Annotated in this window: 51 protein-coding genes and 1 tRNA gene (1 of these 52 cut by a window edge); 23 read left to right on the forward strand and 29 right to left on the reverse strand. The window is 65.4% G+C overall.

Going from position 1 to position 55,832, the window contains the following annotated elements; all coding sequences use genetic code 11:
- Nucleotides 1-84: 84 nt before the first annotated feature.
- Nucleotides 85-1,041, reverse strand: coding sequence for a ring-cleaving dioxygenase (locus tag DRF71_RS01095; RefSeq protein ID WP_112308795.1), 957 nt, complete (start codon nt 1,039-1,041; stop codon nt 85-87).
- 119 nt (nt 1,042-1,160) lie between these two features.
- Here DRF71_RS01095 and DRF71_RS01100 point away from each other — a divergent pair, with 119 nt between their 5' ends.
- Nucleotides 1,161-2,096: a LysR family transcriptional regulator gene (locus tag DRF71_RS01100; RefSeq protein WP_112308796.1), complete on the forward strand. Its 936-nt coding sequence runs from the start codon at nt 1,161-1,163 to the stop codon at nt 2,094-2,096.
- Between the two features lie 42 nt (nt 2,097-2,138).
- Here the strand turns inward: DRF71_RS01100 and DRF71_RS01105 are convergent, their stop codons facing one another.
- From DRF71_RS01105 to DRF71_RS01120, 4 genes are all read right to left on the reverse strand, one after another.
- Complete coding sequence (locus DRF71_RS01105) at nt 2,139-3,635, reverse strand: VOC family protein (RefSeq protein ID WP_112308797.1); 1,497 nt, start codon at nt 3,633-3,635, stop codon at nt 2,139-2,141.
- A gap of 21 nt (nt 3,636-3,656) precedes the next feature.
- Nucleotides 3,657-4,277, reverse strand: coding sequence for a glutathione S-transferase family protein (locus DRF71_RS01110; RefSeq protein WP_112309897.1), 621 nt, complete (start codon nt 4,275-4,277; stop codon nt 3,657-3,659).
- 114 nt (nt 4,278-4,391) lie between these two features.
- Nucleotides 4,392-5,102, reverse strand: coding sequence for a DNA alkylation repair protein (locus DRF71_RS01115; RefSeq protein WP_232831238.1), 711 nt, complete (start codon nt 5,100-5,102; stop codon nt 4,392-4,394).
- A 657-nt stretch (nt 5,103-5,759) separates the two neighbouring features.
- Entirely contained in the window at nt 5,760-6,863 is a 1,104-nt protein-coding gene (locus DRF71_RS01120; protein WP_112308798.1) for a class II histone deacetylase, read from the reverse strand.
- Nucleotides 6,864-6,932: 69 nt separating this feature from the next.
- Between DRF71_RS01120 and DRF71_RS01125 the strand changes: the two genes are divergently transcribed.
- A complete protein-coding gene (locus DRF71_RS01125; RefSeq protein ID WP_112308799.1) occupies nt 6,933-7,190 on the forward strand; it encodes a DUF167 domain-containing protein in 258 nt (85 codons plus the stop codon).
- Nucleotides 7,191-7,401: 211 nt separating this feature from the next.
- On the opposite strand, the gene DRF71_RS01130 is transcribed toward DRF71_RS01125, so the two are convergent.
- A complete protein-coding gene (locus DRF71_RS01130) occupies nt 7,402-7,647 on the reverse strand; it encodes a hypothetical protein (protein ID WP_112308800.1) in 246 nt (81 codons plus the stop codon).
- A 204-nt stretch (nt 7,648-7,851) separates the two neighbouring features.
- Here DRF71_RS01130 and DRF71_RS01135 point away from each other — a divergent pair, with 204 nt between their 5' ends.
- Both DRF71_RS01135 and DRF71_RS01150 read left to right on the forward strand, forming a co-directional pair.
- The gene (locus DRF71_RS01135) at nt 7,852-8,667 is read left to right on the forward strand and encodes a M48 family metalloprotease (protein WP_112308801.1); all 816 of its coding nucleotides are present in this window, start codon (nt 7,852-7,854) and stop codon (nt 8,665-8,667) included.
- Between the two features lie 2,157 nt (nt 8,668-10,824).
- Nucleotides 10,825-11,028 carry a hypothetical protein gene (locus DRF71_RS01150; RefSeq protein ID WP_157970860.1) on the forward strand — a complete coding sequence of 68 codons (204 nt, stop codon included), beginning with the start codon at nt 10,825-10,827 and terminating at the stop codon, nt 11,026-11,028.
- A gap of 190 nt (nt 11,029-11,218) precedes the next feature.
- Here DRF71_RS01150 and DRF71_RS01155 read toward each other — a convergent pair.
- From DRF71_RS01155 to hisA, 4 genes are all read right to left on the reverse strand, one after another.
- Nucleotides 11,219-11,294: transfer RNA gene (locus DRF71_RS01155), tRNA-Ala, on the reverse strand.
- A 122-nt stretch (nt 11,295-11,416) separates the two neighbouring features.
- A complete protein-coding gene (locus DRF71_RS01160) occupies nt 11,417-11,743 on the reverse strand; it encodes a phosphoribosyl-ATP diphosphatase (protein WP_112308805.1) in 327 nt (108 codons plus the stop codon).
- Nucleotides 11,744-11,769: 26 nt separating this feature from the next.
- Nucleotides 11,770-12,531 carry an imidazole glycerol phosphate synthase subunit HisF gene (gene hisF, locus DRF71_RS01165; RefSeq protein WP_112308806.1) on the reverse strand — a complete coding sequence of 254 codons (762 nt, stop codon included), beginning with the start codon at nt 12,529-12,531 and terminating at the stop codon, nt 11,770-11,772.
- Nucleotides 12,532-12,624: 93 nt separating this feature from the next.
- Complete coding sequence (gene hisA / locus DRF71_RS01170; protein WP_112309899.1) at nt 12,625-13,344, reverse strand: 1-(5-phosphoribosyl)-5-[(5-phosphoribosylamino)methylideneamino]imidazole-4-carboxamide isomerase; 720 nt, start codon at nt 13,342-13,344, stop codon at nt 12,625-12,627.
- Nucleotides 13,345-13,529: 185 nt separating this feature from the next.
- On the opposite strand from hisA, the gene DRF71_RS01175 reads away from it, so the two are divergent.
- From DRF71_RS01175 to fabF, 3 genes are all read left to right on the forward strand, one after another.
- On the forward strand, nt 13,530-13,922 hold the full coding sequence (locus tag DRF71_RS01175; RefSeq protein WP_112308807.1) for a DUF2147 domain-containing protein: 393 nt from the start codon (nt 13,530-13,532) through the stop codon (nt 13,920-13,922).
- A 154-nt stretch (nt 13,923-14,076) separates the two neighbouring features.
- Nucleotides 14,077-14,496 carry a MarR family winged helix-turn-helix transcriptional regulator gene (locus tag DRF71_RS01180; protein WP_112308808.1) on the forward strand — a complete coding sequence of 140 codons (420 nt, stop codon included), beginning with the start codon at nt 14,077-14,079 and terminating at the stop codon, nt 14,494-14,496.
- 88 nt (nt 14,497-14,584) lie between these two features.
- The gene (fabF, locus tag DRF71_RS01185) at nt 14,585-15,871 is read left to right on the forward strand and encodes a beta-ketoacyl-ACP synthase II (RefSeq protein WP_112308809.1); all 1,287 of its coding nucleotides are present in this window, start codon (nt 14,585-14,587) and stop codon (nt 15,869-15,871) included.
- A 148-nt stretch (nt 15,872-16,019) separates the two neighbouring features.
- On the opposite strand, the gene DRF71_RS01190 is transcribed toward fabF, so the two are convergent.
- On the reverse strand, nt 16,020-16,463 hold the full coding sequence (locus DRF71_RS01190) for a MarR family winged helix-turn-helix transcriptional regulator (protein ID WP_112308810.1): 444 nt from the start codon (nt 16,461-16,463) through the stop codon (nt 16,020-16,022).
- A 117-nt stretch (nt 16,464-16,580) separates the two neighbouring features.
- Here DRF71_RS01190 and DRF71_RS01195 point away from each other — a divergent pair, with 117 nt between their 5' ends.
- Both DRF71_RS01195 and DRF71_RS01200 read left to right on the forward strand, forming a co-directional pair.
- Entirely contained in the window at nt 16,581-17,006 is a 426-nt protein-coding gene (locus tag DRF71_RS01195; protein WP_112308811.1) for an organic hydroperoxide resistance protein, read from the forward strand.
- 99 nt (nt 17,007-17,105) lie between these two features.
- Nucleotides 17,106-17,603 carry a hypothetical protein gene (locus DRF71_RS01200; RefSeq protein WP_112308812.1) on the forward strand — a complete coding sequence of 166 codons (498 nt, stop codon included), beginning with the start codon at nt 17,106-17,108 and terminating at the stop codon, nt 17,601-17,603.
- 39 nt (nt 17,604-17,642) lie between these two features.
- Here DRF71_RS01200 and DRF71_RS01205 read toward each other — a convergent pair whose 3' ends face one another.
- A complete protein-coding gene (locus DRF71_RS01205) occupies nt 17,643-18,398 on the reverse strand; it encodes an SDR family NAD(P)-dependent oxidoreductase (protein ID WP_112308813.1) in 756 nt (251 codons plus the stop codon).
- 171 nt (nt 18,399-18,569) lie between these two features.
- Between DRF71_RS01205 and DRF71_RS01210 the strand changes: the two genes are divergently transcribed.
- Nucleotides 18,570-19,445: an AraC family transcriptional regulator gene (locus DRF71_RS01210; RefSeq protein ID WP_112308814.1), complete on the forward strand. Its 876-nt coding sequence runs from the start codon at nt 18,570-18,572 to the stop codon at nt 19,443-19,445.
- A 1,917-nt stretch (nt 19,446-21,362) separates the two neighbouring features.
- Here DRF71_RS01210 and DRF71_RS01220 read toward each other — a convergent pair.
- The 13 genes from DRF71_RS01220 to DRF71_RS01280 all read right to left on the reverse strand — a co-directional run bounded on the left by DRF71_RS01220 (nt 21,363) and on the right by DRF71_RS01280 (nt 38,146).
- Nucleotides 21,363-21,863, reverse strand: a complete 501-nt coding sequence (locus DRF71_RS01220; protein WP_112308816.1) for an RNA pyrophosphohydrolase — start codon at nt 21,861-21,863, stop codon at nt 21,363-21,365.
- 5 nt (nt 21,864-21,868) lie between these two features.
- Nucleotides 21,869-23,209 carry a S41 family peptidase gene (locus tag DRF71_RS01225; protein ID WP_112308817.1) on the reverse strand — a complete coding sequence of 447 codons (1,341 nt, stop codon included), beginning with the start codon at nt 23,207-23,209 and terminating at the stop codon, nt 21,869-21,871.
- Between the two features lie 7 nt (nt 23,210-23,216).
- Nucleotides 23,217-24,359: a murein hydrolase activator EnvC family protein gene (locus DRF71_RS01230; protein ID WP_408634522.1), complete on the reverse strand. Its 1,143-nt coding sequence runs from the start codon at nt 24,357-24,359 to the stop codon at nt 23,217-23,219.
- Between the two features lie 110 nt (nt 24,360-24,469).
- Nucleotides 24,470-25,993, reverse strand: a complete 1,524-nt coding sequence (gene gpmI, locus DRF71_RS01235; RefSeq protein ID WP_112308818.1) for a 2,3-bisphosphoglycerate-independent phosphoglycerate mutase — start codon at nt 25,991-25,993, stop codon at nt 24,470-24,472.
- Between the two features lie 96 nt (nt 25,994-26,089).
- A complete protein-coding gene (locus DRF71_RS01240) occupies nt 26,090-26,977 on the reverse strand; it encodes a DMT family transporter (RefSeq protein ID WP_112308819.1) in 888 nt (295 codons plus the stop codon).
- 236 nt (nt 26,978-27,213) lie between these two features.
- The gene (locus tag DRF71_RS01245; RefSeq protein WP_112308820.1) at nt 27,214-28,431 is read right to left on the reverse strand and encodes a DNA recombination protein RmuC; all 1,218 of its coding nucleotides are present in this window, start codon (nt 28,429-28,431) and stop codon (nt 27,214-27,216) included.
- 10 nt (nt 28,432-28,441) lie between these two features.
- Nucleotides 28,442-30,367: a DNA mismatch repair endonuclease MutL gene (gene mutL / locus DRF71_RS01250; protein WP_112308821.1), complete on the reverse strand. Its 1,926-nt coding sequence runs from the start codon at nt 30,365-30,367 to the stop codon at nt 28,442-28,444.
- Nucleotides 30,368-30,509: 142 nt separating this feature from the next.
- Entirely contained in the window at nt 30,510-31,823 is a 1,314-nt protein-coding gene (locus DRF71_RS01255; RefSeq protein ID WP_112308822.1) for a M16 family metallopeptidase, read from the reverse strand.
- Nucleotides 31,820-33,301 (reverse strand): M16 family metallopeptidase, encoded by a 1,482-nt coding sequence (locus DRF71_RS01260; RefSeq protein ID WP_112308823.1) that lies wholly within the window; start codon nt 33,299-33,301, stop codon nt 31,820-31,822. Before DRF71_RS01260 ends, DRF71_RS01255 begins: the two co-directional genes overlap by 4 nt.
- A 228-nt stretch (nt 33,302-33,529) precedes the next feature.
- Nucleotides 33,530-34,117: a DUF3035 domain-containing protein gene (locus tag DRF71_RS01265; protein ID WP_112308824.1), complete on the reverse strand. Its 588-nt coding sequence runs from the start codon at nt 34,115-34,117 to the stop codon at nt 33,530-33,532.
- Between the two features lie 130 nt (nt 34,118-34,247).
- Complete coding sequence (lspA, locus tag DRF71_RS01270) at nt 34,248-34,742, reverse strand: signal peptidase II (protein ID WP_112308825.1); 495 nt, start codon at nt 34,740-34,742, stop codon at nt 34,248-34,250.
- Between the two features lies 1 nt (nt 34,743).
- Nucleotides 34,744-36,357: a bifunctional phosphoribosylaminoimidazolecarboxamide formyltransferase/IMP cyclohydrolase gene (purH, locus tag DRF71_RS01275; RefSeq protein ID WP_112308826.1), complete on the reverse strand. Its 1,614-nt coding sequence runs from the start codon at nt 36,355-36,357 to the stop codon at nt 34,744-34,746.
- Nucleotides 36,358-36,379: 22 nt separating this feature from the next.
- Nucleotides 36,380-38,146, reverse strand: a complete 1,767-nt coding sequence (locus DRF71_RS01280; protein ID WP_112308827.1) for a heparinase II/III family protein — start codon at nt 38,144-38,146, stop codon at nt 36,380-36,382.
- 320 nt (nt 38,147-38,466) lie between these two features.
- Between DRF71_RS01280 and DRF71_RS01285 the strand changes: the two genes are divergently transcribed.
- Genes DRF71_RS01285 through DRF71_RS01295 form a run of 3 tightly spaced genes read left to right on the forward strand, consistent with a single transcriptional unit; the run spans nt 38,467 to nt 41,992 of the window.
- Nucleotides 38,467-39,426: a hypothetical protein gene (locus tag DRF71_RS01285; protein ID WP_232831240.1), complete on the forward strand. Its 960-nt coding sequence runs from the start codon at nt 38,467-38,469 to the stop codon at nt 39,424-39,426.
- Between the two features lie 2 nt (nt 39,427-39,428).
- A complete protein-coding gene (locus DRF71_RS01290; RefSeq protein ID WP_157970861.1) occupies nt 39,429-41,165 on the forward strand; it encodes a hypothetical protein in 1,737 nt (578 codons plus the stop codon).
- The gene (locus DRF71_RS01295) at nt 41,159-41,992 is read left to right on the forward strand and encodes a glycosyltransferase (protein ID WP_112308829.1); all 834 of its coding nucleotides are present in this window, start codon (nt 41,159-41,161) and stop codon (nt 41,990-41,992) included. Before DRF71_RS01290 ends, DRF71_RS01295 begins: the two co-directional genes overlap by 7 nt.
- Here the strand turns inward: DRF71_RS01295 and DRF71_RS01300 are convergent.
- On the reverse strand, nt 41,976-43,238 hold the full coding sequence (locus tag DRF71_RS01300; RefSeq protein WP_112309902.1) for a glycosyltransferase family 4 protein: 1,263 nt from the start codon (nt 43,236-43,238) through the stop codon (nt 41,976-41,978). The genes DRF71_RS01295 and DRF71_RS01300 overlap by 17 nt on opposite strands.
- A gap of 161 nt (nt 43,239-43,399) precedes the next feature.
- Between DRF71_RS01300 and DRF71_RS01305 the strand changes: the two genes are divergently transcribed.
- The 8 genes from DRF71_RS01305 to DRF71_RS27825 all read left to right on the forward strand — a co-directional run bounded on the left by DRF71_RS01305 (nt 43,400) and on the right by DRF71_RS27825 (nt 50,060).
- Nucleotides 43,400-44,743, forward strand: a complete 1,344-nt coding sequence (locus DRF71_RS01305; protein ID WP_232831241.1) for an oligosaccharide flippase family protein — start codon at nt 43,400-43,402, stop codon at nt 44,741-44,743.
- Between the two features lie 135 nt (nt 44,744-44,878).
- Nucleotides 44,879-45,448 carry a dTDP-4-dehydrorhamnose 3,5-epimerase gene (rfbC, locus tag DRF71_RS01310; RefSeq protein ID WP_112308830.1) on the forward strand — a complete coding sequence of 190 codons (570 nt, stop codon included), beginning with the start codon at nt 44,879-44,881 and terminating at the stop codon, nt 45,446-45,448.
- Nucleotides 45,445-46,494, forward strand: a complete 1,050-nt coding sequence (gene rfbB, locus DRF71_RS01315) for a dTDP-glucose 4,6-dehydratase (protein WP_112308831.1) — start codon at nt 45,445-45,447, stop codon at nt 46,492-46,494. Before rfbC ends, rfbB begins: the two co-directional genes overlap by 4 nt.
- On the forward strand, nt 46,491-47,345 hold the full coding sequence (gene rfbD / locus DRF71_RS01320; RefSeq protein ID WP_112308832.1) for a dTDP-4-dehydrorhamnose reductase: 855 nt from the start codon (nt 46,491-46,493) through the stop codon (nt 47,343-47,345). The genes rfbB and rfbD overlap by 4 nt, the downstream gene beginning before the upstream one ends.
- Nucleotides 47,342-48,214, forward strand: a complete 873-nt coding sequence (rfbA, locus tag DRF71_RS01325) for a glucose-1-phosphate thymidylyltransferase RfbA (protein WP_112308833.1) — start codon at nt 47,342-47,344, stop codon at nt 48,212-48,214. The genes rfbD and rfbA overlap by 4 nt, the downstream gene beginning before the upstream one ends.
- A 204-nt stretch (nt 48,215-48,418) precedes the next feature.
- On the forward strand, nt 48,419-48,625 hold the full coding sequence (locus DRF71_RS01330) for a hypothetical protein (RefSeq protein WP_157970862.1): 207 nt from the start codon (nt 48,419-48,421) through the stop codon (nt 48,623-48,625).
- A gap of 447 nt (nt 48,626-49,072) precedes the next feature.
- A complete protein-coding gene (locus DRF71_RS01335) occupies nt 49,073-49,783 on the forward strand; it encodes a sugar transferase (protein WP_112308835.1) in 711 nt (236 codons plus the stop codon).
- A gap of 103 nt (nt 49,784-49,886) precedes the next feature.
- Entirely contained in the window at nt 49,887-50,060 is a 174-nt protein-coding gene (locus DRF71_RS27825) for a VOC family protein (RefSeq protein WP_198672035.1), read from the forward strand.
- A 120-nt stretch (nt 50,061-50,180) separates the two neighbouring features.
- On the opposite strand, the gene DRF71_RS01345 is transcribed toward DRF71_RS27825, so the two are convergent.
- Nucleotides 50,181-51,434, reverse strand: a complete 1,254-nt coding sequence (locus DRF71_RS01345) for a Wzz/FepE/Etk N-terminal domain-containing protein (protein WP_112308836.1) — start codon at nt 51,432-51,434, stop codon at nt 50,181-50,183.
- 9 nt (nt 51,435-51,443) lie between these two features.
- Nucleotides 51,444-52,358 carry a CpsD/CapB family tyrosine-protein kinase gene (locus tag DRF71_RS01350; RefSeq protein WP_157970863.1) on the reverse strand — a complete coding sequence of 305 codons (915 nt, stop codon included), beginning with the start codon at nt 52,356-52,358 and terminating at the stop codon, nt 51,444-51,446.
- A 466-nt stretch (nt 52,359-52,824) separates the two neighbouring features.
- Here DRF71_RS01350 and DRF71_RS01355 point away from each other — a divergent pair, with 466 nt between their 5' ends.
- The gene (locus DRF71_RS01355; protein WP_198672097.1) at nt 52,825-53,808 is read left to right on the forward strand and encodes a glycosyltransferase family 2 protein; all 984 of its coding nucleotides are present in this window, start codon (nt 52,825-52,827) and stop codon (nt 53,806-53,808) included.
- A 13-nt stretch (nt 53,809-53,821) separates the two neighbouring features.
- Here the strand turns inward: DRF71_RS01355 and DRF71_RS01360 are convergent, their stop codons facing one another.
- Nucleotides 53,822-54,574, reverse strand: coding sequence for a WecB/TagA/CpsF family glycosyltransferase (locus DRF71_RS01360; RefSeq protein ID WP_232831242.1), 753 nt, complete (start codon nt 54,572-54,574; stop codon nt 53,822-53,824).
- Between the two features lie 238 nt (nt 54,575-54,812).
- On the opposite strand from DRF71_RS01360, the gene DRF71_RS01365 reads away from it, so the two are divergent.
- A protein-coding gene (locus DRF71_RS01365; RefSeq protein ID WP_112308839.1) for a hypothetical protein crosses the window boundary here: on the forward strand, nt 54,813-55,832 show its 5' portion. It continues 378 nt past the right edge of the window; only the first 1,020 of its 1,398 coding nucleotides appear in the window; it begins with the start codon at nt 54,813-54,815; the stop codon falls past the right edge of the window.

The raw sequence follows: 55,832 nt of genomic DNA on the forward strand, positions 1-55,832 counted from the left end.
GGAGGGGGAACCCCTCCCCTGCCCCCTCCCCGCCGCCCGCCGTGAGGCGGGCGGCCAGCGCCCTTGTCTGGTGGAGCACCAGGATCAGAGCGGTTTCAGCCCCGCCTCGATCCGCGCGCGTTTTGCCTCCAGGAAGGGCGGCAGGGACAGGCGTTCTCCGAGGGTCTCAAGCGGCTCATCGACAGTGAAACCGGGGGTGTCCGAGGCGATCTCGAACAGGTTCCCGCCGGGTTCGCGGAAATAGAGGCTGCGGAAATAATAGCGCTCCACCTCGCCCGAAGAGGGAATGCGGAACTCCCTCAGCCGCGCCGCCCAGTCCTCTATGCCCTGGGCATCCGGGGTGCGGAAGGCGACGTGATGCACTGCACCCGCGCCCTGGCGTGCCACCGGCAGCCCGGGCTGCACTGCGACATGCAGTTCTGCCGCCGGGCCACCCGCGCCCATCGAGAACACATGAACCGACCCCTCGCCATCCGGACTGGCATAGTCGCCGGTCTCGCGCATATTCATCACCCGCTCCAACACCGCTTTGGTGGGCGCAAGATCGGCGACCGAGATGGTGATCGGCCCAAGACCCCGGATCTGATGCGCCGTCCCGACGGGGCTGCGCTCCCAGGGGTTGGCCGGGCCGGGCTGGTCAGCCGTCAGCCGGAACCTCTGACCCTCCGGATCCTCGAAATCGAGGCTCACCCGCCCATCCGTCGCGGCGATCCCGCCGGAGGCAAGCCCGGCATCGCGCAGCCGCCCGGCCCAGAAATCGAAACTGTCAGCCGCGATCCTGAGCCCGGTACGGCTGATCGAATGGGTGCCCCGGCGCTCGCGCCCCACGGGCCAGTCGAAAAAGGTCAGGTCGGTGCCGGGGCTGGCCAGACCGTCAGCATAGAACAGGTGATAAGCCGATGTATCATCCTGGTTCACGGTTTTCTTGACCAGCCTCAGCCCCAGGGTCTCGGTATAGAACCGTTTGTTTTCAGGGGCATTGGCGGTGATTGCGGTCAGGTGGTGGATGCCACCCAGGGTAAGATCAGAAGAGTTTGCCATGATCGGCCTCCTTTCGCTCTCGCTGAATATGCGCCGCCCCCCTGTTTCCTTCCAGCGTGGCATTGCCGGAACCTGCGTTCGCTCTTTACGAACGCCGCAGCAGGAGCCACACTCACCGCATGCGCTATACGCTTGATGAGATCGACACGTTTCTGACCGTGATGGAGCTGGGCACCGTCACCGCCGCCGCCGCGCGGCTGAACCTGTCGAAATCGGTGATCTCGAAGCGGCTGAATGACCTGGAAACCGGGCTTGGCGCGGCGCTTTTTCGCAGGAATGCCGGCCGCATCACCGCAACCGAGGCCGCGCATCGCCTGGCCGCCCGCTTTCGCCCGGCGCTGACCGATCTGCGCGCGGCGGCGGAATCGGCGGCCTGGGGCGGCGCGGGCGACGGGGAAGGGCTGCGCGGCAGCCTCTCGCTGGCCGCGCCGATGACCTTTGGCACCCTGCATCTGACCGGGATCATCGCGGATTTCGCCAGGGCGCATCCGGGGCTGGAGATCCGGGTCGATTATGACGACCGCGCCCGTGATCTGGCGCGCGAAGGCTTTGACCTTGCGATCCGGGTCGGCCAGTCGCCGGGCGGCGCGCTGATGTCGCGGAAACTCTGCGAGGATCGCTCGCTGGTCTGTGCCAGCCCCGATTTCCTGGCCCGCCATGGCCATCCCCGCACCCTGCAGGATCTGACGGGCCAGCCGGTGATCGGCTACAGCCATATCTCCAACGCCGATCTGTGGCAGCTGAGCGAGGGGGGCCGCATGGTCTCGCCCGCTGTGACCGAGCGGATCAGCGTCAATAATGGCGAGGCGATGCGCGATCTGGCGGTGGCAGGGCTGGGGCTGGCGATGCTGCCGGGCTTCATCGCGGCGCCGGCACTGCAAACGGGGGCGCTGGTGACGGTACTCGGGCAATGCGGCACGCGCTCGCTGCCGGTAACGGCGCTCTGGCCGCCGGTTCAGCCGATGCCGTTGAAACTCAGGCGGTTCATCGACCATCTGCTGGGGCATTTCAACGGCGAGGCCCCCTGGCTCAGGGTGATCCAGGGGGCCTTATAGGGTCTGGCGCGGGATTCTCGCGCGGGGGGGAGGCAGCAGGGGTCAGGCGCGCGCTTTGAGCCAGGCGCTTGCGCGGATCAGGTCTTCATTGGCCAGCTCATGCCCGGCAGAAAGCGTCCCGGCGGTCAGATCGGCGCCGCCCTGGCGCAGCGCGCTTTCCAGCGCCGGGGCCATGCGGGCGAAAGGATCGCGGGCGCCGTTCAGCATCAGAACCTCCGATCCGGCCATCGCGGCTTCGGATGGGGTCTCCAGCGCCTGCACGGCCCGGAGCAGCATCGCGCGTTTCACCACGCCCGGATGCAGCTGCAGGATCGCGCCGAGCAGGTTCGCACCATTGGAATAGCCAAGGAAGGACAGCGTCCCCTCGTCGATCCCATAGCCGCGGATCGCGCCTTCGGTGAAGCCGGCGAAAGCCTCGGCCTCGGCCCGGATATCGGCCTGATCATAGGTCACGGCATCAAACCGGCGGAACCAGCGGTTGATGCCTTCCTCGGTCGAGCGTCCCCGCACGCCCAGAAGTGTCGCGCGCGGATTGATCTTATGTGCCAGTGGCATCAGGTCGGTCTCATTGCCGCCGGTGCCATGCAGCAGCATGATGGTCGAGCCATCGGGGTCTTCGGGCCGGTGAAAGCGGTGGATGAAGGGGAGATCACGCATCGGAAACCTTTCCTCGCCCGGGCGGGCGAATTGCGGCAGCATGACCCGAAGGTCATCGGCGCGGGCCGTGTCAGAAGGCGGCACCATCAGGGTGCGGCCCAGTTGATCGGGTGCCTCGTCAACGCTCATCCCCGGACCGTCGGTGGCATATTCGATCAGGGCGCCAGCCGGTTCGCGGACATAGAGCGACAGGAAATATTTGCGGTCATGGACATGGGTGGGGCCATGGTCTTTCAGCGAGATCCGCATGGCCTGAACCGCTGCCACATCTGCCGCACGGAACGCCACATGATCGGCCACACCTGCGCCCTGGATCGAAGGGACGAAACCGGAAACCTCTCGGATATCAACCACATCCGTGTCGGAGTTAAGGCGGCGGTTCGCACCGTCGCGGGCGGTTTCCCGATAGCCGAAGCGGGTGATGAACTCTGCTGTCTCATTGCCTTTGTCGGTCAGGAGCGTAACACCGCGCACCCGCATCGCAGCCATGGCTCCGGTGCCGGTCAGCTTGACCACCATCCCGTCCGGGTCTTTCAGCCGCAGGACCGGCTCGCCGAATTCGCGGCTAGGGCCTTCGACCGGGATCCGGGCCGAGAGCGCCTTTGTCAGCCAGTCGCCGATCGTCTCGGGGGCCACGGCCAGCGCGAGTTCCGACACCTGGCCAAGCCCGGTGCGCCCCCTTCCCGCAGCCTCCCAGACCAGGAAGGTCAAAAGCGAGCCGGGGCTGCCGGTCTGATCGCCATAGATCAGGTGGAGCTGCTCGGCATCCTCAAATCCGCCGGTCTGTTTGACCAGATTCAGGCCCAGAAAGCCCATGTAGAAATCGACATTGGCCTGAACATTGGCCGTGATTCCAGTGATATGATGGATGCCGGTTGTCATTTCGTAGCTCCTTTCGCGGGGTTATTTCCCCGCTTCTCGCGCGAGGATCTTCTGCACCTGTTCGTCAGCCGCCAGCCGGTCATGCAGCGCCTGGATATTCGGATAATCCTTCAGCCCGCCCGGAATTTTCGCCCGACCCCAGCGGATCATCGGGAAGGCATAGGCGTCGATCACCGAGCGCCCGCCATCGAGGAACCAGTCGCGCCCGGCCAGATGGTCATTCAGGAGGGCGAATTTCTTCTTCACCATCTCAATTCCGGCGGCCTGCACCTTTGCCTTCGCCTCGTCCGACGGGTCGGTCGTATAGCGGTCGGGCATGAAGACCGGCCAGAAGGCGGCATGCACATCCGAGGTCAGGAAGGCGGACCATTTATGCGCCTCGGCCTTCGCGCGCAGGCTGTCGCCGCCGGAAAGCCCGGCTTCGGGATGCTTTTGCGCCAGATAGTCGAGGATCGCGCCCGCCTGTGTCAGCAGCCAGCCATCGTCTTCGCGCAAAACCGGCACCGCGCCCGTGGGGTTCACCGCCAGGATTTCGGGCGAGCCTGCGGACACCGGCACCGCCTTGTAAGGCGCGCCGATCCATTCCAGCACGATATGCGGCGCCAGCGAACAGGCGCCCTGTTTGTAAAAGAGTGTGGTCATCCTTGCCTCCTGTCGGATCATCCTGCCCGACCATATGGCAATTTGCCGGGCGAGGGGCAGCCCCCGCAGCCGGAATGCTGCGTTCTCGATTGGCGAACGGCGAAAGCCTGCGCGTCAGCTCCGGGGCGGCGAGGTGGGGGGCAGCCAGGTGCGGGCGACCTTCTTCGCGAAACTCTTCAGCCCCTGGCCCGGGCCTTCCAGAAAGGCCTCTGCCCGCGCCGCGTCATGTTTCGACAGATCCCGCACCCACCAGCCCACCGCCTTTTGCATGAACCAGTCGCTTTCGGTGACGTAGCCCGTCGCCCAGCCGAGCACCCGCTCGCGGATCTCAAGGTCTTCGGGTTTCGGATTGTTCATCCGCGTCCAGGGGAGCGTGAAGGTCAGCGCCGCACGTCGCGCCCACATATGGGGCGATTTCGTCCAGGTCTCTACCTCGTCCAGCCTTGAGGGATCGGCGATCAGGCGGCGCCCGCCGGCATCTGCGACCTGATCGGCAATCGCCCAGCCGTCGAACTGCGGCACCCAGGCTGCGATCAGCGCCCAGACCCCGTCATCGGGGCGGATACGGGCCTGGACCAGCAGCTTTGCCGCCGCCACCCGCGCCTCGTGGATATTGCTGTCCCAAAGGCCCGAAGCCAGCGCGATCCGCTGGTCGATGGTGATCTCCTCGCGCCAGGTCTTTGCCAGATCGGTCAGGCGCGGCACCGGAATGCCAAGGGAATCCCGCGCGGTCTTGTGACAGGCAGCAGCCTCGGTTGCGCGGGCGGGATCGGCCTCGGCCCTCAGCTGTGCCAGCGCGGTATCAAGGGGGATCGGGTCTGACATTTGCGGCTCCGGCCTTTGGGGCTGTGCGGGGTTGCTTTTTCTATAGCCTCCCGCCCGTGCGGGGGCCAGCCCGGGAACCGGCGCGTTGCTTTGCTGTAGCGCCTGCGGCAGTCTGGCGGAGAGGGCGGAGCCGGGTGCCAGAAATGGAAACCAGAATGACCGGCGAGGGCGGGATGTTTTCGCCGCTGGTGGCCGGATGCCTTGCAGACAGACTGCTTGCGGTCAGCCTGCCTGGAAGATGTGTCGCGGGGCAGGCGGGCCGCCGCCAGATCCCGCGCCCGATGTGATCGCATGGAACAGCGACGGCACGTTCAGCGGCAGCCGGGGCGGCCGGCTCTATGCCGATGACTGCTATATCACCATCACCCGCCCTTCGGCGAATTCTCGGAAAAGCGCCGCCAGCTGACGCCCGGCAGCGATCACCGGGCGCTGGCCTGGCTGCGCGCCAATCCGCTGCCGCGCGGCGCCATTCCGAAAGCGCTGCCCTGTCCTTACTACGGGACGGACCGGGTCAGCCGGAGCGGGCCGGCCTCGGCCGGAAAGCCGATCTCCTGGTCCGCCTCCTGCCCGAATGAGCCGCTGGCGGCGCTGCGCCAGGGGCTGCTGGACGAGATGACCCGGGCGGCGCCGCAGGTGAAAAAGGTGGAAATGGATCGCTCAGACCGCATGCAGATCCGCAAGGCGGCTGATCCAGGCCGCGTGGAACTCATCCGCCCGCGCGGTCGGCTGACGTTCTGACAGGGTTCTGGCCAGCGGGTCGGGCGCATGGATCCGGCTGCCTGACAGCTCTTCGATCACCGCATGGCCGCAAAACGGCACATGGACCTCGGAATAGCCGCCCTCATGGCTGAGGACGAGCCGCCCGCTGCACAGATCGCGCGCGGCCTTCATCACGCGGCGCGTCATCAGGCGGAAGGTCTCGGCCGTGGCCAGCATCCGCCCCAGCGGATCGACGCCCGAGGCATCGAAGCCGCAGGCCACAAGGATCACATCGGGGCGAAAACGGGTCAGCGCCGGGATCACCACCGTTTCGAACAGTGTCAGATAGGCAAGATGCCCGGCGCCGGGAGGCAGCGGCAGGTTGATATTGGCGCCAAACCCCGCACCTTCGCCCCGGTCTTCGGCATCGCCGGTATTCAGCGGGTAATTCCGCTCCTGATGCAGGGAAATCGTCAGCACATCGGGGTCGTTATAGAAAATCGCCTCGGTGCCATTGCCGTGATGGACATCCCAGTCCACCACCGCGAAGCGCGTGGCACGACCCTCGGCGCGGGCGGCCGCGATCGCCACCGCGATATTGTTGATCAGGCAAAAGCCGTTCGGCCAGTCGGGCAAAGCATGGTGCCCCGGCGGGCGCGAGAGCGCATAGGCATTCTGCATCTCACCTTTCAGAACAGTGCGGAGCGCTTCGGTGGTCAGACCGGCGGAAAGCGCTGCAATCTCATAGCCCCCGGGCCCGAAAGGGGTGCGCAAACCCAGCTCGCCGCCGCCCGCATCCGAGGCCGCGCGAAAGGCATCCAGATAGCTTTGCGGATGGATGCGCGCCAGGTCCGCATCCGTCGCCGGCGCCGCAGAACGGTGGTCGAGATCGCGGATCAGCCCGGTCACCTCCATCAGGTTCTTCAGCCGTCGCTTGGTTTCCGGATTCTCGGGCAGGCCGCCCATGGTCGGCTGTACCAGCCCGCCGACCGGCAAAGTCAGGGCATAATTGCCGCCGCCATGCCAGAAACAGCGCTCATCCGTGAAAAAACCGGTGGTCATGCGGGTCTCCCTGTCTTGTGGCCAGGATTGCTTCGCGGGAAGCTGACCGCAAGGGGAAAGGGAGGAAAGATGGCCTTGCCGGATCTGAGCGCATGGGCGGTGCCGGGGGCGGAGATCCCCGTGCGGGTCACCCCCAATGCAAGGCGCGAGGCGCTGGAGGCGGAGACAGGCAGCCCGGTCAGGATCAGCGTGACCGTTGTGCCGGAGGACGGCAAGGCGACCCTCGCCGCGCGCGATCTGCTGGCAAAGGCGATGGGCATAGCCAAATCGCGGCTGACCCTGGTGCGCGGCGCCAAATCGCGCGACAAGCTGTTCCGGCTGGACTGATCCCGGCGCCCGGGCCTGAGAGCCGGTCTTTGCAGCGGATGCGACCGACTCTCGCCCCGTCGCCTCTGGCCGATGATGGACGCTCCGCGGGGAGTATTTAAGTCAAGAGGAAAGGCATTTCCCCTGACAGAAATACTCCCGCCGGAGGCATCTGCAGTCAGTCCGGGCACGGAACCATGCGGATTATACGCCAGCTCACGGTATTCGGGGGTCAGCCCTTGCGGCGTTCGATCCGGTAACTGCCCTCGGGCAGATCCAGCGCGGCGGCCAGATCGGCGATCTGCGCCATCGAGAGGGTGATGCGGAAGGTCTCATCCGTCTCGGGATCGGTCTGTTCTACCGTCACACATTCATCAAAAGCGGTGATGATGACATCGCCGGTCAGCGGCATACCATCGCCGCCCTCGTCGATCAGGGTGACAACGGTGGCATCATAATCGTGCTCGATGGTGAACATGGGGTCAGCATGGCCTGGTTGCAGCCCATGTGCAATGGGCGCCGGGCGCGGGCGGCGATTGCCCGGGACGGCGGCCCAGCGGTAAAATCATGGTGTGCCGGGGACCTTCGGGCCGCCGCGGCCCGGATCCACGGCATTGCGCCCTTTCCGCCGGTCATCCTAAGCTGCTAATGCTGTGGAAATCCTTTCTGATTGTCCGGCGCCATGGTTTCCGATTCCCTGCTTTGCTCTTCCGATCTCCTCGCGCGCGGGGCAGCCCGGCCTGCCTTGCCGCTGCTTGCCGCTGTTCGGTTGGCGGGGCGGGCGGCGGTGCTGTCGGCTGCCCTTGCCCTCTCGGGCTGTGTGGTTCCGGCGGCCTATCCGACCGATACCGGTGCCAGCGGAGCGATGCGCCAGGAGGTGCTGACCTCGAACGGGAAGCCCCTCGCGCCGAATGACCCGATCCTCGGCGCCGCGGCCCGGATGACTCCGGTTGTCAGCCGCTTCTGTCGTGAACGGCTGCGCAAGGGGAATTGCAATTTCCTGGTCGCGGTGGATGAGGACCGGTCGCAGCCCGCCAATGCCTTCCAGACCGTCGATGATCGCGGTCGCCCGGTGATCGTTTTCACCCGCAGCCTGCTGAATATGGCGAAAAACCCGGATGAGCTGGCCTTCGTGCTTGGCCATGAGGCGGCGCATCACATCGCCGGCCATATTCCGCGCCGCCAGGATCAGGCGATGACCGGGGCAATTCTGGTGGGGATCCTGGGCCAGTCCGCCGGGCTGACCGGCGAGGAGCTGAAACGCGCGCAGGAGATCGGCGCGGGCCTCGCCGCCCAGCATTATTCCAAGGAATTCGAGCTGGAGGCCGATGCGTTTGGTGCCGAGATCGCGCTGGCGGCGGGCTATGATCCGATCCGGGGCGCCAATTTCTTCACCCGCCTGCCGGATCCGGGAAACCGCGTCATGGGCTCGCATCCCGCCAATGCCGAACGCCTCGCAGTGGTGCGGGCAACCGTGAAACGGCTCGGGGGCGGCTGAAAACTGGCGCAATCGCCGGGGGACGGAGACAGGCCTGATGCGGTGGAAGCGCGCCGCATCGTGAGGCCGATCAGCAAGCCTTCTTCCTGCAAAAGCTCCGGCCCGCCGGCTTTCCGCCTTTCCCAGGGACCGATGCCCGCAGGGCCCCGGTAAGAGTTTTGGGCAGACAGCGGAAAGGTCGCAGACAGCGGAAAGGTTCCGGCATTGCGCTGCGGCGCAGAGCGAGAGCAGCTATCTGTCGATATGGCGTTTGGCAGGTCAATGCCGTAGTCACCCGGTCGCTGCCACCGCTTCCCGGCGCTTGCCGCTTACCCTGAACCGGGCGGCGGGCAGGCGTCTCCCCAGGCGCTGAGGAGGCTGCGTCACTTTTCCCAAAGCTGCCGCATGCAGAGCTGGCCACAGGATCTGCCCGGTGATAATGCGGTACACCCACCGGGAAAAAGGTCCTGCGGGGTCGCGTTCCGACCTCTCTCATGGTTCGATCAGCTGGGATATGCTGGTCCGCGATGTCGAAGCCCGGTGCATGGGTCTGGTTGATCCAAAGCAGGATGACGCCCCGGTGGAACCGTAGGGCTTTCGTTCGACGCGGGAAAACCGGACCGCAGATTATGCAATGGCTGGCGCCGACGTTGCGGAGCGCAGCCCTGGCCAGATAATTGGAACCGATGCTTCCCGTCGTCAGAAGAGAACCGAAATATCGGATCTGCGGGGGGTAAGACCGTTTCGCTGTGCGGCACTGGCATGTTCAGAGTGATCCGCGCAGCTTGGGCAAAAGATCGGTCGTGCTCGCCCCGACTGTAATGCCAGTCCGGACGTCAGGATCGGACCGCGTTGGGAGCATTTTCGTTGTTCCGGACAGTCGGCAGGCCGGAAATCCCCTGGCGGAATGCCCTTTGATGACTGCGAAACCTGGGCTAAAACATGGGGCAGGCCAGAAATATTTGATGTGGTGTTATATTATTGATTTATAATGATATTTATTTGTAAGACAGGCAAGGCGATGCAATTTCACGATCCGCGAAGATCAACTCATCCTTAGGGGAGTTGCCGCAGTGATGTTGAAAAAGCCGCCCTCGCATCGCCCCGGCCATGGCTGCCCGATCTGGGGTCTGCCGTATACCGCGAAGGTGTTGGGAGTGTCAGGGGCCACCGCCCGGCAACTGCCCGGCGATGGGCTGAACGACCGGGCGTTCCGCTCTGTCAACCTGTCTGGCAAGCGCTTTCGCGAGAGAGTTGAAGACCTGGCTAAGGGGGGGACTGAGACGGGTGCCCCGGCTGAGAGGATATGCTGGCAGGTTTATACGCCCTGTAAGCCTCATGGAGTCCCCGCAAAGCACGGCGAGTGGCAACCTGGCCGGGTCAGGTAAGGGTTCATGGCCTTCCATGTGCTCCCTCAGCTTTGGCGGAGGTAATATCCCTTGAACAGCGCCGCGTTTCTCGGACACTTCGCGTCGCATCCTCTGCTGCCGTTCGTACCCGATGGGCGACAGCATCCCGTTCCTCGCATGTTTGGCCTGGGGTTTCAGAACATCTCGATGTCTTGCCTTTTCTTCTTCGAGGATACGGCAGGTTTGCCTGACCAGTCGGTCGGCAGGGCGCGGTGCAGATCGAGGCCCGCCCGCGCGAGGATCTGGATTTGACGGTATCAGGGCAGATGATCCGCATATCTGGCTCGCCAGAACATGGGCGAGTATGGCCCCGGGTCGGCAGGCCGCCTGTGATCAGATGCGATTGTGCCGGGCCTGCGTTCCCCCATCGCCGGAGGTGCGGCAGGCCGTTCGGGCATTCCTTCGGAGCAATGGGCGTCATGCGCTCCATTCCTGTGCTGGGCGACGATGATACGCGCCGGCGCCGGCACGGTGTCCCGCCGCTCCGGGCGGTCTTGTGCAGGATGCCGCAGCTGCAGGGGCAGATCAGGCTGGAGGGTTTGATGACCTCTTCGATACGCGGCAGCGCTGCAGGCAGGTTGCCTTATGATCTGTGCGAATAGCCTGCCTGTCGGTCCAGACGCAGCTTTGAGCATGTGCAAAGACTGAAGGCGGGGCAGAAGAAATCCTGCGCGCAACCAGACCAACGCAGCCGTTGATAGCTGTTGCCAGGAGGATGTTTGTCGATCTCTGGAACATGCGGCAGAACCAGGGGCATGATGCCAGGGCCATGATCGCGGCACCGGTGAATGACATGGGCAGCCAGATCCATGCCTGGCCGGATAAAATCATCAGCGCCATAAGGCCGTCCGTTATCTCGGCCTGTGAAGCACGGCGCGAAGCTCTGGGGCGTCAGAGCTGCGTGCTGATCGGCCAGGCCAGGAAAGTGGTGCCGGTGCAAGGCGGGATGGGGCGTTTAACGAACATGCCATGACGGTCATGGAAGAGCCCTGGAAAGCCTGTGAAAAAGGAGCTCCGCCTTAAGCGTGCGGTGTTGAAGCCAGTGTTTCCGGTGCCTTCGAGTTTCCGGCGCCTCTGGCCTGCAGCTCCGAAAAGGCTGTCTGCCCAGGAAATTTCGTTTCCGTTCATGGGCTTAGTAGATATTTTCGGTCACAGGAAGTGTCTGGTGGAGCAGAGGGGGATCGAACCCCTGACCTCGTCATTGCGAACGACGCGCTCTCCCAACTGAGCTACTGCCCCACGGCTGTCCGGGTTCTGGACCCTGGCGCGAGGCCTGTCAAGATCCGGTGCATTATGGCGGCTTTGGGGCGGGAGGATCGCGAGGGCAGGGCGGACTGCCCTTCGCCGCAGGGCGCGGTGCCTCAGCGGCGGGCGTTTTTTTCGGCGATGCCGGAAAGGCCTTCGCGGCGGGCGAGTTCTGCAAGCACTTCGGCCAGTTCCACATCACGGGCGGTGAGCATCACGAGGAAATGGTAAAGCACATCCGCGCCTTCGGAGATCAGCCGGTCGCGGTCGCCCTTTGCGGCCTCGATGATCGCCTCGACCGCTTCCTCGCCGAATTTTGCGGCGCATTTCTCCGGACCCTTTGACAGCAGTTTCGCGGTCCAGGAGGTCTCGGGATCGGCGGCTTTACGACCGGCGATGGTCTCCGCGAGACGGGCGAGGATATCCTGATCCGGATCGGCCATGAGGGTTCCTTTCGCAGGCTCTGGCGTCATTCCAGCCGCATCGGGATGCCGGCTGCCGCCATATAGGCCTTGGCCTCGCCGATTGTCCAGGTGCCGAAATGGAAGATCGACGCGGCCAGCACCGCCGAGGCGCCGCCTTCGCGGATGCCGGCGACGAGATGGTCAAGCGTGCCCGCGCCGCCCGAAGCGATGACCGGGATCTTCACCGCGTCGGAAATCGCGCGGGTCAGCGGCAGGTTATAGCCGTCTTTGGTGCCGTCACGATCCATCGAGGTCAGCAGGATCTCGCCCGCGCCCTTCGCCTCGACGAGGCGGGCGAAGTCGACGGCGTCGATGCCGGTCGGTTTGCGGCCGCCATGGGTGAAGATTTCCCATTTGCCGGGGCTGACGGTTTTGGCGTCGATGGCGACGACGATGCACTGGCTGCCGAAACGGTCGGCGGCCTCGGCCACCACATCCGGGTTTGCGACGGCAGCGGAATTGAAGCTGACCTTGTCGGCGCCGGCGAGCAGCAGCGCGCGGACGTCTTCTTGGCTGCGGACCCCGCCGCCCACGGTGAGGGGGACATAGATCTGCTCAGCGGTACGGGTGACGAGGTCGAACATCGTGCCGCGGTTTTCATGCGTTGCATGGATGTCGAGGAAGGTGATCTCATCGGCGCCGGCGCGGTCATAGGCGGCAGCCACGGCGACCGGATCGCCGGCATCGACCAGATTGACGAAGTTCACGCCCTTGACCACGCGGCCATCGGCGACGTCGAGGCAGGGGATCAGACGGGTCTTCAGCATCGGGGCGGGCTTCCTTTGGCTGAGGGCGGAGGGGGCGCTGCCCCCGTCCCCTGTCGGGGACTCCCCCGGGATATTTATGGACAGATGAAAGGGTCAGGCTTTCAGTGTTTTCAGAGCCTCGGCGAGGTCGATGGCGCCATCATAGAGGGCGCGGCCGGAAATGGCGCCGGCGATCACGCCGGTATCTCGCAGCTGGATCAGGTCTTCCATGCGGGAGACTCCACCCGAGGCGATCACCGGGATCGAGACGGCGCGGGCGAGGGCCTCGGTCGCTTCGATATTCGGGCCCTGCATGGCGCCGTCGCGGTCGATATCGGTATAGATGATGGCGGCAACGCCGGCATCCTCGAAGCTTTTCGCGAGGTCGGTGACCCGGATGGTGGTTTCCTCGGCCCAGCCTTTGGTGGCGACGAAACCCTTGCGGGCGTCGATCCCGACGGCGACCCGGCCCGGGAAGCTGCGGGCGGCCTCGCGCACGAGATCGGGGTTTTCCACCGCGACAGTACCGAGGATCACCCGGGCAAGCCCCTTTTCCAGCCAGAGCGCGATGGTCGCCATATCGCGGATACCGCCGCCAAGCTGGGCAGGCACTTTGATCCGCGCGAGGATCGCCTCAACCGCCGCAGCATTCACCGGCTGGCCGGCGAAAGCGCCGTTCAGATCGACGAGATGCAGCCATTCGCAGCCTGCGGCCTCGAATTTGGCAGCCTGGGCGGCGGGGTCATCGCCGAAGACGGTGGCTGCGGACATCTCACCACGCAGGAGCCGCACGCATTGGCCGTCCTTGAGGTCGATGGCGGGGTAGAGGATCATGGGCCCGGGCTCCGTCACTTCTGTCTGCTGCGGACCTTTCGCATGGGTGGGGCCGGAAGGGAAGGCCCGGGGCCGCGACCCGACGTCATCGGCAGCCGGACCCCACGTCACGCTTGATCGGTATGGTGCCGCGCCAGAGGCTGAGGGGGTTTTCAGGGAAGGAGGAGCCCGCAATGAGACCCGCAATGAGAACTGTAGCTTTGGCCATGGTGCTGTCCATGTGCGCCGGTGCCGCGATGGCGGCGGATCCGGTTTTGGGGGTCTGGAAGACGAAGCCGGATGATAACGGCAATTTCGGCCATGTCAGGGTAGAGACCTGCGCTGCGCTGATCTGCGGCACGCTGGTCAAGGCGTTCGACGGGGCGGGGAAGGAAATCGACTCGGACAATGTCGGAAAGCGCATCATCTGGGATATGCAGCCCTATGGCGATGGCTTTTACGATGACGGCAAGGTCTGGTCGCCGGATCGGAACAAGACCTATAATTCAGAAATGCAGCTGAGCGGTAACAGCCTGGCGGTCAAGGGCTGCGTGCTGGGGATCTGCCGCGATGGCGGGACCTGGACGCGGGTGAAGTGATCTGTCCTGGCGGGGCCGGCGGTCGTCGCGCCGCTGACCCCGCCCGGGCAGGCCGGCATCCGTTCCGGGGTGCCCGGGGGGCAGAGCAGGGGTTTTATGGCGCTGCCCGCTCCGTCCTTGACGGGAAAGCCGCTGATCCCCATGGTCCGGCGCTATGAACAGTGCCGAACAGCTTTCGCAATGCCTTGTGCTGAACACGGTTTCGGCCGCCCGCATCCTTTTGCGGCGCTATGATCAGCGGCTGAAGGCGCATGGGGTGACGGTGCAGCAATTCGCCCTGCTCTCGGCGATCCGCTTTCACCCCTCAGAGCCGGTGGCGGCGTTTGCGCAAAAGGTTGCGCTGGACCGCACAAGCCTGACGCGCAGCCTTGATCTGCTTGAGAAAAAGGGCCTCGTGCGCCGCGTGGCGGGCAGCGGCAATGCCCGGCTTTGCGCCCTGACCGAGGCCGGAGACCAGTTGCTGGACAGGCTGCATGGCGAATGGCTGGCGGCGCAGAACGAGCTGATCTCGCGGGTGACTGCGGCCGAGGCGGATACCTATCTCAAGGTTGCCCGGGCGCTTTCGGAGGAGTGACACCGGAACAGACGTCGGAACAGGAGGGTTGAGTTTGATTGCCAATGTGTATATGCACAGTGCAAATACACATAAAAGGGCGCCCGCCATGCAGGATCCGATTGTCGTCACCGGCCTTGGGGCTGTCACGCCGCTTGCTTCCGGCGTTCAGGCCAACTGGCGCCGCCTTATGGCCGGCGAAAGCGGGATCAGGCGGAATGACCGCTTTGACACCCTGGGCTGGAAATGCCGCATCGCAGGGCTGGTTCCGCCGGCGGGCGAGACTGCGGATGGTTTCGACCCCGAGACGGCCATGTCGCCGCAGGAGCTGCGCAAGACCGATCTCTTCATCCATTACGCCATGGCCGCCGCAGATGAGGCGCTGCGCCAGGCGGGGTGGCAGCCGCAGGATCCGGGGGGCAGATCCCGCACCGCGACGCTGATCGGCACCGGGGTCGGCGGTGTGCCCGCCATCACCGGCGCGACCGAGACGATCCGCACCGCAGGCGTGCGCCGGCTGTCGCCCTTTGTGGTGCCGTCTTTCCTGCCCAATCTCGCGGCCGGTCAGGTCTCGATCCGTTACGGTTTTCACGGACCCTCGGGCGCGCCGGTGACGGCCTGCGCGGCTTCGGCCCAGGCGATCGGCGATGCGATGCGGCTGATCCGCAGCGGCGAGGCCGATATCGCGCTGTGCGGCGGGGCGGAGGCCTGTGTCGATCCGGTCGCGATTGGCGGCTTCACGGCGGCGCGGGCGCTGTCTTTCGGGTTCAATGAGGATCCGGCCGGCGCCTCGCGCCCGTTTGATGCCGCGCATGACGGGTTCGTTTTGTCCGAAGGGGCGGCGATGCTGGTGATCGAGCGGCTCAGCCATGCCCAGGTGCGTGGCGCGACGCCGCTGGCCGTGGTCTCGGGCTATGGCACCACCACCGACGCGCATCATGTCACTGCCGGCTGGGAGGATGGCCGCGAGGCCGCGCGCGCGATGGAAATGGCACTGGCCATGGCGGGGCTGGCGCCGGGCGAGATCGGCTATGTCAATGCTCATGCCACCTCCACCCCGGTGGGGGATGCGGCCGAGCTTCAGGCGCTGACCAGGGTGTTCGGGGCGGATGGTGGCGGGGTTCCGGTCAGTTCCACGAAATCGGCCACCGGCCATATGCTGGGGGCGGCGGGCGCCATCGAGGCGGTGTTCTCGGTGCTGGCCTTGCGCGATCAGCGGCTGCCGGCGGGGCTGAATATCGACACACCGATGGAGGCGGCGGCGGGGTTCGACCTCGTGCGCGGCCAGGCGCGCGCGGCAGAGGTGAACCATGTCCTGTCGAATGCTTTCGGCTTTGGCGGGGTGAATGCGGCGCTGATCTTCAGCCGGCCCGCATCGCTGAGCCCGCATCGCTGAGCGCTGGTCGCTGTGCAGTGCCCCGGCGGCAACGGCGCGGGCGGTCTGGGCCAAGGATCAGAGTGGTTTCACTGTGTTGACGCTATGCCGGCGCCGCATTGTGGCCGCCCGCGCCCGGGGCGGGCGTTGGCCAGATTGCCCCACCGTTTCAGGGTGCCTCACCCGGGCGGGTCAGAGCGTCGTGCAGCTCCCGGATCTTGCGGTTCAGGGCGATCATCTCCGCCGGTTCCATCCCCGCTTTGGTGAAAAGCGCCTCACCAAGGCAGCGGCTTTCCGATTTCAGCGCCACCCCGCGCGGGGTCAGCGCGACCGCCACGCCGCGCTCATCCTCGGGGCGGCGGGTGCGGGTGACCAGCCCGGCGGCCTCCAGCCGCTTGACGAGCGGGGTGATCGTGCTTGGCTCCAGGTCCAGCCGGGCGGCGATGGCGCCGATGCCGCGACCGTCTTCCTCCCATAAAGCGCTCAGCACCAGGTATTGCGGATAGGTGATCCCCAGCTGATCCAGCAGCGGTTTATAGAGGCGGTTGATCGCCATGGAGGTCGCATAAAGCGAGAAGCACAGCTGATCTTCGAGGGTGAGGTCATAGGCCATAATGCCGCTTATCACGAAATTAGTTATCGCGCCAATAAAAAGCTGGACAGGGTTCGTCGGGCGGCGTAAAGAAAATTATCGCAATAATTATTATCGGAAAAATAAAGGAATCGCCCTATGTCAGTCCAGGTTCTCTACCGTACAAGGGCCACCGCAACCGGCGGCCGTGAGGGCGAAGCCCGCAGCGAAGACGGCCACCTTACAGCCGCGCTTTCGACGCCGAAAGAACTTGGGGGTGCCGGAGGGCCTGGCACCAATCCCGAGCAGCTTTTCGCTGCCGGCTATGCCGCCTGTTTCCTCGGCGCGCTGAAACTGGTGGCCGGGCAGCAGAAGGTGAAGCTCCCGGCCGGGGCCGCGATCACCGCGAGCGTGGGCATCGGGCCGCGCAGCGAGGGCGGTTTTGGCATTACGGCGGATCTTGAGATCAGCCTGCCCGGCATCCCCCGTGAGGACGCGCAGCGCCTGATCGAGGCCGCGCATCAGACCTGCCCCTATTCCAACGCCACCCGCAACAATGTCGATGTCGGTCTGAGCCTCGTCTGACCTCCCAAAATCGGCTGCCAGAACCGGGGCGGCCTTCAGCCCTCCGGATCTGCGCGCCAGCAATGGCGCCGATCACCCACATCATCACAGGAAACCACCATGTTCGGGATCTCGCCTCCCGGCTGGCTGCATACGCTTGGCAGTCTGCCCGCCATTCCCCTTGCGCTCTGGATGCTGGCCCGCCACGGTCGGATCGTGCCACGCTCCGGCGCCGGGCTCGCCTGGTTCATCTTCATGCTGATCGGCGGGCTGACGGTATTTCCCATTGCGAAACTGCCGGTCAGCAATGTGGTCGCAGTGGTGACACTGACGCTCCTGCTGGCGGGCTACTCGGTCGGGCGTATCCCTGGCCTGGGCCGCGCTGGCCCCTATCTGGAGACCATCCTCCTCAGCCTGACGGTGTTCCTGCTGATGGTGCCCACCGTCAACGAGATTCTGACCCGGGTGCCCGACGGCAATCCGATTGCAAAGGGATCGGATTCGCCGGTCCTGCTGGGCGCTCTGGTTGCGCTGGTCGTGATGCTGATCCTCGGGCTGACGGCGCAGATCCTGCATCTGCGCCGCCGGGGGAGGGAGGCCAGCGCCCCGACGCGCTGACCCCGGTGCGCTGACCCCGATGCGCTGAGCTTTACGCGGTCAGATCGCCTGGCCGCCCGAAACCTCGATCCGCTGGCCGGTGACCCAGCGGTTGTCGTCGGAGAGCAGGCTTGCCACCATCGGGCCGATATCGTCAGGCAGACCGACACGGCCAAGCGCGGTCAGCCCGGCATATTTCGCGTTCAGATCCTTGTTGTCCCGCACCAGGCCGCCGCCGAAATCGGTCTCGATGGCCCCTGGCGCCACCGCATTCACCGTGATCCCGCGCGCCCCCAGCTCCTGCGCCATGTAGCGCGTCAGCACCTCGACCGCGCCCTTGGCGGCCGCATAGGCCGAGAAACCCGCCGCCGAGAAGCGCGTCAGCCCGGTCGAGAAATTCACGATCCGCCCGCCATCGGCGATCAAAGGCAAAAGCGTCTGGGTCAGAAAATAGACGCCTTTCACATGGACGTCGAAAATGCCGTCGAACTGTGCCTCGGAGGTCTGGGCAAAGGGGGTGAACTCGCCATGGCCGGCATTGTTCACCAGATGGTCGAAGCTCTCGCGCCCCCAGGTTTCTTGCAGGCCGGCGCGCAGCCGGGCGGCGAAATCCGGGAAAGCTGCCAGATTCGAGACGTCGAGTTGCAGTGCCAGGGCCTTGCGCCCAAGGGCCTGGATTTCCTGAACGACCCCGGCGGCCTGGCCGGCATTGCCGCGATAGGCCACCACCACATCGCCGCCATGGCGGGCGATGGAAAGGGCGGTGTTGCGGCCAAGGCCGCGATTGGCACCGGTGATCAAAGCGATCTTGCTCATGCTCTGTTCCTTCTTCTGAGCGGATGGGTGAAATATGGGGCAGGGTGGGCCGGTCATGTTGCCTGTTCCTCGCCCGCTCTTGCCTGTTTCCGCGAAAGGCGCATGAAATCCTTGCACCGGGGCGGGTATTCTTGCCTGATGCTGTGACGCCTGCTTGCAAGGACGCCGCCGATGCCCAGCCTTTCTGACCTTGTCCGCCGCCATGCCGATGCCCATGCCGACCGCTTTGGCTATGCCGCCACGCCGTTTCAGGGCCTGGGCGTGGTGCGTCAGCTCCATCCCGGTGAGCTGCAGGTGGCGGTGCAAAAGCCGCTGATCGCGATCTGCCTGCAGGGGCGCAAACGGGTGACCATGGGCACGACCAGCTTCGATTATGGCGCCGGAGAGGCGTTGGTGATCACCGCCGATGTGCCTACGATCAGCCAGATCACCGAAGCCAGTCCCGCAGCGCCCTATTACGCGCTGGCGCTGGAGCTGGACCAGGGCCTGTTGCGCAGGCTGGCGGTCGAGGCCGATCTGGGGGTGACCCACGGCGCCCCCGTCCGTATTGAACCCGCCGACCCGGACGTGACGGATGCGGCCTTGCGGCTGATGCGGCTGATCGGGCGGCCCGAGGCGCAGCCGGTGCTGGGCGAGGCGCTGCTGCGCGAGATGCATTACTGGCTGCTGACCGGAGGCCACGGCGCCGCGATCCGGGCGCTTGGGGCGGTAGACAGCCATGCCCATCGCATCGCCCGCGCGGTCGCGCTGATCCGCCAGGACTATGCCAGCGCGCTGCGGGTGTCCGGGCTGGCAAGGGTGGCGGGGATGAGCGAATCCTCCTTCCACCAGCATTTCCGGGCAATCACCACGCTCTCGCCCTTGCAGTTCCAGAAACAGCTGCGGCTGATCGAGGCTCGCCGCCTGATGCTCTCGCAGGGTGCGGTAATCAGCCATGCCGCCCATGCCGTTGGCTATGAAAGCGTGCCGCAATTCACCCGCGACTATGCCCGTCTCTTCGGCGCCCCCCCCGGGCGTGACATGCGCGAGGCGAAGCTCAGCGCCTGACTGGCCCGGATCCGGGCGGCTGTCGCTTTGCTGTCGCAGCCACCGGCGATCTGTCTTCTGCCTTTTTCCCGAACCGGCAAAGGCGCTGCCCGATGCGTCCGGATATCCCGGTAGCCCGTCAGGCAGGGCAGACAGTCATCACCATCGCTTTCCTTCCTTCGGTTCCGGCGCGGGTCTGACAGCTTCGCGGCGGTACGCGATGCTGACACGCGCGGGGCGGTCATGCTCCTCGTTTCGGGCTGGTGATGATCTCTCGCGCCGCATGCCTCGGGTGACAAAGCGCAGATTGCCCATTTCCGCAGTCAGCCGGTCACAGGCTGATCATTGCAGACCCGCATGCGCCAAAGGTTCCGGATCCACCCAGGCCGGGCAAAGGTCGCTATCGCGGGCCGGTTGCCAGAGCGCAGCATGCCCGGGGCCAAAGACCGGAACCCGCAAGCCTCCTGCGCTCGGGACCTTCCTGCTCCGGCTTACCCGTGCTGGTGACACCCTCGATGCGCCGGGGCGGGGCGACAGAGTTCATCCTCCCCGCCTCCCTCTGGCGAGATGAAGGAGGGTGTTGAGGGCGAACATCGTAAGCAGTGCAAAGCCCCTCCTGTTTCAATAAGGGTATTGAGGCAATCCGGCGGGACAAGTTGGAGAGTTTGAGATGTCGGGCCGCAGGCCGAACGCCCCTCTCATGGTCCGGGGCATGTCGGTGCCGCGGGACCGGAATGGCCGCACTGTGGGGCCGCCAATATGGCTGCCCGGCGGGGTATCGCAGGGAAAGCGTCGCGGCCATCGCCCGAGAGAACCCGGCGAAAGAGCGCCTGATCGGGAAATGGATGCGAGAGCACGGCCCGTGCCGGGAGTTTGATTGCGGTGCTCTCTGCCAGAAAATCCGGCGGGCCCTCAGCACGGTGCTACGGGATCGGGACTGTCAGGCTCTGCTGCCGATGGCAAAGGGGGAATAATCGGGAATGGGCCGGCCTGGCGCAGGAGGCCGGCGACCGTCCCCGGCGTCTGCCCTGGCGCGATCTTAAACAGCGCCCTGACCGACCGACAGAACCGGATCGCCTCATTCGAAAGATCGGCCCCCCGGCGCGAGCCAGGTCAGTCCTTGTCCGGCCAGATCAGCAGACCCCCGTGCTTCCCGAGGGCTGAAATGTCGCCGGACCAGTTCCTGTGGCAATAGCGGGCGGCTATGGCCTCACGCATCCGCATCTTCTGACACCATGGATCACCATGGAAAAACTGCAAAGCCAGAAGTTGGAAACAAGGCCTGTTCCCTGACCGTTCGCGGGACCGCCCGCCCCGTCCGACACGTTCGCGGATCGGAGGCCCATGCCGATGGCCCATGCCGATGCGAGAGCTTCCCGATGATGTTAAAGCCCCATGCTGACCGCCGCCCGCCGCTTGGGGGGGGAGTGTCACATGGGTCAATTCCCGATGGAAACTATGCGCCTGTCCGGAGAGTTTATGTTTTTAAATCAACGGAATGATTCATTGGGGCCCGTGTGATCGGAGCGCTGCTGATTTTTTGGATGTCGCGCGCCCGGTCACTCGCGTGCCGGCTCGCGCTGCGCTCGCCGGATTCCCGGCTTTATGGTCAAGGCCGGTCGACTTCGCCATCGGCTTTCAGGCAGCTTCAATCATTTATACACCCAATGCGAACACAGCCCAAAGCGCTGCGAAATAGCGGGAAGCGGGCATCCCCCGGGCTGTGATCTGCTGCACAGCATCCCGCCTGAACCCGTCGCTGTTGTTGAGTGCGGCCTGTCGGCCTCAAAAGGCAGCGGTCAATGCCACGGCAAATCCAGGTGCTGTTCCGGGATCAGCCGGCCGTGATCGCCGCCCGACAGGGGCCCATCCGCCCAGGCCAGGTGTCGCCGTTTGCGAGGGGGGGCTCGCCCCCCTCGCAAACGGTGGGTTCCGCAATCAGGCGAGGTGATCGCGGAAAGCCGCCACCACCTCTTCATAGACCGCGCGTTTGAAGGGCACGATCGCTGCAACCATCTCATCGGCGCGGATCCAGCACCAGGAGGAGAATTCCGGATGCTCGGTTTCGATCCGGATCTGCTCATCCGTGCCCAGATAGCGCAGCAGGAACCATTTCTGGCGCTGGCCGCGATATTTGCCGCCCCAGACCTTGCCGATCAGCTCATCGGGCAGATCATAGGTCAGCCAGTCCTCTGTTTTCGCGAGCTTTTCGACCAGATCGGCGGTCACGCCGGTCTCTTCCCAAAGCTCGCGCAGCGCGGCTTCTTTCGGCTTTTCGCCCTCATCTATGCCGCCCTGGGGCATCTGCCAGGCCAGCTTTCCCTCGGGACTGTTCACCCGCCCGCCATCAATGCGCTGCCCGGCAAAGACCAGCCCGTCGCGGTTCACCAGCACCACACCGACACAGGGCCGGTACGGCAGATCTTCGGCCTTCACCATCGCGCTTACTCGTCCTTGAGGGTGTTCAGCCCTTTCAGGATATCGACCGCATAGGCCAGCTGGTAATCCTCGTCGCGCAGTTTCGCGGTTTCCTCGGCAGCGGCCTGCTCTTCGAGATAGAGCTTTTTCTCGTCCTCGGTCATCGAATCATTGGTGATCGCGCCGCGCAGCCCGGCTTCGGTGCGGGGTTGCACTGCCGTCGAGGGCTCATCCGCCGGGGTGTCGGTGGCCGGATTGGGGCGCGCCGGCTGCTGCACCACGATATCGGGCGAGATGCCAAGCGCCTGGATCGAGCGGCCCGAGGGCGTGTAATAGCGCGCCGTGGTAAGCCGCATGGCGCCCTCGTCGCGCAGCGGGATCAGCGACTGGACCGAGCCCTTGCCGAAACTCTTGGTGCCGACGATCACCGCGCGGCGGTGGTCCTGCAGCGCGCCGGCCACGATCTCAGAGGCCGAGGCCGAGCCGCCATTGATCAGCACGACAACGGGCTTGCCTTCGGCCAGATCGCCGGGTTTGGCATTATAGCGCTCGCCATCTTCCGGCGCGCGGCCGCGGGTCGAGACGATCTCGCCCGAATTCAGGAAAGCGTCCGAGACGGTGATCGCCTCGTTCAGAAGCCCGCCCGGATTGTTCCGCAGGTCGATCACCACGCCGTCAATATTCGCCAGACCGCCCAGCTCTTCGATCCCTTTGGCCAGAGCCGCAGTCAGGTCGGTGGTGGTCTGGTCGTTGAAGGTGGTCACGCGCAGCACCACCGCCTTGCCGACGGTGCGGCCCTTGACGGCCTCAAGCTTGATGGTGTCGCGGATGATCGAGACATCAAACGGCTGATCGGTGCCCTGGCGCACCACGGTGATGATGATTTCCGAGCCGACCGGGCCGCGCATCAGATCCACCGCCTGGTTGAGGTTCAGGCCAAGGATCGATTCGCCGTTCACATGGGTGATATAATCGCCCGCAAGGATCCCGGCCTTGTCGGCGGGGGTGCCATCCATCGGCGAGATCACCTTGACGAAGCCCTCTTCCTGGGTGACCTCGATCCCCAGACCGCCGAATTCGCCTTTGGTCTGCACCTGCATATCGGCGAAATCCTTGGCCGACAGATACGAGGAATGCGGGTCCAGCGAGGTCAGCATGCCGTTGATCGCGGCCTCGACCAGCTTTTCGGTATCGACCGGCTCGACATATTGCGCGCGGACACGGTCGAAAATGGTGCCGAACAGGTCAAGCTGCTCATAGACCGAACTGTCGCGGCTCGCCTGCTCGGCGATCAGGGGCCCGACCTGCGAGGTCAGAACCACACCGGCAAAGGCACCGCCAGCGGCGGCAAGCACGAGTTTCTTCATAAGGTCCTCAGTCTCCTGTCGAGGCGGTGGCGGCGAACCATTCGGTCGGATCGACCGCAGTGGCCCCCATTCTCAATTCCAAGTAAAGCGTTTCCGTCGCTTCGGCGCCAGCCCCGCTTTGCGATCCGTTTGGTGCAAGCGGTGCCTGCTCGGTGGGTTCCGGCGCGGGGCCGCTGCCGTCACTGCCGCCCATCAGGCCAAGCGGCGCCCCGGTTGCGACCACTTCACCCACTTCGCCATAAACCGTTCCAAGCCCGCCCAGAACCAGAAGATAGCCGTCGCCGAGTTCCAGGATGATCACATTTCCGTAGTCGAGCAGCGGGCCGAGATAGCGGATGGTGCCGGGCCAGGGCGCGGTGACCAGCGCGCGGGTGCGGGTGGCAAGCGTCATGCCGGGGCGGCGCACGCCGGCGGCATCCGCCTCATCGGGGCGGCGCAAGAGGCTGCCCACGACCGGCAAAGGCAGCGCCCCCATCGCGGTGACAAAGGGGCGTGGTGCCGCGCCATCGGTCGAGGTCTCGATCAGCCCGGCAGCGAAACTGTCCAGCGTATCGGCGCTTTCCAGCAATGCGCGCAGGATCACCGGATCATCGGTAAAGCGTTTGGGCAGATCGGTGCGCTCCGAGATCGCTTGCGACAGAGCGGTGCGCGCGGCCTGGGCCGAAGCGAGCCCGTCGGTCAGATGCTGTCCGGCCGAGACCTGCAAGGCCCTGAGATCGGCGAGTTCCTGCAATTCGCCGCGCAGCTGATCGACCTCGGCCTGGATCAGCGGCGTGACCTCGGCCACCAGCATTCCTGATCTCGCAGTGCCCAGCGGGCCGGATGGATGGATCAGCAAAAGCGGGCCCCGGTTCTGTTCCATCTGCGCCAGCGCAGACACCAGCTGCCCCATACGGTCGCGCTTGGCGTTGAACCGCAGTTTCAGCACCTCCTCGCGCAGCTCCGCCTGGCGCAGCGCCTCGCGCAGGGCCGCGAGACCTTCCTCATAGGCGCGCACCGTCTGGGTCAGCGCCGCGACCTGAGTGCGACCGGTGGTTGCCGCCTCCATCGCGGCCACTGCCTCGCGCAATTGTGCTGATGCCCGCGCCGCCTGGTCCGAGACCGTCAGTGCCGCGCCCGTTGCCGGTTCGGCAGTGGCGGGCGGGGCCATGTCGGCCTGGGCCATGTCATCCCGGGTCGTATCATCCTGGGCGCGCGTCAGCACGGGCGTCAGCACCAGCGCCAGTGCAAGACCGGTAACGAGGGGCCGGCGCAGGGCTTTCATGTCAGGATCAGACTTTCGCCGGTCATCTCTGCCGGTTTTTCCAGCCCCATCAGATCGAGCAGCGTCGGCGCCAGATCGGCAAGCCTGCCACCCGCGCGCAGATGCACCCCGCGCGGCCCACCGACCAGGATCACCGGCACCGGGTTCAGCGTATGGGCGGTATGGGGCTGACGGGTGACCGGATCGGTCATCACATCGCAATTGCCGTGATCGGCACAGACCACCATGGCGCCGCCCGTGCGCTCCAGCGCGGCCAGAGCCTGCGCCAGCCCCTGATCCACCGCCTCGCAGGCCCGCCTCGCGGCCTCAATCTTGCCGGTATGGCCGACCATATCCGGGTTGGCATAGTTCACGATGATCAGGTCATAACCCGCCTCGATGGCGCCCACGAATTTCGCGGTCACCTCGGGCGCCGACATTTCGGGCTGCAAATCATAGGTCGCCACTTTCGGCGATTTTGGCATGAAACGGTCTTCGCCGGGGAAGGGCTCTTCGCGCCCGCCATTCAGGAAGAAGGTCACATGCGGATATTTCTCGGTCTCGGCCAGGCGGAACTGGGTCTTACCTTGTTTCGCCACCCATTCGCCGATGGTGTTCACGATATCCTGCTTGGGGAACATCGTGGTCATATAACCGTTATGCGCCTCGGAATAATCGACCATGCCAAGCCGCGCGACCAGATGCGGGCGGGCGCCGGGGGCAAAGCCGTCGAAATCCGGCTGGCCGATGGCGGCGAGGATTTCCCGCGCGCGGTCGGCACGGAAGTTCAGGAAGAACAGCCCGTCGCCATCCTTCATGCCCGGGTAATCGCCGATCACCGTGGCCGGGATGAATTCATCGGTGACGCCTGCCGCATAGGCCTGGGCAATGGCCTGGCCGGCGGTCTCTGCCGCCATACCCTTGCCATGCACCATTGCCTCATAGGCAGTGGCGACGCGCTCCCAGCGATTGTCGCGGTCCATCGCGAAATAGCGCCCGGTGACGGTGACGATTTTTGCGGATGGCGGCAGTGCTGCCTCGATTTCCGCGACCTGGGCGGCGGCGGAAGAGGGCGCCACATCGCGCCCGTCCGTGATCGCATGGATCGCGACCTTCACACCCTCGGCGGCGATGATCTTCGCGGCCTCGATCAGATGTGCCTGATGGGCATGGACGCCGCCGGGCGAGCAGAGCCCCGCCAGATGCGCAGTGCCGCCCGAGGCCTCGACAGCCGCGATGAACTGCCTCAGCGCCGGGACCGCCCCGAACGAGCCGTCTTCTATCGCCAGGTCGATCTGGCCCAGATCCATCGCCACCACGCGGCCGGCGCCGATATTCGTGTGGCCGACCTCGGAATTCCCCATCTGGCCGGTGGGCAAGCCCACATCCGGGCCATAGGTCACCAGAGTGGAATTCGGGCAGGTCGCCATCAGGCGGCGAAAGGTCGGGATATTGGCCTGGGCAGGGGCCGAGGTCGCCGGGTCCGGCCCGATGCCCCATCCGTCGAGGATGCACAAAACGACGGGTTTTGGAGCAGACATGCGTGACCTCTCAGGCAGTAACGCGCGAAGTTTTACGCGCGGCCCCAGGCCGGGGCAACCGCAGAAAACCAGCCCTTGCGCGCAAGGCCACGGGCTTCACGCAGCTTTGTTGTGCTGCGCCCGGATCCGCTGCCGCCAAAGGGTGAAAAGCCCGGCCGCAACCACGATCACCGCCCCGATCACCACATTGATGCGCAGGTTCTCGTTGAAGAGCATAAGGCCCAGGAAAGAGACGAAAGGCAGCTGGAAATAGGCGAAGGGCTGGATATCCGATGCCTCAGCCACGTCATAGGCCTTGATCAAAAGCCAGTGCCCCAGCACGGCGGTGCAGCACAGAACCGCCATCAACCCCCAATCGGTGGCGGACATGTTCTGCCAGTTCAGGAGGCCGATGGGCGTGATGAAGACCGCGCCGGAAATCCCGGTCCAGAAGAAACTGGTCGAGGCGCTGTCCTCCCGCGCGACATAGCGCGTCAAAAGCCCGTAAAGTGCGAACATCGCTGCAGCAGACAGCGGCAACAGCGCCCAGGGGGTGAAAACGCCGCTGCCCGGGTTGAGGATGACAATGACGCCAAGGAACCCGACCAGCACCGCCAGCCAGCGCCGCCAGCCGACTTTTTCGCCGAGGACCGGGCCGGAAAACAGCGTCACCAGCAGCGGATAGATCACGAAAACCGCATGGGTCTCGATCAGGCCCAGCCTGATGAAGGCCACAACCATGATGCAGATTTCCGCCACCAGCAGAAAACCACGCAGAATATGGAGCAGGGGGTAACGGCTTTTCGCCGCCGCTTTCAGCCCGCCGGGACTGCGCGCGGCCAGCGCCAGCACGAAAACGGTCATGAACCAGAAGCGGATCATCACCACCATATAGATATTCACCGCTTCGCCGAGATGGCGGGAGATACCGTCCTGAACAGCAAAAATCGCCGAAGTGGCGATCATCAACAGGATACCGAGTCGGGTGTTCTGGGGGGCGCTCATGGTGCCTTTACCGCTATCATGGAGCTTTGGGGGACAACAGGGTTGCGGGGCAGGATCCTGCCGCCATGACATCTGGCGTGACATTTCTGGCAGCCTTGCGCCGCAGGCATGGCGCGGTGCCTCTTGCTGACCTTCGCCTCCGGCGGGAGTATTTGTGTCAAGAGGAAACGGATCAGCTTTTCCCCTGATACAAATACTCATCTTCTGCGACGCGGCGGAAGGTCGGGCCGGACCGATCAGAAGCCTTCGTTTTCACGGTCCGGAAGCGCCGGCCTGACGACCACTGCCCCGGTTACAGCCTCCGTGCCAGCCCCCGTGACAGCCCCTGCCGCATCCGGCGCCAGTTCCTCGAAATCGAAATTATCGAGCCTTCGCGCGCGTTTGCCGGCCTTGTCCGAGGAGATGCGGATTTCCTCGATATCCTTTGCGGCCATCTGGAAATGGCGGTCGAGATTGCCGACCCGGGCTCCGAGCCTTTCGACATCCTGCGACAACAGCGACAGTTCCTTGCGGATCGCGCCCGCCTGTTCGCGCATGCGGGCGTCTTTCAGCACCGCGCGCATCGTGTTCAGGGTTGCCATGCAGGTGGTGGGCGAGACGATCCAGACCCTGGCCGCGAAACCCTCCCGCACGAGGTCAGGGAAATTGGCGTGCAGCTCGGCATAGACCGCCTCGGAGGGCAGGAAGAGCAGCGCCCCATCGGCGGTTTCGCCCTCGATGATATAGCGATCAGAGATGGCGCGGATATGGGCGCGCAGCGACTGGCGCAGCTGCTGTGCCGCCTCCTGGCTCTGGCGCGGGTTTTCGGCGCGGCGCAGCGCCTCATAGGCCTCCAGCGGGAATTTCGCGTCGATCACGATCGGGCCGGGGGGATTGGGCAGATAGATCAGGCAATCTGCACGTCTGCCATTCGAAAGCGTCGCCTGCATCGTATAGCTGTCCGAAGGCAGCGCCTTCTGAACGATGTCATGCAGCTGGATCTCGCCAAAGGCGCCGCGGGTCTGTTTGTTCGAAAGAATATCCTGCAAGGACAGCATATTACCCGAGAGTTTCTCGATCTTTTCCTGCGCCTTGTCGATGGTCTCAAGCCGCTGCTGCAATTCGCCAAGCGAACGCGCGGTGCGGGTTGACGACCCATGCAGCGCCTCGGTCATCTGGCGCTGGACATCGGCAAGCCGGGTTTCCATCAGTTTCAGCATCGAGACCTGCGAGGCGGCCTGGGCCTCGGACACATGCGAAAGCCCGCCCGAGAGCCGCTCCTGCCCCTCCGAGAGCGCCTGGACGCGGTGGCTCATCCAGGAGATTTCATTCATCAAAGGCTGCGCGGAATTGCCGGCCCGGTTGGCGGCGCGCAGGATCAGGATCAAAAACAGCGCAAGGATCAGCGCGCCGGCCCCGATCAGCAGGATCTCGGGGTCGTTCCAGGCATGGGTCTGGCCAAAAAGCGTGATCATCTGCGTCCCGTCATCTGCGCCCGAAAAGCCGTTCTATATCATGGAGTTTCAGCTCGACCCAGGTGGGGCGGCCATGGTTGCACTGGCCGGAATTCGGCGTGACCTCCATCTCGCGCAACAGCGCATTCATCTCTTCGGGGCGCATCTGGCGGCCAGAGCGGACCGAGCCATGGCAGGCCATGCGCGACAGGACCGCGTCGATTTTGGTCCGGGCAAGCGTGCTGTCGCCCTGATCTGCAAGCTCATCCAGAATGTCGCGTATCAGGGCGGCGGCGTTGACCGGGCCAAGGATCGCCGGGGTCTCGGTCACCGAGATGGCCGAGCCGCCGAAAGGCTCAATCACAAGGCCCATCGCCGCAAGGCTCTCGCTTGCCGAGAGGATCAGGCCCGCATCGGGGGGCGAGAGGGTGATGATCTCGGGGATCAGCAGCACCTGGCGCGGAATCTCACGCGCGGCCATCTGGGCCTTGAGGCGCTCATAGACGAGGCGCTCATGTGCGGCATGCTGATCGACGATGACGATGCCGTCCTGGGTCTGGGCGATGATCCAGTTTTCATGCAACTGGGCGCGGGCGGCGCCAAGGGGGAATTGCTGCGATGCGGGGCCGGCCTCGACGACTTGCTGCGCAAGCGTCTCGGCCAGTCCCGTGCCGGTGGGCTGCTCCGCGCCCATGATTTGACCGCAGGTCTCGGCGAAGCCCTGTGGCTCCGGGATGGGGGAGGCAGAGGCCTGAAAGACCGGCGCCTGAAAGACCGGGGCCTGAAACGCGAAGGCCTGGGCCAGGGTGGTCTGTGCAGGGCGCTGCGGCAGATCGCGCGGCGCAAAAGGCTGGCCGGGGCGGAAGGCGCCCAGCGTCCCGGCCCCCACGGTGGTCGAGGCGCGGTGTCCTGCGCCGGTCAAAGCGCTCCTGATCGCGGTGATGATCAGCGCGCGCGCCGCATCGGGCTCACGAAACCGCACCTCGGATTTCGCCGGATGCACATTCACATCCACCCGCTCGGGATCGGTGATCAGGTTCAGCACCGCTGCCGGGTGGCGGTCGCGCGACAGCACGTCGAAATAGGCGGCCCTGAGCGCGCCGATCAGCAGCCGGTCCGAGACCGGCCTGCCATTGACGAAGAGATATTGCTGCGTGGAAGAGCCGCGCGAATAGGTCGGCAGGGCGGCAAGCCCGACCAGCGCCATCCCGTCGCGACTGGCCTCAATCCGCATCGCATTGGCGGTGAAATCTGCGCCGATGATCCGGGTCAGCCTGCCATGCAGCGCATCGAACAGGTCGCCCTGTTCCGGATCGAGACGCAGGATCACCCTGGGTCCTTCGGCGGTGACTTCGGAGAGGGTGAAACCCACCGCCGGCTCCGCCATGGCGAGGCGTCTGACCACCTCATGGATCGCCTGGGCCTCGGCCCGGTCCGTGCGCATGAATTTCAGCCGGGCCGGTGTTGCGTGGAAAAGATCGCGCAACTCGACCACGGTGCCCGAGGTCAGCGCCGCCGGGCGCGGCCCGTCCAACCGCCCGCCATTGCAGCTGATCTGGCCCGCCTCGAACCCCGCCGCGCGCGAGGTGATCACCAGCCGCCCGACCGCACCCAGCGAAGGCAGCGCCTCGCCGCGAAAGCCGAAGGAGCGGATGTTCAGCAAATCACTGCCGTCGATCTTCGAGGTCGCATGACGGGTCAGCGCCAGCGGCAGATCATCCGGCGCCATGCCGCAACCATCATCGGTGACCCGGATCAGCGTTTTGCCGCCATCGGTGTAATCCACCCGGATCCGGGTCGCCCCGGCATCCAGCGCATTCTCGACCAGCTCCTTCACCGCCGAGGCGGGGCGCTCCACCACCTCACCGGCGGCGATGCGGTTGATCGCGGCCTCGTCCAGCTGGCGGATCACCGGGCGCGCGTCGATTTGCGAGGGATTGGGAGAAATCTGGCTCATGCCGCAATATCTAGCAGCCAGGGCCGAGTCGCGAAAGACCCGCCACTGCCCTGTCGCCTGGTTCGGATAACAGGGTTAACCATCTGTGCGCGGCGGGGAGGGGGCCGGGGAGGGTTGCCCTCCCCGGCGCTGCCAGAGGAATTCAGGGGGTAGAGCCGACGCCTTCCGGCTGGCCCACCACCACGAAGCGCAGCGCTTCGGGCTGATAAAGCCGCGCGGCGACCCGTTTCACATCCGCCATCGTCACCGCGTCAATCCTGGCATTGCGGGTATTCGGATAGTCGATCGGCATCCCCTGCATCTGCATCCCGACAAGGATAGAGGCAATCGGCGCATTGCCGTCAAACCGCAACGGATAGGCGCCGGTCAGATAGGTCTTCGCATCCGCCAGTTCCTTCTCGGTGATGCCCTCCTGCGCGATCTTGGTCCATTCGTCGCGGATCACCCCGATCGCCTCGGCCACCTTGTCATTCGAGGCCTGGAATTGCCCGAGATAGCTGTCCGAATGGTCCATTCCGACCAGGAAGGAACCGATCCCATAGGTCAGACCACGCTTGTCGCGCACTTCGGTCATCAGTCGGGCCGAGAAGCGCCCGCCGCCCAGCACATCATTCAGAAGATAGGCGGCAAAGAAATCCGGGTCATTCTGCGAGATCCCCGACTGGCCAAAGACCACCACCGATTGCGGCGAGGGGAAGTCGATCACGCTGACCCCCGGCGTCATAAGCCAGGGCGCCACCCCGGGCTGGGCCGCGCCGGTCTCCGGCAAGGCGCCAAGCAGGCGGTCGATGATCAGCCCCAGCTCTTCGGCAGTGATATCGCCCGCCGCCGAAATATAGACCCGGTCGCGCGCCAATGCGGCTTTCCAGGCCTCAACCATATCGGCCCGGGTCAGGCCCGCGACCGAGTCGAGCGTGCCGCGCCCGGTGCTGCCATAGGGATGATCGCCATAGGCGAGACGGTCGAATTCCTTCGACGCGATGGAGGACGGGTCGCGCAGATCCGAGCGCAGGCCCGAAAGCACCTGTTCGCGCACCCTGACCACCGCATCCTCATCGAAACGCGGCTTGTTCAGCGCCAGCGCCAGCAGATCCACCGCCTCATCGCGATTCTCGCTCAGAAACCGTGCCGAAACCGAAAAGGCATCGGTCGAGGCGGAGAAAGAGAAGGATGCCGCAAGGGTGTCCCGCGCCTCGGCAAAGCCCTTGCTGTCGAGATCGCCCGCGCCCTCCTCGATCAGCCCCGACATCAGGTAAATTGCGCCGCGCTTTGCCGGATCATCCAGCGAAGTGCCGCCGCGGAAACGGATTTCAAGCGCGGTGAAGGGGATATTCTGATCCTCGACCAGCCAGGCGGTCAGGCCACCGGGGCTTTTCACCTCTTTGATCGGGATATCGGCCAGCGCAAGGCCGGGAAAAATAAGGGCAGCAGCGGTCACCAATGCACGGAAAATCATTGCCCAGCCTCCGTCTCATTTACAGCGGGCTCTGATCCGGTGGTTTCCGCCCCGTCGCCATCGCCATTCTCTGGTTTGAGAATGAACTGATCCATCGGATGGTAGATGTTGGGGTCGATTTTGGCAGCCGCTGGTTCTTCCGGGCGCTCCAGCCAGCCGGTCACCGCCTGGTCTCGGTTCAGCACCTGTTGCGCGGCCGTCATCACATCCTCGATGGTGACTGCATCCAGCACCTGATTATAGGTCTGGATATCGACCAGCCCGAGGCCGATCGACAGCTCTTCACCATAAAGCTTTGCCAGCCCCATCGCATCGTCTTTGGCATAGATATCCGAGGCACGGATCTGGGTCTTGATGCGTTCGAACGCTTCGGGATCGGGGCCTTCTGCCAGGAATTTCGCCAGAACCGCATCCATCGCCGCCTCGGCATCCGCAAGGCTCACCCCCGGTGCGGGCACGACATAAAGCCCGAAAGTGCCGTCATCCAGCGCGGTCCCGTCATAGAAGGCCGAGGACCAGACTGCGACATTGCTGTCGAATTGCAGCGCGCGGGGCAGGATGGCGGTCTGGCCATTGCCGCCCAGCAGCTCGGCCAGGATCGACAGCGCAGCGGCGGTTTTCTGATCACCCGGGTCGCGTTCCGGGGCGAGATAGCTGCGATAGACATAGGGGTCCGGGACCCGCTCATCGGCATAGGCCAGCCGGCGCTCGGCCAGCTGCGGCGGCTCCTGCGGGCGCTGGCGCGGCGCTATGCCCTCGGAGGGGGCAATGGGGCCGTAATATTTTTCGGCCAGCACCTTCACCTGATCGGGTGTCACGTCGCCGGCGATGATCAGCGTCGCATTGTTCGGCGCATAGTATTTCTCATACCAGGCCAGCGCATCCTCGCGCGTAAGCTCGGCGATCTCATGGCGCCAGCCGATGATCGGGATGCCGTAGCGGTGATTGAGGAACAAGGCCGCCCGCATCTGCTCGCCCAGAATAGCGCCGGGATCGGAATCGGTGCGCTGTGCGCGTTCTTCCAGGATCACCTGACGCTCGGTCAGCACCACGGCGGGGTCAAGCTTCAGCCCCCGCATCCGGTCGGCCTCCATCTCCATCACCATTTCCAGCTTATCGGCGGCAATGCGCTGAAAATAGGCGGTGTAATCCCAGGAGGTGAAGGCATTGTCATCGCCGCCATGCGCCTCGACCGTGGCCGAGAACTGGCCGGCCGGGATCTTGTCGGTGCCCTTGAACATCAGATGTTCCAGATAATGCGCGATGCCGGATTTGCCCGCAGGCTCATCGGCGGCGCCGGTGCGATACCAGATCATCTGGACGACGACCGGCGCGCGGTGATCCTCGATCACCACCACATCGAGGCCGTTATCCAGCCGGAAGGAGGAGACGGTTTCCGCCCGGGCCGCAAAGGCCGACAGCGCTGCGATCAGCGAAAGGGGGGCGAGAGCCGCGAGGCGCGGCAGGGCAGGCAGCATCCTCGCAAATCCAGGGGATTTCGCCCTGGCTTTGCGGGTAAGTCGGGTCACGAGACGCATCCGTCCTCCGATGATTTTCCGGCGATGATTTTCCGGTGTTTCCGGACACCAGAAGGGGGGCGCCAGAATGAAAGCGCCTTAGCAGGGGCGCCTGTTTCCGGCTCTGCCCGGCAGGGGCAGGGCAGGCGGGCCGGGCGGCCTGAGGGCAAGGGCGGGCGCCCCCGGGCCTCAGAACAGCTGCAGACCGCCGCGCTTCTTCTTCTGGCGTTCCTTTTCTTCCTTCTGCTTATCATAGCCTTCCGGCGGCGCAGAGGGGGTCAAAAGACCGCGAGAACGCCAGTATTCAACCTCTTTATACTGGTTGAGCGACTGGTCCTGATAGGCCTGGTAATAGGTGTTGACGGCAAAGAGGCGCTCAAGAATGCGGCCCTTGTTGTCGCGGCGCCATTGCAGGTCTTCCGAGGCCAGCTGGCTGCGGATATCGCCCTGGTTGCCCAGCCGCGCGGCATGGGCGTAAAGTGCGGAATCGGCGGCCGGGATACCCCCCGCAGCGCCCGGCTTGCCGCCAAGCGCCACCACCGCATCATCAAGCGGGCGCTGATCGGTGCGGTTGCCACCGCCCGGAGTGGGCGCGGGCAGGTCATTCAGGCTGGTCGGCATTTCCAGCGCCTTGGGCGGCAGAACCGCGAATTCATCCGGCCCGTCTTTCGAGCGCAGCCGCATCAGATCGGTGGACTCGCCCTTCCCGGCGGCGCAGCCGGACAGCACAAGCGCAATCACCAGCGCGAGGGCGCCCTTACCCGGTCTTGCCTGCATCCTGTTTCCCGGCATTCGTTTTTCCGTCTTATCCTGCCCGTCGGCCTTTGAAGTCTCTTAGCCTATGGGATTGGTCGCGTCACGGGGTCTTTCGGTCCGGGGCGTCGCCCATGGTCGTCAGAAACCCGCATCAGCGCTTTTTAACCCGCGATTTGTCGCCTGCACCCGGCTTGCCGGTGAACAGAACCAGCCCGAAGGCGCCGGCAAAGATCGCGATATCCGCCACATTGAACGCATAGGGATTCTCGAATCCGCAGCAGGACATGTTGAGGAAATCCGCCACCGCGCCATACCAGATGCGGTCGATGACATTGCCAAGCGCGCCGCCGACCAGCAGACCGGCGGAAATCTGCGCAAGGGGGCCCGGGCGCGAGCGTCTGACCCAGATCCAGGCCCAGGCTGAGATCACCAGCGAGATGGCAACGATTCCCCAGCGGACCGTTTCGGTATCGCCGGCAAAGAGGCCGAAATTGATGCCGCGATTCCAGGCCATGCGGAAGACGAGGAAAGGCGGCCAGATATCGACCTCGCCCCGGTTGATCAGGTCCATGCCCTGGACCACGGCCAGTTTCGACGCCTGGTCGAGGCCAAAGGTGATGAGGGCTGTAAGCCAGGCCGCGCGCATATCAGTGCCGGAAATGGCGCTGGCCGGTGAAGACCATCGCAAGGCCAAGCCGGTCGGCGGCCTCGATCACGTCCTGGTCTTTCATCGAGCCGCCGGGCTGGATCACCGCCTTCACGCCATTGCCCGCCAGCACTTCGATCCCGTCGGCAAAGGGGAAGAAGGCGTCAGAGGCCGCGACCGAACCGACCGCCGGGCTTTCCGAAAGGCCAGGCGCCCGGACGATCTCGCCCGCCTTGCGGGCACCGATCATGGTGCTGTCGACCCGGCTCATCTGGCCCGCACCGATGCCGACGGTGGCGCCGTCTTTCACATAGACGATGGCGTTGGATTTGACGTGTTTCGCGACCTTCCAGGCGAAGAACAGGTCTTCCAGCTCCTGCCCTGAGGGCGCGCGTTTCGTGACCACCTTCAGATCCGCCGGCGTGATGGTGTCGACATCCGAATCCTGGACAAGGAAGCCGCCTGCCACCTGGCGGAACGAGAGCACTCCCTTCGACGCATCCGGAAGCGCGCCGGTGGTCAGAAGGCGCAGGTTCTTTTTCGCGGCGAAGACCGCCTTTGCCGCAACGGTTGCCGAAGGTGCGATGACGACCTCGGTGAAGATCTTCACGATCTCTTCGGCGGTGGCCGCATCCAGCTCCTGGTTCAAGGCCACGATGCCGCCGAAAGCCGAGGTGGTGTCGCAGGTATAGGCGCGCTGGTAAGCCTGAAGCAGCGAGGAGCCTTTGCCGACGCCGCAGGGGTTCGCATGTTTGATAATGGCAACCGCCGGGCCCTGACCCTCGAATTCCGCCACCAGCTCGAACGCGGCATCGGTGTCGTTGATATTGTTGTAGCTGAGTTCCTTACCCTGCCACTGTTTCGCGGTGGCCACGCCGGGCCTGTTCGATCCGTCCAGGTAGAAGGCCGCTTTCTGGTGCGGATTCTCGCCATACCGCAGGGTTTGTGCAAGTTTGCCCGCCATCGCGCGATAACGCGGCGCCGGTTCGGCAATCGCTGCCGCCAGCCAGGTCGAAACGGCAGTGTCATAGGCCGCCGTGCGGGCATAGGCCGTCAGCGCCAGACGTTGGCGGAACGCATAGCTGGTGCCGCCATTTTGTTCGATTTCGGAAATGACGCCCGCATAATCTTCGGTATCGGTCACCACCGCGACAAAGGCGTGGTTCTTGGCCGCCGCCCGGATCATCGCCGGGCCGCCAATGTCGATATTCTCGACCGCGGTGGCGTAATCGGCGCCTTTCGCGACGGTTTCCTCGAACGGGTAGAGGTTGACGACCAGCAGATCAATCGCCCCGATCCCGTGCGTCTCCATCGCCGCCGTGTGATCCGCATTGTCGCGCAAAGCCAGCAAGCCGCCATGCACCATCGGATGCAGGGTCTTGACCCGGCCATCCATCATCTCGGGAAAGCCGGTGATCTCGGCGACATCCTTGACCGGCAGGCTGGCCTCACGCAGCGCCTTTGCCGTGCCGCCGGTCGAGAGCAGCTCGACCCCATGCCCATGCAGCGCGCGGGCGAAACCGATCAGCCCGGTCTTGTCCGAAACCGACAAAAGCGCGCGGCGCGGGCGGAGGGGCGTGGTGGGGGCGGTGGAGCTGGGCGCGGAAATCGACATGGGGCCTCTTCTTCAGTGGCAGTCAGATGGGAGCCGGGTCGTCCCGGTCCAGATCGCGGATGGCGAGCGGAGTATCCTGGGCTTTCGCAAGCGTCCAGCCGATACGGTTGTCATAATTCTGCGCGAACCCCATCAGCACGATCTGCTGGGCATGGCGCGGCGCAAGGCGTCCACGCTCCAGCCAGGCCGAGGGTTCCAGCGACAGATCGGCGCCGCTGTCATGGCGGAAAACCCAGATCTCGCCGGAGCGCAGCTGCATCGACACCGCCGCGCCCCCCATATCCAGCGAGGCATCGACATCGGGATGCAGGTGAAAGCGGATGGTGAAGGGCAGGCCCCCAAGGGGCGAGCGTTCGACCATCCGCCCGAACTGCGCGCGGGCGGCGGGGGTGGTCGAGGACAAGAGATCGGTGCCGTTGAGCCGCCGCCCATCGGGCGAAAGCTGCAGCTCCCGCGTGGCAATCAGCCCATGGCCTGCCTGCCAGCCGTCATGGCTGAGCCGCACGAAAGCCCCGTCAGAACCCGCGAAATGCAGGTCCGAGACCTGGGCACGCTCGGTCAGGGAGCTGGAGGAGGCACCGAAACGCGAGGAGGAAAACCCGGTCAGCGACAGCGCCGAATGCGATTGCGTCGCGCGGGCGGCCAGCCGCCATTCCGGTCCGGCGCTCTGGCCGGGGCCACAATTGACGATCAGCGGGCGGCGGCCGGAACTCAGCTCGAAAGCGGCGGTCGAGGCATGGGCGGTCTGCGCTGCAGGCCCGTCCGGCGGTGCCGCGACATCAAGGATCACCGTGGTGCGGGCGGCGGAGAGCCGGGCATAGCCCATGGCAAGGGTGACATGGCCGGCGGGCGGCAGCACCTTTGACGCCGCCAGTGCAAGGTCAAGCTTGCCCTCGGCGCCGGTGCCGCCCGAATGGAACCGCGCAAGTCCGCCATCGGAATGGCGCAGCGCCCTGAGGCAGGGGGCCACACGGTCAATCGCGGCGGCAAGACCCGCAGGCACCGGCTGTCCCGCATCGGAAAGGCTTTGCACCGCCCAGCCGAGCAGGGTGAAAATCTCCAGCAATTCTTCGGGGTTGCGGCTGGTGATGGCGCCGCTGCGGTCGATCCGCTCGTCGCATTCCTTTGCCAGCGCCGCCAGCGCCTGGGCCAGTTTCGGCGCGGCTTCCTCCAGCGAGAGATGGGCATAGACCTGGCCGGTCAGGGCCTCGATCCGGGCAAGCCCCGGCCGGGCCGACGCAGCACGCCGCGCCAGAAACCCCGATTGCCGCGCCAGCGAGGCGAAGAAGCGGGCGCGCTCCGCCGACGCCCTGTCCCCCGACGCCTCATCCCCGGATGCCTCGCCTTCAAGCAGGAAATCCGAATGGTGGATCCAGCGGATCACCCGACGCCCCGTCAGCGCAGGTGTCCAGCCCGGGCGTGAACCCTCGCCGAATCGCCGGATCCAGCTTTGGGTCCAGGCCCGGGCCCTTTCGCGGGCGCGGCTGGTGCCAAGTGCTGCCAGATCGTCAAGCCAGGAAAAGCCATGCGCCTCGTCGGTAAAGACGGGATCGGGGGCGGCAAGATCCCAGATCTCACTGTCGCCGGCCTCGACCAGATGGCCGGCCAGCATGATGTTTCCGGCCATGATCTGCTTGCCGCGCGCATAAAGCCCGACAGAGCGCGGCTCGGGGCGCAGCGAAAAGCCTCCGGCCGGTTTGGCACGGCGCGCGGCCCAGGCGGCATAGCGATTGGCCAGCCGCTCACGGCGGCTCGGCGCCTCGGAGCCTGTATGACTGGCTTGTGTCACCCGGTTTCTGCCCTTCCTGCCGAATGCGCTCCGATTGTCCCCCGGAGGCGGCACGGAGAATAGCCGCAGCGTGGAAGAATGTCACCCAACGGCCCCGTGAAAACTGGCCCCGTGAAAACTGGCTTTGCGAAAACGGCTCTGGGATATCGGAGGCCTGCGACGGCTTCAGGCATGGCAGGACAGAAGCGGGGCTCTCTCCGGTCTGTCGCATCGTTTTCGGCATGGAAACGCAGCATTCACGCCCGGACTGTGGTATCTGCTGCAAATTAAGGGCAAAATCAGCCATGACAGATCATGCCATCACAGCCAGGGAATAAGCGGTGGAAAAGGCGACGATCCTGCTGGCGGGGGCCGTTCTGGTCCCGGCCCTCGTGCTGGCTGCGGTGCTGAGCCTGCCCGTCCTTGCGCCTTCGGCGGCGCCTGGGCGCGATTTGTCGCAAGAGGAATTCGCCGCGAGATATGCCGTGCCGCTGGTGCCGCCAGATGGCCCGGTCGCGGTCTACCACCTGGGCCATTCGCTGACCGGTCGTGACATGCCGGCGATTCTCGCGGGTTTTGGCGGGCATGACTGGAACAGCCAGCTGGGCTGGGGCGCCAGCCTGAACGCCCATCGCCGGGGCGAGGTGGCGGGCATGGCCGAAGAGAATGCCAGCCCCGCCTTCCGCCCGGTGGCCGAGGCGATCAGCAGTGGCGATTATCCGGTGGTGGTGCTGACCGAGATGGTCGCGCTGGAGGATGCGATCCGCTGGCATGATGCGCCCGGGGCGCTGGCCTTCTGGGCGGCTGAGATCCGCAAGGCGCGGCCCGATGCGCGTATCTATCTTTACGAGACCTGGCATTCGCTCAACGATACATCGAATGACCCCGGTGACTGGCTGGGGCGGATCGACCGCGATCTGGCGGCTTTGTGGGAAGGAAAGCTCTTGCGTCCTGCCATGGGGCAGGACGGGGTCGGCACCATCTATGTCATTCCGGGCGGCCAGGTGATGGCGGCGGTGGTCAGGGCGGCCGGGGCCGGGGAATTGCCCGGAATCCGGGGCGTTGAGGATCTGCTCAGCGACGATATCCATTTCAACGATACCGGCGCCTGGCTGATGGCGCTTGCGCATTATGCGGTGATCTATGGCCGCTCGCCGGTCGGATTGCCGGCGGAAGTGGCCTGCGCCGATGGCTCCCGTTTTGCGATTGACCCGGTGGCGGCCAGGCGGATGCAGGAAATCACCTGGGATGTGGTGACCGCCTATCCGCCCAGCGGCGTCGCGCAGCGGCGGGGGGAGTGAGGATGGCTCTGACCCGCCGGGCCGTTGCGGGCCTTCTTGCCGTGCCGCTGGGGCAGGCGCTGTTCGGGCAGGTGCTGCTCGGCCCGGCACTGCTGCCAGGAGGGGTCTTCGCGCAGGGGGCGGGCAGCGCCGGATCCGGTCTTGGGATGGGCCTCCTGGGCGGGCGCGACTGGTCGCCGGAACAGCCCTTTCTCGATGTGATGAAATCGGCCCGCGACTGGATCGGGCATCGCCCTGGCCAATGGGGTGGAGAGGACCATGATGCGCTGGCGGCGGCGGGGGTGCTGGACGGCCAGGGCTGGCCGCGCCTGATCCCGCCGGATCTGGAGTCCATCGGCACCGTGATGCTGACCGATATGCCGGAGGGCGCACAGGATCTTGCCGGTCGCTATCTGGTGACCTGGAGCGGCACGGGCGAGGTCGGTCTGGGTGGCCTTGCGCGCAATCCGCGCCGAGAAGGCCGCCGCATCACCTTTGACTACAGCCCCGGGCCGGGCCTTGTCGATCTGCGCATCACTGCCAGCGATCCGGCCGATCCGGTTCGCAACATCCGGGTCTCGCGCGCAGACCGTGAGGCGCTGCTGGCTGCGGGCGAGATCTTCAACCCCGATTTCCTCGCGCGATTGCAGGGGATCGGGCTTTTGCGGTTCATGGACTGGCTTCAGACCAACAATTCGCCGCTGGTGACGCCCGAAGACCGCCCGAAGCCCGATGATTACACCTGGACCCGCCGGGGCGTGCCGATCGAGGTGGTGGTGCAGCTGGCGAACCGGCTTGAGGCCGATCCCTGGATCACCCTGCCGCATATGGGTTCAGACGCGCTGTTTGGCGAGATGGCGCAGGTTGTGGCACGGGATCTGGCGCCCGGGCGGGTTGCCTGGGTGGAATATTCCAACGAGGTCTGGAACTGGCAATTCGGCCAGGCGGCCTGGGCCGATCAGCAGGCAAAGGCCCGCTGGGGCGACGGGGGCGGCTGGCTTGCCTTTTACGCGTTGCGCGCTGCCGAGGCGATGGCGATCTGGGCCGGGGAAATCGCCGATCCGGCGCGGCTGGTGCGGGTTCTCTCGACCCAGACCGGCTGGCTGGGGCTGGAAGAGCATATCCTTGCGCCAAAGCCGGTCACGGACGAAGGCCGGCCCGCGCCGGTCGGCAGTTTCGATGCCTGGGCGGTGACCGGCTATTTCTCGGGCGCGCTTGGCCATGAGGACCGGATGCCGATGATCCATGCCTGGCTTGCGGAAAGCAAGGCGGCGGCAAAGGACCATGCCGCGCGGCTTGGCCTCAAGGGAAGCGCGCTGGAGGCCTGGGGCGAGAAATACGGGCTCGACGAGGCGCTGACGCGCGCTGTGGCCGAACTGCGCGATGGCTCGGTTTCCGGGCGTCCCGATGATACGCTCGCGCATCTGACCGGAGTGGTCTGGCCCTATCAGGCCGATATTGCAAAGAAATATGGGTTACGGCTGGTGATGTATGAGGGCGGCACCCATGTGACCGGCATCGGCCCGGTCGCCGATGATGCACAGATCACCGCTTTCTTCACCGCGCTGAATTATTCCGGGGGGATGGGCGCGCTGTATGATGATTTGCTGGCCGCCTGGGCCGCGCAGAGTGATGCGCCTTTCACCCATTACGGCTTTGTCGCGACGCCGGGGCGGCATGGCAGCTGGGGTGCGCTCAGGCATCTGTCGGATGACAATCCGCGCTGGCGGGCGCTGATGCGGGGCTGCGGCTCATGCTGAAACCGCAGCTCGCGCTGAGCGTGATCATCCCTGCCTCGAATGAGGAGGCCTGGATCACCCCCTGCCTTGCGGCGGTCTTTGCCTCGCATCCGGTGCCGGGAAGGGCCGAAGTGATCGTGGTTGCCAACGGGTGCCGCGACCGCACTGCCGAACTCGCGCGGGCTGTGCCGGTGCCGCCGGGCTGGGAGATGACGGTGCTGGATCTCGCCGAGGGATCAAAGCCGGCTGCGCTGAATGCGGGTGAGGCGGTGGCGCGGGGGCGTGTGCTGGCCTGGCTTGATGCGGATTGTGTGGTCTCGCCCGGGGTGATGGCGGGGCTGGTGGCGGCGCTGGCGCCGGCGCGTGCGCTTTACGGCGGGGCGACGCCGGTGATCCCTGCAGCGAAGTCGCGGATCACCCGGGCCTATGCGCGTTTCTGGCAGCGCCTGCCTTTCGCCCAAAGCACCGCGCCGGGTTACGGGCTTTACGCCACCAATCCCGAAGGCCGCGCGCGATGGGGCGAATTTCCCCGGCTGATCTCGGATGACACTTTCGTACGGCTGCAATTCCAGCCCGCCGAGCGTGTGCAGATCGCCGCCCCCTACAGCTGGCCGATGGTCGAGGGCTTTGGCCCGCTGGTGAAGGTGCGCCGCCGCCAGGATCTGGGGGTGCGCGAGCTGGAGGCGACATATCCCGGCATTCTGGCGCGTGAAGGCAAGGCCGGGCTGCGGGCAGGCTGGCTGATGCGGCTCGTGCTGCGCGATCCGGTCGGGTTCGTCACCTATGCGGCGGTGGCACTGGCGGTGCGGCTCGGCCGCGGCAAGACGGGGTTCACCCGTGGTCGCTGACTGGCTCGGGGCCTTCCGCCGGCAGCCGCATCGCGGCGCGGAAATGACGGGCGAGCTTGGCGGCCTCGGTATTGATGTCATGGCGGGCGAAGACATCGGCCCGTGCCTCGCGCCCCATTCGCGCCAGAACCTCGACCGGCACGGCGGCAAAGCCGCGGATCGCCCCGGCCAGCGCATCCGCATCGCCCGCCGGCACCAGCCAGCCGGTGCCGGGTGTCACCAGTTCCGGCACGCCGGCAATGGCGCTGGCAATCGCGGGGCGGCCGGCGGCGAAAGCCTCCATCAGCACCATCGGCAGGCCCTCGGCGAAAGAGGGCAGCACCAGCGCATGGGCGCGGGCGAGTTCATCGCGCACCCCGGCCTCGTCCAGCCAGCCGGTCAGGGTGATCCGGTCCTCAAGCCCAACTGTCCGGATCATGGAGTCTATCATCGGGCGCAGCTCGCCCTCGCCGATAAGGGTCAGGCGCAGATCGGGCAGGTCGGATTTCACCTGCGCCATCGCCTCGATCAGCAGGGGAAAGCCCTTTTGTTCCGACATCCGCCCAATGGCGACCAGCCGGCGCGGGCCGGTCTCGCGCATCGGCGCGGGTTCGGGAAAGCGCCAGGGCTCGATGCCGCAATGGACGACCTCCAGTGTCGGCCAGTCCTGCATCCCGGCCCAGCGACAAAGCTGAGAGCGCCCGAAAGAGGAAATCGCCACCGAGAAATCGGCGCGGGCGGTTTTCTCGGCCAGATTATGGGCGCGGGGCGCGTCGAATTCCTCGGGCCCATGGGTGGTAAAGGAAAAGCCGAGGCCCCCGATTTCCGCCGCCAGCATGGCGACGGTGGTGGAATTGGTGCCGAAATGGGCATGGATATGCGGCAGCCGGGCCAGATGGCAGCGCCGCGCCACCTCGGCGCCCTCGATCCAATAGACCAGGTGGCGCAGCCGCCCGCCTGTTCCCGGCGCGCCGCCAGCCCCATTGCCCCCGCATTTCAGCGCGAGCCTGAGGCTGCGCAGTGCCGCCCCCGGACGGCGGATCGCGAAAGGCAGCGCCGAGCGGATCAGGCTGAAAAGCCCGTTTTTCAGCAGATGTTCGGTGCGGCTGTCTTCGGCGATATCGGCGGCATCGACGAGACGCGCCCGTTCGGATCGCATGGCGAAGCGATGCACCTGCCAGCCCATCCGCTCCAGCGCGTGGATTTCGCGGCGGATGAAGGTCTGCGAGGGCAGCGGATAGCTGTTGACCAGATAGGCGAGTTTCATGGACCGGATTTCGGGCAGCGGCAGCAAAGCCCAGGATCGGGCGCGGCCGGGCGGCTTGCAAGCATAAAGCAGGCAGGCCAAAGGGATGGTGGCAAAGCGTTGCACGGCAGCACTGGTTGCCGATGGACTGGTTGTCGGGGCGGGACAGAAAAGGGCGGATCATGGACGTAACCGGGGGCAGGGGCCTCTTCCGGCGCGCGCTTGGCGGCGGCATGTTTGTCGCGGGATCCTATGTTTTCGCGCAATTCGCCCGGCTGTTGTCGAACCTCGTGCTGACGCGGTTGCTTTACCCCGAGGCTTTCGGGGTGATGGCGCTGGTCATGGTTGTGCTGGTCGGCCTCCAGATGTTCTCGGATGTCGGCATCGGCCCGGCGATCTCGCGTTCCGCGCGCGGCGATGAGCCGGATTTTCTGAACACCGCCTGGACGCTGAATGTGTTCCGGGGCGCGGGGCTTTGGGTGCTGACCTGCCTTGTCGCCTGGCCCGCCGCCTGGTTCTATCAGGTGCCTGACCTGGCGCTGATGGTGCCGGTTGCGGGGCTGACCCTGCTGATCGGCGGCTTCAACCCCACGCGGATCGACACGGCCAACCGGCATCTGCTGCTGGTTCGCGTCACGGCTCTGGATCTGGCGGCGCAGATCGGCGGCATTGTCGTTATGGTGGTTTTCGCCTGGATCACCGGCTCGATCTGGGCGCTGGTCGTTGGCGCGGTGGCGCAGGTCTTGCTGAAACTGTGCCTCACCTCGGCCTTCCTGCCCGGCGCGGCCAACCGCTTCCGCTGGGAGCCGGAGGCCGCACGCGAACTGGTGCATTTCGGGAAATGGATCCTCGCCTCGACTGCGGCGGGGTTCCTGCTGACGCAGGGCGACAAGGCGGTGCTGGGTTCTTACCTCGGCATGGCCGATCTCGGGCATTACAATATCGGCTTTTTCCTCGCGTCTTTCCCGGTTCTGCTGGCGGGGCTGGTGGTGACGCGGATTATGATCCCGATCTACCGCGAGCTGGGGCATCACGCCGATCCGGGCGGGGTGAGGAAGCTCAGGCTGTTGCGGTTCGGGGTGACGATCCCGATGCTTCTGGTGATGGGGGGCATGGCGATCTGTGGCGATCTGATCGCGGGGTTTTTGTATGATGCGCGCTATTATGATGTCGGCGTGATCATCTCGGCGGTGGCGATGGCGCAGATGCCGATGCTGATCGGGCTGACCTATGACCAGGCGGCGCTGGCAGCGGGAGACGGGCGCGGCTTCTTTTTCGTCCAGGCGATCCGGGCGGCTTTGCAGACCACGGCACTGATCATCGGCGCGTCATGGGGGGGGCTTGGTGGTGCGCTGCTGGGCCAGGGACTGGCGCTGGCGCTGACGCATCCCTTCCTGATCCGGCTGGCGCGCCGCCACGGCGCCTGGGATGGCTGGCACGATCTGAGCGCGGGCCTGCTGGCCTTCCTGCTGATCCTTGCCATCTCCTGGACCGGGCGTGACGAATTGCTGACATTATTTCACTAGATACGGGGCACGCGGGATGCGGGCTTTTCCGCCCCCTTCGGGCCTCGGCGCTTGTGCAGCGATGCGCGCCGGCTATGAAGGGGCAAAGCCTGTCGTGACCACGCCTGAATGCGCCCCCTGAGGATGACGAGCCAGATGCAGACCGAAGCCACCGCCCTTCCCGAAGTGCTCTTGCTGACCCCGCGCCGTTTCGGCGATGCGCGCGGCTGGTTCACCGAGACCTTCAACGCCGCCCGCATGAAAGAGGCGGGGATTGATATTGGCTGGGTGCAGGACAACCACTCGTTTTCCGCAGCCAAAGGCACGCTGAGGGGGCTGCATTACCAGTCTGCCCCACATGCCCAGGACAAGCTGGTCCGCTGCACGCGTGGCGCCATCCTTGATGTGGCGGTGGATTTCCGCGAGGGCTCACCCCGGTTCGGGCAGTGGGTGGCCAGGGAATTGTCGGCCGAAAACGGCTGTCAGCTTTTGATCCCGCAAGGCTTCCTGCATGGCTTCGTCACCCTGACCCCGGATGTCGAGGTGCAGTATAAATGCTCGGACTTCTATGCGCCTGAATGCGATGGCGCGGTGCGGTGGGACGATCCGGATATCGGCATCGACTGGCGGCTGGATGGTGCCGCACCGGTGCTGTCCGACAAAGACCAGGCCGCGCCCTTCCTGAAAGATGCGCCCCGTCCCTTCCGCTATGAGGTGAAGGCATGAAACTGCTGGTAACCGGCGGCGCAGGGTTCATCGGCTCTGCCGTGGTGCGGCTTGCGGTCTCGCGCGGGCATAGCGTGGTCAATGTCGATGCGCTGACCTATGCCGCCTGCCTTGAGAATGTCGCGTCGGTGGGGAACAGCCCGCTTTATGGGTTCGAACAGGCCGATATCCGTGACCGCGCCGCTTTGGACCGGATTTTCGAGGCGCATCAGCCCGATGCGGTGATGCATCTGGCGGCGGAAAGCCATGTCGACCGCTCGATCGACGGGCCGGGGGATTTCGTCGAAACGAATATCACCGGCACCTATAATATGCTGGAGGCCGCGCGGAGCTACTGGACCCGCAAGGGCAGGCCGGAGGGGTTCCGCTTTCATCATATTTCCACGGATGAAGTGTTCGGCTCGCTGCCGCATGATCCTGCGGTGAAATTCACCGAGGAAACGGCCTACGACCCGCGCTCGCCCTATTCGGCGTCGAAAGCGGCATCCGACCATCTGGTCCGCGCCTGGGCCGAGACCTACGGCCTGCCGGTGGTGCTGACCAATTGTTCGAACAATTACGGGCCCTTCCATTTTCCGGAAAAGCTGATCCCGGTGATCATCCTGAATGCGCTGGCCGGAAAGCCGCTGCCGATCTACGGCGATGGCTCGAACATCCGCGACTGGCTTTATGTCGAGGATCACGCCGACGCGCTTTTGCTGGTGGTCGAAAAGGGCCAGCTGAACCGCAGCTATAATATCGGCGGCGAGAATGAGCGGACCAATCTGGAACTGGTGCAGACGCTTTGCGCCATCCTGGACCGCAAGCGCCGGAAATCTGCCGGCAGCTATGCCGACCAGATCACCTTTGTCACCGACCGCCCCGGCCATGATGCGCGCTATGCCATTGATCCGTCGCGCATCCGCGAGGAGCTGGGCTGGCGGCCCTCGGTCACTGTCGAAGAGGGGCTGGAGCGTACCGTCGACTGGTATCTCGCCAATGAAGCCTGGTGGCAGCCCTTGCTGGCGCGTCATGGCGTGGGTGAGCGCTTGGGGGTAAAGGCATGAAACTGCTTGTCTTTGGCAAGACCGGTCAGGTCGCGACAGAACTCGCGCGCCGTCTGCCCGCTGATTTCCAGGCGGTGTTTCTGGGCCGCGATGAGGCCGATCTCTCGGACCCCGCCGCCTGCGTGGCGGCGATTGCCGATGGACGGACCGAAGCCGTGATCAATGCCGCTGCCTGGACGGCGGTTGACAAGGCCGAAAGCGAAGAGGATCTCGCGACCCGGGTCAATGGCGATGCCCCCGCCGCCATGGCCCGGGCCTGTGCAAAGGCCGGCATCCCCTTCCTGCATATCTCGACCGATTATGTCTTTGCGGGCAGCGGTGACCAGCCCTTCCGCCCGACAGATCCGGTGGCGCCGCTGGGCGCCTATGGCCGTTCAAAACTGAAGGGCGAGGACGGGGTGCGTGCCGCAGGCGGCCAGCATCTGATCCTGCGCACCTCCTGGGTGTTTTCCGCCCATGGTGCGAATTTCGTGAAAACCATGCTGCGCCTGGGGCGTGAGCGCGACAGCCTGAACGTGGTTGACGACCAGCATGGCGGCCCGACCCAGGCCGGTGCCATTGCCGATGCGCTGCTGTCTGCGGTGCGGGCGATGAAGGCCGGAGCGACTGGGGGAACCCATCACTTCTCGGGCGCGCCCGATACGACCTGGGCCGGTTTCGCCCGCGAGATCATGGCGCGCGCCGGCCTCGCCTGCCAGATCAACGGCATCCCGACCAAAGACTACCCGACTCCGGCGCAGCGCCCGCTGAATTCGCGGATGGATTGTTCGGCGCTGGAGACGGCATTCGGTATCCCGCGCCCGGACTGGCGGGCCGGGCTTGACGAGGTTCTGAAGGAGCTGGTGGCATGAAACGCAAGGGCATCATTCTCGCGGGCGGTTCGGGCACAAGGCTTTACCCGATTACCATGGGCGTCTCGAAGCAGCTCTTGCCGCTTTATGACAAGCCGATGATCTATTACCCGCTGTCGGTCCTGATGCTGGGCGGGATCCGCGAGATCGCGATCATCACCACGCCGGAGGACCAGGCGCAGTTCCAGCGCCTGATGGGCGATGGCAGCCAATGGGGGCTGTCGATCACCTGGATCACCCAGCCTTCGCCCGATGGTCTGGCCCAGGCCTATCTGCTGGCCGAGGATTTCCTTGCAGGCGCGCCTTCGGCCATGGTGCTGGGCGACAATATCTTTTTCGGCCATGGCCTGCCCGAAGTGCTGGCAGCGGCCTCGGCGCGCGAGACCGGCGGCACGGTGTTCGGCTATCACGTCTCGGACCCCGAGCGGTATGGCGTGGTTGATTTCGATCAGGATGGCAATGTGCGCGCGATCATCGAAAAACCCGCAAAGCCGCCGTCGAATTTCGCGGTGACCGGGCTCTATTTCCTCGACGGCCGCGCGCCGGAACTGGCGGCGCGGGTGCAGCCCTCGGCGCGCGGAGAGCTGGAAATCGCCGATCTGCTTGAGATTTACCGCGAAGAAGGCAGTCTGATGGTTGAACGGATGGGGCGGGGCTATGCCTGGCTTGATACCGGCACCCATGGCAGCCTGCTTGATGCCGGGAATTTCGTGCGCACGCTGACCTTGCGCCAGGGGCTGCAGGTGGGATCGCCGGATGAGATCGCCTTCCGCCAGGGCTGGATTGATGCGGACCAGCTGGCTGCGCGGGCAAAGCTTTTCGGCAAAAACGATTACGGGCGCTACCTGGCCGGGCTGCCTGCCGATTGAGGGGGCCGCTGCCGCCGGTCTGCGGGCAGGATCCCGCAGGCCGGTCCCTGCCTTCCTTCTGCAAACTTGCTGAACCTTTAGGGGATTGTTAACCTGTTCGGGAACAATCCTTGGAAATCTGCCACCACTTCGGCCCGACCGGGCACAATGACAGCAAAGGGGGCAGCGGCAGGACCGGGTTTGAAGGCGCCATAAGGGCGGATGATGAGGCAACGGGAAAATATGATCACAGGATATCTTGCCTTTTCGGTTCTGATGGCCGCCTCCGCGCTCAGCCTGTCGGTTTCTGCCGGCCATCCGCCGCTGGCCTGGGTGCTGGCCTATAGCGGTGCCGGGGCTACCTCTCTGATCGCAATGGCCTTTTTCCGCAGCCTCACCGGCGGTGAGGCCGCAGGCGCCCGGGGCCGCTGATCATTCGCCAAAGCCTGTCGCCAGAATGGCGGCCAGATCCTGCGATTGTAATTGAATAAGAAACAACATGTGAGAAGCCTCTCCGGCGCGGGCAGGCTCCCTGACAGGCTGGTATTCCGCGAATCGACCTCTGGCCCGATCTGGATTCCGGGCGCGGCACGGCCCCTGCACCGCCGACCCGGGGCGCCACCGGGCCAAAACCCGGTGCCGGTGGCCGCGATGTGGCAGAAATTCGTCGAATTGCGTCGGAATTGTGGTGAACGCGTGGCGATCCTGCTTTCACCCGCCTGGCAGCTTCGGATAAAATGGTCGCCGGGGGCATTCTGACCGAGTGCTGAAGATGTGGTTTGACCTTCTGCCAATGCCAGAGACCGCGACGGGGATGCTCGCCGCAGGGGCGGGTTCTTTTGTGCCCGGACTGGCCGATTTGTTGATCGGACACTGACAATGTCGATCATTTCAGCAAAGACCGCCGGGGCTGCGGGAGTGGCCCCTGTGATCAGAACGGCGCCGGACAAGCAGGAGCCGGTGGTGAACCTGCCCGGTCGCGGCGGGATCTATCGCCATGTCTTCAAGCGGGCGCTGGACCTTTTCGCGATCCTCGCGGCGGTGCCCATCGTGCTGCCGGTGGTTCTGGGGCTGGCGATCCTGGTGGCGCGCGATGGCGGCAGCCCCTTCTACAGCCAGATGCGCGTCGGTAAGGGTGGTCGCTCGTTCCGGATGTGGAAGCTGCGCTCGATGGTGATCGACGCGGATCAGCGGCTCGACTCCTGGCTTGAAGCCAATCCCGAGGCGCGGGCGGAATGGGACAGCACGCAAAAGCTGCGCAATGACCCGCGCATCACCGCCTTTGGCCATTTCCTGCGCCGCTCGTCGCTGGATGAGTTGCCGCAGCTGTGGAACGTTTTCATCGGCGATATGAGCCTTGTCGGCCCGCGCCCGATGATGTTGAATCAGCGCGATCTTTATCCCGGCACCGCTTATTATGCGTTGCGTCCGGGCGTGACCGGCTACTGGCAGACCGCAGGGCGCAACCGCACGACCTTTGAGGCGCGGGCGGAATATGATGCGGTCTATGAGGAGCGCCTGTCGCTGGCCACCGATCTTGGCATCATGGCGCGCACTGTGGCTGTTGTCCTGCGCGGCACCGGCTGCTGAGCCCACCGCGTGGTGGCGATGGCGGCGGATCGTCCCGAATATCGGCACCGGCGGCATCGCCGGTTTAGGTGCATTTTAAAGGCTCTTCGGTCTGGACCTGGTGATGGATCGCGGCTGGGTCGTCTCGCTTGCCACAGGCGAGACCGCGCTGGTGCAGATCGGCATCGCGACGGAGGGCGGCTCGGGTCTGCCGGTGCCTGATCTCTCGATTGAGGTCTATGGTCATACGGTCTTTAGCCGCGCCCCCCCGAGGGGGCGTCTATCCTCGCTCCGTTGACCGATGAGCCCTGGGGCCTGTGCCGGCTCTGCCTGCGCGACCCGGCGGGGAAGGTCGTGAATATCCTTCGCCATCGCCGTGCCTGAATGCGGCTCCGGTCCAGCCCCGTCCCCTCCGGCCTCAGCTCAGCCGTATCCGGCCCCGGCCCGAAGGGCGGATTTCCGGCAGGGCGATGATCGGGCGCAGGCCCAGTTCACGCTCCATCTGCGCCGAGGTGCGGATCACCGGTTTCAGCAGATCCAGCAGGAAGGCGAGGATCAGACCGCCCAGAAGCCCCGCAATCGCCCCTACCGCGACAAACATCTTGCGGCGCGGCCCGTCGGGATGTTCGGGCGTGATGGCGCGGTCAAGAATGCCGAAGCGTTCGCCCTGCTGGCGTTCGGCAAGGCGCAGCTGGGCCTCGGCCTCGGCCTGCGCATCGGAGGTCTGGTCGAAATTGCGCTGGATCTGGCCCAGGTCCCGCTCAAGATCGGCAAGGCCGCGTTCGGCCACCGCGACCCCGGCAAGGCCCGCCTCGATTGCGGCAGCACGCGCGTTCAGAGCATTTTTCTGACCGGCGATCAGCACGGTCTGGTCATCCAGTTCGCGCAGCCGCTGGCGATCGGTCGGGCGCAGCGTCTCGCGGGCCGAGATGCGGCGGCGCTCCTCATCCACCAGCAAAAGGTCACGGTCCAGGTCGCGCAGATCGGTCTCGATGGTGGTCAGTTCCTCGCGCCGGGTCGCCGAGACCGGCGGCAGCATTTCGGCATTGGCATTGCGCCAGGCGATGATCTTCGCCTCCTGCGCCTGGATCTCTGTCGAGAGAACCGACAGCCGCTCGCTGTGGAAGGTATAGCTTTCCCGCGCGCGCTGCAGTTGTCCTGAGGCCGAGAGGTCCACCACGCTTTGCGCGAGGTCATTGGCGATCCGCGCGGCGTTTTCGGCATCGCCGAAAGTCGCGCTGATCACCACCGCCGACACCTGGGTCGGCTGGCCATAGGCCGGATCGCCCGAGACCTCGACCGTGTTAAAGCGGATGGCGGCGCGTAAAGCGGTCACCTTCGCCTCGGTCGAAAGCGCCGGCAGATCGCTGTAAAGCCGGTGCCGCTCGATGATCGCGACCAGGTTCTGCCGCGTCGTCAGCCGGTGTTGCAGCGATTGCACAAGCTGCGCCGAGCCCGAGGCCTGGGCGGCATCGGTGGGCGCGCTGCCGGCGACCGGCACCCGCACCTGGGCGGTCTGGATCTCGATCGAGGCCCAGGCGGTATAGCTGTCGGGCCGCCGCTTGGCATAAGCGGCCGCCAGCGCCACGGCCAGCAGCGCGCAAAGGGCGATCAGCAAGCCGCGCCGTTTCAGAAAGCTGAGAAGATCCTCGATCGTGCGCAGATGCCCCATTGCCGCCCCTCAGCCCCGCCCGATACCATGCCCGAACCAGCGGCCCAGCAGGCCCTGGCCCGCCAGCAGACCGCGATCCTGGGCGCGGTTCAGCACCACGGCCAGCAGCGGGATCCGGCCCTCGAACATCCGCTCGCAGGCGGTGATATCGGCGGCGGTGGTGCTGGTGCCGTCGACCACCAGCAGCACGGCATCGACCAGGCCCGTCAGCGCGATCATATCATCATAGTCCAGCGCCGGCGGCGTATCGAAAAGCTGGATATCGGGCTGCAGCAGGTCGCTGGCCGATTGCAGTGCCGCCGCGCAAAGCGGGTCCTGCAGCGTCTCGGCCGGGCGGGCGACGCGCTCGCTGTTCAGCGCCAGCGCGAGGTTGGAGCCGATGCGGCGGAACTGACCCTCAAGCGGCTGCTCTCCCAACAGGAATTCCAACAGCTGCGGCGCGGTGCTTTGGGCGAAAAGCCCGGCCTGGCGCGGGCGGCGCAGATCAAGATCCATCAGGAGCGTCCGGCAGGATGGCAACCGGCCCAGAGACAGCGCCAGATTGGCGGCGACATAGCTTTTGCCGCAGCCGGCGCGCGGCGAGGTGATGGCCAGCCGGCTCATCCCTTCCTTTGCCATCGCCTGGGCGATGCGGGTGCGCAGCATGTCGAAATAGCGGGTGATCTGGTGGTGTTCCGGTTTCAGGAACAAACCGTTTCTGATCAGCCTGGCGGGGTCGGCCTGCATCTCGCCAATCGATTCCCAGACCTTTGACGGGTTCGGCCCGGCAAAGACCGAAGGCGGGATGGTGATCTCGCGCCCGGTGCGCTGGTCCAGCGCGATGGGCAGGCTGATGCGCGGATGGCCGGGCCGGAACAGCGAGACAAGGCTGCCGCGCGCCGTGGATTCTGCGTTGCGATCCTGGTCGTTATCTTCAGCGCCCATCAGGGGAAATCCCGTATCCAGGGGTTTTGAACCGAAAGGGCCAGGGATATTGTGGCGGCTCATCTATGGTCCGGTTCCGACAGAAGGGCGTCGGCAAGACCGCGCGCCCCGAATTGATACCCCCTGCCGGAAGGCAGGCATGACGCCGGCACCGGCTGCGAAATCGCCCCGGGACCGGTCTGGTCCAAAGGATGCAGCCATGGGTCCGGGCCCCCGCCCAGAAGGCTATGTCTAACCGATCAGAGACAAAAATGAAAGCCCGGGGCAGGGGACAGGCGGCCCGCCCGCCCTGTTCGGCCGACCTGTTCTGCCGACCTGTTCGGGCGGCCCGTTCCGGCGGGGGGAACCGACGGGGGAACTGACGGGGCTTTGACACTGTGTCCCCGGCGGCTTACCCCTGTCGGCGATGAGAGAGGAACCGCCCATACCCCCGTCGCTGCCGGATCCGGCTGCTGCGCCGCTCGTGATGCCGGGGGGCGGCGGGATCGTCGATGCAGTGGTGATCGGCCGCAATGAGGGCAGCCGGCTCGCCGTCTGCCTCGCCTCGTTGCGGGGGCAGGTGCGGCGGCTGGTCTATGTCGACAGCGGCTCGACCGATGGGTCCCGGGCGCTGGCCCGGGCGGCGGGCGCGATTGTGGTGGATCTGGACCTTTCGCGCCCCTTCACGGCGGCAAGGGCGCGCAATGCCGGGGTGCTGGCGCTGATCGTCGAGGGGAATGAGCCGGATTTCGTGCAATTCGTCGATGGCGATTGCGAGATGGTGCCGGGCTGGGTGGCGCGGGCGCTTCAGGGGTTTTGCGACCATCCCGGCGCGGTGGTGATCTGCGGGCGGCGGCGGGAACGGTATCCCGGGGCCTCGGTCTGGAACCGGCTTTGCGACCGCGAATGGAACACGCCCATCGGTGAGGCGCTGGCCTGTGGGGGCGATGCGCTGATGCGGCTGCGCGACTTCCAGTCGGTGCGCGGCTACCGTGAGGATCTGATCGCGGGCGAGGAGCCCGAGCTGTGCCAGCGCCTGCGCCGGGCGGGCGGGCATATCTGGCGGATCGACGCGGACATGGTGCTGCATGACGCCGCGATGACGCGGCTCTCGCAATGGTGGCGGCGGACGAAACGCGCGGGTTATGCCTTTGCCGAAGGCTATGCGCTGCATGGGCGCGGCCCGGATCGCCACTGGCGGCGCGAGACGCTGCGCGCTCTGGCCTGGGGCGCCGCGCTGCCGCTGGTGGTGATCGTGCTGGGGCTGATCCATCCCGCCTTCTGGCTGCTGGTGCTGATCTGGCCTTTGCAGATGCTGCGCCTTGCCTGGGCCTGGCGGCATGAGGGGCGGACGGGGATTGAAGCGGCGATTTTCACCGTATTGGGGAAATTTCCCGAGGCGCTTGGCGCGCTTGGCTATCTGCGCGACCGGCTCCGGGGCCACAAGCGCGGGCTGATCGAGTATAAGTGACCGTTCCGCCTGCCTATTCCGACCTTTGCCGCCAGGCCTTGACCGCCTCCTCCGGCAGGATCGCGAAACAGGCGGCATAGCGCGGGATCAGCCGGCGCGGCGAAGACAGCGCCCGCCAGGCCCATTCCATCGCGATCTTGCGGACCCAGGCCGGCGCGCGGCTCTGGTCTCCGGACAGAAACTCCACCCCCGCGCCGACCGAGGCGAAGCCGGTCTGCGGCGCGAGGCTGCGGCCAAGGGCGGCGAAGCGCTCTTGCTTCGGGGCACCAAGTGCGATCAGGCAAAGCCCCGGCCCAAGGGCCGCCAGATCCGCCAGCGCCTTGCGGGCCTCCGGCCCTTCGGGGTCGAACCCCATCGCCGGCGCGATCAGCAGCCCCTGGCGGTAGCCGGGGATCTCGCGCGAAAGCCGCGCGCTTGCCGCCTCCAGCGCGGCCCCGGTCGCCCCCAGCATCGAGACCGGCAGCCCCGCATTGGCCGCAAGGCCGCAGAGCGGCAGCACGAGATCCGAACCCGGCATCAGATCGACCGGCTTTTTCGCCAGCGAGGACAGCCAGACGATCGGATTGCCATCGGCCACGACCATATCCTGCCCGGCATAGGCGGCGCGAAATTTCGGGTCGCGCCGCAGCTTGACCAGGTGGTCGACATTGATCGTTGCGAGCGCAAAGCCTTCGCCACGCCGGAAACGTGTCGCCACATCGCGCAAAAGCGCCGCGCGGCTGGCATGGGTCACCTCGATACGGGTGTCGCTGAAGGTAAAGCGCAAGCGGGTGATCCTGTCAGGCGGCGGCGCGCGCAGCCTAACCTGCCTGCGTGCCGGAGGCGACAGCGAAAGGCGCTGGCCGCGCGCGGCAACACTTTGTTTCCACGCGCGCGGCTTCGGCGCCGGGCGGGGCATCGTGGCGCCGGGCGCGGCACCATGCTAAGGAAGGGGCGAAAACAGCCCCCCGCCCTCCACCCCCGACGCCAACCCAACACGCCAGTGCAGAACGGATCCCGGCCGGATGTCATCGACGATTGCCCTGCTGGCGCTCTTGTCCTGGCCCTTCGTGGTCTGGATCTTTTACAACCGGATGGGGCCGGGGCGGGCGCTGATCTGGTCGGTGCTGGGCGGCTATATGGTGCTGCCCGAGCTGGCGAAAATCAATCTTCCCATGCTGCCCGACCCGGACAAGCATATGCTGCCGGCGCTGGCGGCGGCGGTGTTGTCCTGGCTGATGCTGGGGAAAAGCCTGCCGGTCTTCACCGGGAATATGCTGATCCGGGTGCTGGTCGCGGGCTTCCTGATCTCACCGGTTTTCACGGCACTTCTGAACATGGACCCGGTGGTTCTTGGCTATGGGCGCGATATTCAGGGCATGCGGATCTACGATTCCATCGCCATTGCCGGCACCGAGGCGATGTATCTCCTGCCGCTGTTCCTTGCGCGCCGCGACCTCGCCACGCCCGAGGCGATGCGCGACCTGCTGATGGCGCTGGTGATCGCAGCGCTGCTTTATACCGGGCCGATCCTGATCGAGACGGTGATGTCGCCGCGGCTCCATATCTGGGTCTATGGCTATTTCCAGCATGACATGTCCCAGGCGGTGCGTTTCGGCGGCTGGAGGCCGTTTGTCTTCATGCCGCATGGGCTTTGGGTGGCGTTTTTCGTGCTTTCCTGCCTGATCGCGGCGGGAGTGATGCTGCGGCTCGGGCCGGCGCCGGCACGGGTCTGGCAGCTGCCGGTCTTCCTTTTGACCTGCGCGCTGTTGATCCTGTGCAAGAGCTTTGGCCCCATCGCCTATGCGCTGGCTGCGGCGCCGCTGGTCTTTCTGGCAAAGCCCCGCCTGATCCTGGTGATCGCCGGGCTGCTGGCGGTGGTGGTGATCCTGTATCCGCTGCTCCGGGGCCTGCATCTGGTGCCGGTCGATTATATCGCGAGCTTTGCAGGTGATCTCAGCGAGGACCGTGCGCAGAGCTTCGGCTACCGGCTGATGAACGAGGATCTGCTGCTTGAGCGCGCCGCTGAACGCCCGCTGTTCGGC

The sequence above is a fragment of the Pseudogemmobacter bohemicus genome (genome assembly GCF_003290025.1).
GTDB lineage: Bacteria > Pseudomonadota > Alphaproteobacteria > Rhodobacterales > Rhodobacteraceae > Pseudogemmobacter > Pseudogemmobacter bohemicus.

Coding starts and splice junctions, on each gene's coding strand:
- DRF71_RS01095 (WP_112308795.1), bottom strand. CDS start 1,041: ATGGCAAACTCTTCTGATCTTACCCTGGGTGGCATCCACCACCTGACC.
- DRF71_RS01100 (WP_112308796.1), top strand. CDS start 1,161: ATGCGCTATACGCTTGATGAGATCGACACGTTTCTGACCGTGATGGAG.
- DRF71_RS01105 (WP_112308797.1), bottom strand. CDS start 3,635: ATGACAACCGGCATCCATCATATCACTGGAATCACGGCCAATGTTCAG.
- DRF71_RS01110 (WP_112309897.1), bottom strand. CDS start 4,277: ATGACCACACTCTTTTACAAACAGGGCGCCTGTTCGCTGGCGCCGCAT.
- DRF71_RS01115 (WP_232831238.1), bottom strand. CDS start 5,102: ATGTCAGACCCGATCCCCCTTGATACCGCGCTGGCACAGCTGAGGGCC.
- DRF71_RS01120 (WP_112308798.1), bottom strand. CDS start 6,863: ATGACCACCGGTTTTTTCACGGATGAGCGCTGTTTCTGGCATGGCGGC.
- DRF71_RS01125 (WP_112308799.1), top strand. CDS start 6,933: ATGGCCTTGCCGGATCTGAGCGCATGGGCGGTGCCGGGGGCGGAGATC.
- DRF71_RS01130 (WP_112308800.1), bottom strand. CDS start 7,647: ATGTTCACCATCGAGCACGATTATGATGCCACCGTTGTCACCCTGATC.
- DRF71_RS01135 (WP_112308801.1), top strand. CDS start 7,852: ATGGTTTCCGATTCCCTGCTTTGCTCTTCCGATCTCCTCGCGCGCGGG.
- DRF71_RS01150 (WP_157970860.1), top strand. CDS start 10,825: ATGATCGCGGCACCGGTGAATGACATGGGCAGCCAGATCCATGCCTGG.
- DRF71_RS01160 (WP_112308805.1), bottom strand. CDS start 11,743: ATGGCCGATCCGGATCAGGATATCCTCGCCCGTCTCGCGGAGACCATC.
- hisF (WP_112308806.1), bottom strand. CDS start 12,531: ATGCTGAAGACCCGTCTGATCCCCTGCCTCGACGTCGCCGATGGCCGC.
- hisA (WP_112309899.1), bottom strand. CDS start 13,344: ATGATCCTCTACCCCGCCATCGACCTCAAGGACGGCCAATGCGTGCGG.
- DRF71_RS01175 (WP_112308807.1), top strand. CDS start 13,530: ATGAGAACTGTAGCTTTGGCCATGGTGCTGTCCATGTGCGCCGGTGCC.
- DRF71_RS01180 (WP_112308808.1), top strand. CDS start 14,077: ATGAACAGTGCCGAACAGCTTTCGCAATGCCTTGTGCTGAACACGGTT.
- fabF (WP_112308809.1), top strand. CDS start 14,585: ATGCAGGATCCGATTGTCGTCACCGGCCTTGGGGCTGTCACGCCGCTT.
- DRF71_RS01190 (WP_112308810.1), bottom strand. CDS start 16,463: ATGGCCTATGACCTCACCCTCGAAGATCAGCTGTGCTTCTCGCTTTAT.
- DRF71_RS01195 (WP_112308811.1), top strand. CDS start 16,581: ATGTCAGTCCAGGTTCTCTACCGTACAAGGGCCACCGCAACCGGCGGC.
- DRF71_RS01200 (WP_112308812.1), top strand. CDS start 17,106: ATGTTCGGGATCTCGCCTCCCGGCTGGCTGCATACGCTTGGCAGTCTG.
- DRF71_RS01205 (WP_112308813.1), bottom strand. CDS start 18,398: ATGAGCAAGATCGCTTTGATCACCGGTGCCAATCGCGGCCTTGGCCGC.
- DRF71_RS01210 (WP_112308814.1), top strand. CDS start 18,570: ATGCCCAGCCTTTCTGACCTTGTCCGCCGCCATGCCGATGCCCATGCC.
- DRF71_RS01220 (WP_112308816.1), bottom strand. CDS start 21,863: ATGGTGAAGGCCGAAGATCTGCCGTACCGGCCCTGTGTCGGTGTGGTG.
- DRF71_RS01225 (WP_112308817.1), bottom strand. CDS start 23,209: ATGAAGAAACTCGTGCTTGCCGCCGCTGGCGGTGCCTTTGCCGGTGTG.
- DRF71_RS01230 (WP_408634522.1), bottom strand. CDS start 24,359: ATGGCCCCGCCCGCCACTGCCGAACCGGCAACGGGCGCGGCACTGACG.
- gpmI (WP_112308818.1), bottom strand. CDS start 25,993: ATGTCTGCTCCAAAACCCGTCGTTTTGTGCATCCTCGACGGATGGGGC.
- DRF71_RS01240 (WP_112308819.1), bottom strand. CDS start 26,977: ATGAGCGCCCCCCAGAACACCCGACTCGGTATCCTGTTGATGATCGCC.
- DRF71_RS01245 (WP_112308820.1), bottom strand. CDS start 28,431: ATGATCACGCTTTTTGGCCAGACCCATGCCTGGAACGACCCCGAGATC.
- mutL (WP_112308821.1), bottom strand. CDS start 30,367: ATGAGCCAGATTTCTCCCAATCCCTCGCAAATCGACGCGCGCCCGGTG.
- DRF71_RS01255 (WP_112308822.1), bottom strand. CDS start 31,823: ATGATTTTCCGTGCATTGGTGACCGCTGCTGCCCTTATTTTTCCCGGC.
- DRF71_RS01260 (WP_112308823.1), bottom strand. CDS start 33,301: ATGCTGCCTGCCCTGCCGCGCCTCGCGGCTCTCGCCCCCCTTTCGCTG.
- DRF71_RS01265 (WP_112308824.1), bottom strand. CDS start 34,117: ATGCAGGCAAGACCGGGTAAGGGCGCCCTCGCGCTGGTGATTGCGCTT.
- lspA (WP_112308825.1), bottom strand. CDS start 34,742: ATGCGCGCGGCCTGGCTTACAGCCCTCATCACCTTTGGCCTCGACCAG.
- purH (WP_112308826.1), bottom strand. CDS start 36,357: ATGTCGATTTCCGCGCCCAGCTCCACCGCCCCCACCACGCCCCTCCGC.
- DRF71_RS01290 (WP_157970861.1), top strand. CDS start 39,429: ATGGCTCTGACCCGCCGGGCCGTTGCGGGCCTTCTTGCCGTGCCGCTG.
- DRF71_RS01295 (WP_112308829.1), top strand. CDS start 41,159: ATGCTGAAACCGCAGCTCGCGCTGAGCGTGATCATCCCTGCCTCGAAT.
- DRF71_RS01300 (WP_112309902.1), bottom strand. CDS start 43,238: ATGAAACTCGCCTATCTGGTCAACAGCTATCCGCTGCCCTCGCAGACC.
- DRF71_RS01305 (WP_232831241.1), top strand. CDS start 43,400: ATGGACGTAACCGGGGGCAGGGGCCTCTTCCGGCGCGCGCTTGGCGGC.
- rfbC (WP_112308830.1), top strand. CDS start 44,879: ATGCAGACCGAAGCCACCGCCCTTCCCGAAGTGCTCTTGCTGACCCCG.
- rfbB (WP_112308831.1), top strand. CDS start 45,445: ATGAAACTGCTGGTAACCGGCGGCGCAGGGTTCATCGGCTCTGCCGTG.
- rfbD (WP_112308832.1), top strand. CDS start 46,491: ATGAAACTGCTTGTCTTTGGCAAGACCGGTCAGGTCGCGACAGAACTC.
- rfbA (WP_112308833.1), top strand. CDS start 47,342: ATGAAACGCAAGGGCATCATTCTCGCGGGCGGTTCGGGCACAAGGCTT.
- DRF71_RS01330 (WP_157970862.1), top strand. CDS start 48,419: ATGAGGCAACGGGAAAATATGATCACAGGATATCTTGCCTTTTCGGTT.
- DRF71_RS01335 (WP_112308835.1), top strand. CDS start 49,073: ATGTCGATCATTTCAGCAAAGACCGCCGGGGCTGCGGGAGTGGCCCCT.
- DRF71_RS27825 (WP_198672035.1), top strand. CDS start 49,887: ATGGATCGCGGCTGGGTCGTCTCGCTTGCCACAGGCGAGACCGCGCTG.
- DRF71_RS01345 (WP_112308836.1), bottom strand. CDS start 51,434: ATGGGGCATCTGCGCACGATCGAGGATCTTCTCAGCTTTCTGAAACGG.
- DRF71_RS01350 (WP_157970863.1), bottom strand. CDS start 52,358: ATGGGCGCTGAAGATAACGACCAGGATCGCAACGCAGAATCCACGGCG.
- DRF71_RS01355 (WP_198672097.1), top strand. CDS start 52,825: ATGCCGGGGGGCGGCGGGATCGTCGATGCAGTGGTGATCGGCCGCAAT.